This is a genomic window from Sphingobium limneticum (genome assembly GCF_008710165.1).
Classification (GTDB): domain Bacteria; phylum Pseudomonadota; class Alphaproteobacteria; order Sphingomonadales; family Sphingomonadaceae; genus Sphingobium; species Sphingobium limneticum.
On record NZ_VYQA01000002.1, the window covers coordinates 397,766 to 453,673 of the forward strand.

The window sequence follows — 55,908 nt, forward strand, 5'->3', positions numbered from 1 at the left end:
CCGTTGTTATGAGCAACGCATATAAGGGAATGAGCCGGTCTTTTCCAGATGGCGACATCGCGCCCGCTTTTTAGCAATAAATAGAAACTTGCTTGGCCGTTCAGGATATTCCAATCATGAGAGTAGACAATTAGACATGACGGCATGAAGGGTATCGGATGATCGACACATTGGTCGCCAATTTCAGCGACATCTGGCCCTTCATCCTGGTCGGGTTCGGCGCGCAGGTGATCGATGGCGCGCTGGGCATGGCCTATGGCGTCATCTCCAGCACGTTGTTGCTGACTTTGGGCGTGCCGCCCAGCCGCGCATCGGCCAGCGTCCATGTCGCCGAAACCTTCACCACCGGCGTGTCGGCGATCAGCCATATCCTGCACCGCAATGTCGACTGGAAGCTGTTTTCCAAGCTGATCATTCCCGGCGTCATCGGCGGCGTAACCGGCGCCTATGTGTTGTCGAACATCGACGGCGCGGTCGTGAAGCCGCTGGTGCAAATCTATCTGGCGTCGATCGGCCTCTACCTCATCTGGCGCGGATTCCACCTGCCGCCCAAGCCGCGCGATCCCAAATGGGTGACGCCGCTGGGGCTGGTCGGCGGCTTCATGGATGCGTCTGGCGGTGGCGGCTGGGGACCGGTGGTGACGTCCAACCTGCTGCTGCAAGGGTCCAGCCCGCGCCACACGATCGGCACGGTCAATACCGTCGAATTCATCCTGACCACTGCGATCAGCCTGACCTTCCTGCTGCATCTGGGCTGGGAAGCCTTTACCACCTATACGCTGGGCCTGCTGATCGGCGGCGTGGTGGCCGCGCCCTTCGGCGCGATGCTGGCGCGCCGTGTCGCGCCGCGCACATTATTTTCGGCGGTGGGCGTGGTGTTGACGCTGACGTCGATATTCGGCGTGGTTAAATGGCTTGGACTTATCGGCTGAGCCTCTTATATTCGGCTTTCTGATCGAGGAAGCCGATAAATGTCCAGTTACCTGCCCACGTTGAAACAGCTGCAATATCTGGTTGCGCTGAAGGAACAGGGCCATTTCGGCAAGGCGGCCGATAGCTGCTTCGTCACCCAGTCGACCCTGTCGGCGGGCATCCGCGAACTGGAATCGCTGATCGGCGTGACGTTGGTGGAGCGGACGCGGCGGGTTGTGCGCTTTACGGCGCTGGGCGACCGGATCGTGGAGAAGGCGCATCGCGTCCTGCGCGAGGCGGAGGAACTGGCGGCGATCGCGCAGGCGTCGGGCAAGCCACTGAGCGGGGAACTGCGCATGAGCGTGATCCCGACCATCGCCCCCTTCCTGTTGCCGCGCCTGCTGCCCCGGTTGCGGAGCGATCGGCCCGAACTCAAACTCTATCTGCGTGAGGAAACGAGCCAGGCGGCGATCGAATCGCTGCGCCATGGTAATGTCGATTGCGTGCTGCTGGCCCTCCCCTTCCCCATGGGCGACATGGAGAGCGAAATCCTGTTTCAGGACCGGCTCTATGTCGCCTTTCCCAAGGACGAGCCGACCAATCCGCCCGAATGGATCGACCCGGACATGATCGACGAGAGCAAGCTGCTGCTGCTGGAGGACGGGCATTGCCTGAAGGACCATGCGCTGGCGGCATGCAACCGGCCTGACCTGCGCGCCAGCACGACGATGATGGGCACGTCGCTGCACACGCTGATCCAGATGGTCGACAATGGGCTGGGCGTGACGATGATCCCGGAAATGGCGATCGCCAGCGGGATATTGGAGCATACGAACATCACCGCGCGGCCCGTGGATTCGGCACGGTCGTCGCGCGATATCGCGCTGGTGTGGCGGCGTAACAGTCCGCGCGAGAAGGAATTTCACCTGCTCGCGGGGATTTTGCGGGATGCGGCGGTGACCAGTTGCCGGTTGCCCGAGGCGGCCTAAGCCGTCCAGCCCTTCGCTTTCGCCTCATCCTCCGCGCGGGCGGCGACCCATGCGGTGGCGCCGTCGGCGAAATGCTCCTTCTTCCAGAAGGGCGCGTCGGATTTCAGCCAGTCGATCAGGAAGGCGCAGCTTTCCAGCGCGGCGGTGCGGTGGCGGGACGCGGTGCCGACGAAGACGATGCGCGCGCCCGGTTCCAGACGGCCGAAGCGGTGGATGATGCTGACGCCCAGCAGCGGCCAGCGGGCCAGCGCTTCGTCCACGATGCGGTCGACCTGCGCCGCCGTCATCGCCGGATAATGTTCCAGCTCCAGCGCGATCAGGCTGCCCTCGCCCCGTACGATGCCGGTGAAGCTGGCCACGCCGCCGCCGCCCAGTGCTTCCAGCGCGGTCAGTTCAGCGGCGACGTCGAAATCCTCCGCCTGGATCGCGATCCGCTTCATCCGCCGGTGACCGGGGGGAAGAGCGCGACTTCCTTGGCATCGCCGATGACGGTGTCGAGCGGCACGAAACGCTGGTCGATCGCGGCGCGCAACTTGGCGGGATCACTCAAAACTTGCGCATAGCCGCCGCCGCGCGTGGCCAACTGCGCGATCAGGTCGGCGACTGTGACGCCCGGCGCCGGGCGTTCCACCCGCTCCTCGTCATGGCCGATGCTTTCGCGGACCCAGGCGAAATAGACGATGGTGATCACATCGTCAGTCCATATGCTTGATGCCGACGCGCAGATAATCCCAGCCAGTGATCAGCGTCAGAATAGCGGCGGCCCAGAGCGTGGCGATGCCGACCAGTTGCACGAAGGGGAAATGCGGGACGGCGCCGGCGAGAATCAATGCGCCCAGCGCGATGATCTGAAAGGTCGTCTTCCATTTTGCGAGGCGGGATACCGGGACCGACACCTGCAAGCCCGCCAGAAATTCGCGCAGGCCCGACACCGCGATCTCCCGCAGCAGGATGATCATCGCGGCGGCGATGTGGATGCCGGCAATATCGCGGGTCGCCGCCAGCATCAGAATGACCGCGCCGACCATGATCTTGTCCGCGATCGGATCGAGGAACACGCCCAGTTTCGACACGGTCCCCTGCGCACGGGCCAGATAGCCGTCGAAATAGTCGGTAATGCCCATCAGGCAGTAAAGGCCGAAAGCCAGCGCATAGCCGGTGGTCCAGCGCGCGCCCAGCTCAGCCGGCCACAGGAGTGCCACCAGCAGCGGCACGGTGAAGATGCGCGAAAGCGTCAGCAAATTGGGCAGCGTCAGCATGGCCGCGAAGTGCCACAGTCCGGGTCGGGGCACAAGCCAGACTGTATCCCGTTCAACGCTATTGGACATGGACGTCGCCAGCGGCTAGACCCCGCCCCGGTCGCTAACGGGAAAGAAGACCCCCTTATCCATGCAAGCCTCTCTCAGGCTCTTGAACAAGCGCCGTTTTCTGCCGCTTTTCATCACTCAGCTGCTGGGTGCGTTCAACGACAATCTGTTCAAGAACGCGATGGTGCTGTTCGTCGTGTATCAGGTGTATAACGACGAACGGTCGGAAACCTGGTTCAGCGCGCTGGCCACCGGCGTCTTCATCCTGCCCTTTTTCCTGATGTCCGCGCTATCAGGCCAGTTGGCCGACCAGCGCGACAAGGCCGTCATCATCCGATGGGTGAAGGCGGCGGAAATCGGGATCATGGTGGTGGGCGCGACGGGACTCGCGCTGATCTGGAGCGGGATCGCCATCCATACGCTGGCCATACCGCTGCTGCTGGCCGCGCTCTTCGCCATGGGCATTCACTCGACCTTTTTCGGCCCGATCAAATATGCGATCCTGCCCCAGCATCTGCATGACGACGAAGTGTTGGGCGGCACGGGGCTGGTCGAGGCCGGCACCTATATCGCGATTCTGGCCGGCACGATTCTCGCCGGCATCATCCCGGTTCAGGTCGCCGCCGTCGGCATCATCATCACCGCGCTGATCGGCTATGTCGCCGGGCGCAAGGTGCCGCCGGCCCCGTCGCTGCTGGAAGCGCAGCCGATCGATTTCCACATCATCCGGTCCTCGGTCAGGCTGGTGCGCGGCACGATGCACATCCGCCGGCTGTTCCTGGCGATCATGTCGATCAGCCTGTTCTGGGCGGTCGGCTCCATCCTGTTCATCCAGTTTCCGCCGCTGGTGAAGAATGTGCTGACCGCCGACAAGCCGGTCGCCAGCCTGTTCCTCGCCATCTTCTCGATCGGCATCGCCATCGGTTCCATCGCGATCAACCGGCTGTTGCAGGGCCATGTATCGGCCAAATATGCCCCCGCCTCCGTCATCGGCATGGGCCTGTGCATCGTCGCCTTCCACATCGTGTGCGATCTGTGGACGCCGGCCGCCAATGGCCAGATGCTGTCGCTGACGGGCTTCCTGGCCCATCCGCTCGCCATTCCGCTGTCCTTCTGCCTGCTGGGCGTCGCGACGTTCGGCGGCATGTTCGTGGTGCCGCTCTACGCCTTCCTGACCACCACGGTCGAAAAATGCGAAGCCGCACGCACCGTGGCAGCGAACAATATCGTCAATTCCGGTGCGATGGTGATTGGATCGCTTTGCGCCATTGGCCTCAGCATCGCAGGCGTATCGGTGGTGATGCAGTTGCTGCTGGTCGCGATATTGACGCTGCCCTGCGCGGCCATGGCCTGGGCGCTGCACAAGGCCTGTGACGGCCCCTTATGCCATTGACCGGCTGCCCGGTCCGCTATTCAGAAAATGAAGCTGTAGAAGGCCGTGAAAAAGGCCACGAAGCTCAGGCCGAACAGCTTCCAGTCGCTGTCGTCATTGCTAAGGCGCCTGGCGCGCGCGGAGCCTTTTTCGGCCACGCGCAGCACATGGGCCGGCAGCCGCTGGCGAAAAGGATGGCGGGCCGATTCGGTGGTGAGGACGAGAGGTCGGTTTCGCATGACCACGGGTTAACGAAATATTTACCATTAAGGCCAGTGCATTTTGTGGTTAAAATCGGCCTGTCCCGGTGCGGGACAGACTTGACTGTATGATGTGAATAATACAGCATGAACGAAGAGATGAACGAGTCCCACCCTGTCGATGCCCCCGCCGCGTCGGAACGCCCCTTTGGCGCCGGCCCGCCCAGCGCTTTCGCGCGTCCAACGCCCTGGCGCCGACGGGTGCAGATTGCCGGATGGGTGGCGGCGGCCGGCCTGGCCGTGCTGATGATCATCATCGCCTGGCTGGCGGTCACGGCGCCGCTATCGCGATCGCTCAAGCCCATCGCTCCGCCCGCGATCAGCCTGATGTCGGCGGACGGCCATCTGATCGCCCGACGCGGCGCGGTGATCGACAAGCCGGTGACGGTCGCGGAACTCCCCGCCCATGTGCCGCAAGCGTTCATGGCGATCGAGGACAGGCGCTTCCAGAGCCATTGGGGCGTCGACCCGCGCGGCATCGCGCGCGCCATGTGGCATAATATCTGGTCGGACGGATCATCGCAGGGCGGCAGCACCATCACGCAGCAGTTGGCAAAGGGCGTGTTCCTCTCCAGCGACCGGACCTTCGGCCGCAAAGCGCGCGAGGCGCTGATCGCGATGTGGCTGGAAGCCTGGCTGACCAAGGATCAGATCATGGAGAGATATCTCTCCAACGTCTATTTCGGCGACAATGTGTACGGGCTACGCGCCGCGGCGCTGCATTATTTCAACCGGTCGCCCGACCGGCTGACCATTCCGCAAGCCGCGATGCTGGCGGGGCTGCTGAAGGCGCCGTCGCGCCTTGCCCCCACGTCCAACCTGAAGGGCGCACGCACCCGCGCCGCGCTGGTGACGCAGGCGATGGTCGATGCCGGCTATATCAGCCAGGCGGAACGCAACGCCCTGCCCCCAGTCCGCCTCAACGTGCATGACGATCCCGATCCGACCAGCGGCACCTATTTCGCCGACTGGGTACTGCCGCAGGCGCGCGACCGGGCCGGCGCCGTCTATGGCGAGCAGGAGGTGGCAACCACGCTCGACTGGCGTATCCAGCGGCTTGCCGAAGCGGCGATCCGTCGCGCCCCGCTGGGCGGGGCACAGGCGGCTTTGGTGGCGATGAAGCCCGACGGCAGCGTCGTCGCCATGGTCGGCGGCAAGAATTACGAGAAGAGCAGTTTCAACCGTGCGGTGCAGGCCAAGCGTCAGCCGGGGTCGACCTTCAAGCTGTTCGTCTATCTGGCCGCCTTTCGCGCGGGCATGACGCCGGACGACATGATCGACGATACGCCGATCACCACCGGCACATACCGCCCGGCCAATCATAGCGGCAAATATCGCGGGCGCATCACCCTGCGCCAGGCTTTTGCCGCGTCCAGCAATGTCGCGGCGGTGCGGCTGACGCAGAAGGTCGGCGTCGACAATGTCATCAAGGTCGCCCGCGACCTGGGCGTCACCGCGCCGCTGACCGAGGATCTGAGCCTGGCGCTCGGCACATCGGAAATTCCGCTGGTGGAGTTGGTGGAGGCCTATGCCTCGGTCGCGGCGGGCGCCTATCCGGTGGTCGCCCATGGCCTGCCGCCGGAGGAACAGGGTTGGTTCGAGAAGCTGATGCAGCGCCAGCGCAAGTTCAGCGACGATCAGCTGGAAATGATCCGCGACCTGCTGTCGTCCGCCGCCAATCGCGGCACCGGCAGCGCGGCGGCGCTGCGTACCAGCACTTTCGGCAAGACCGGCACGACGCAGGACAGCCGCGATGCCATCTTCGTGGGCTATGCAGGCGGGCTGGTGACGGCGGTGTGGATCGGCAATGACGACAACGCCCCCCTGCCCGGCGGCGCGGCCGGCGGCGGCGTACCCGCGCGCATCTGGCGCAATTTCATGAGCGGCGCGATCAACGAGCCGGTCGAGGATACATCCGACGCCGAGCAAGACCCCGATCTGGTCAACGCCATCGCCAATATCACGGTGGAAACCGGCATCGGCAATGTTGGCGTGGGCGTGGATGAAGGCGGGATGACGGTGAATATCGGCGGAGGGCAGATACGGTTGCCGATCGACCAGCGCCCGCCGGTACCGTCTGACGGCGCACCGCCGCCCCGGATCGCGCCGACGCAGCCGGGCGAAGGCGAGGATGGTGGGCCGTAGTAGGGATTGGAGACGAGGCAATGTCATCACCCTATAATGCCACCCGGCGTAACCGGAATATCGGGACATCGAAGCAGGGCCATGGCGCTGACAACCGCATGGTCATCCCGCGCTTGCCAGGCGAACGGCAAGGATGTGCCGCGCAAATTGGCGCGCACGAAAAAGTGCATCATGATGTAAATGGCAGGCTGGTCACTTTCATTGTCGAGCAAACCAATGGTGGTTGTGCCCACGCATCTACTGTCGCCGACCTGACCTTCATGCTGTCTCACATTCCGCCGGCAGATTGGGCTGGACTGAAGACCTTTGTCTTTCGACAACCCACGCGCAAGGCACGAATGCTCAATCCCGTATGGGGCCGCCTCTATTATGAAGCAGACATCGCATTCAGCGGAACCAACACCGTATTGAGCGGGCCGACGCTATTTCTGGAAGCTGTCGAGGCTGGGAGCATCATGAAATGGTCTACCAGCCTCGATCGTGAAGATAGCGAGGAGTTGGACAGGCTACGATCCGATGGCCATGCCGTCAGCCGAACAGGCAGGAATTATCTGATCTCGACCAGTCTGGAATCCTTGCGAACCACGCAATTATACCGAACACTGCTGCATGAAATCGGCCATTGGTTCGACTGGCTGTCGAAGGTCGAAACGCCTGCGGCCCGAGGCGAGGACATTGGCGACCTCATCGACCTGTATTTCGCGCGTCCACGTAGTGAGCGCGAAGCCTTCGCACATCGTTATGCCGATACCCTGCGGCACAGCTTGTCCGATAATGGCCTGATACCGTTCGAGCGGATCGAACGATAAGGGCAGCGTAGCAGCCTCGCCCAAACGATACCAGCAGCGCCACCCAAAAAGAAAAAGGCCCCCGCATTGCGGAGGCCCCTTCCCTGATATTCGCGATAAGCGAACCGATCACATATGGATCGGCTTGCCGCGCACGGCCATGGCCGCTTCCTTGATCGCTTCGCTGTGCGTCGGGTGCGCGTGGCAGGTATAGGCGATGTCTTCGCTCGACGCGCCGAATTCCATAGCCTGCGCCGCCTGCGCGATCATCGTGCCGGCAACGGTCGCGATGATCCACACGCCCAGCACCTTGTCGGTTTCGGCGTCGGCGATGATCTTCACGAAACCGTCCGGTTCGTGATTGGTCTTCGCGCGGCTGTTCGCCATCATCGGGAATTTGCCGACCTTGATCGCGCCCTTTTCCTTGGCCGCTTCTTCGGTCAGGCCCACGCCCGCGATTTCCGGCTTGGTGTAGACCACCGAGGGGATCACGTCATGGTTCACGATGCCGGTCAGGCCCGCGATATTCTCGGCCACGGCAATGCCTTCGTCCTCGGCCTTGTGCGCCAGCATCGGACCGGGGATGACGTCGCCGATCGCCCAGACGCCCGGAACCTTGGTCGCGAAGTCATGATCGGTTTCGATCTGGCTGCGCGCATTGAGTTCCAGACCGATCTTGTCGAGGCCAAGCCCTTCGGTATTGGGACGGCGACCGATCGACACGAGGACGACATCGGCCTCGATCTTTTCAGCATCGCCACCGGCGGCCGGTTCGACGGTCAGGGTCACGCCCTTCTTGCCGACTTCGGCGCCCGTGACCTTCGTGCCGAGCTTGTACTCGAAGCCCTGCTTCTTGAAGATCTTGTTGGCTTCCTTGCGGACTTCGCCGTCCATGCCGGGCAGGATCTGGTCGAGATATTCGACCACAGTGACCTTCGCGCCCAGGCGCTTCCACACGCTGCCCAGTTCCAGACCGATGACACCGCCGCCGACGACGACCAGATGGCCCGGCACCTTGTCCAGTTCCAGGGCGCCGGTCGAATCGACGATCTTGCCGCCTGCATTATCTACCGCGACGCCCGGAAGCGGCGCGACCGACGAACCGGTAGCGATCACGATATTCTTCGCCGTCACCTTTTCGCCGTTCACTTCGACGGTGTTGGCACCGGTGAAGCTGGCCATTCCCTTGAGCCAGGTCACCTTGTTCTTCTTGAACAGATATTCGATGCCGCCGGTCAGGCCCTTGATCGCGTCGACGCGCTGGCCCTGCATGGTGGGCAGGTCTAGGCTCATCTTGTCGATCTTGACGCCCAGCTTGGCGAGCGCGCCGTTGGCGGCCTCGTCATAGAGTTCCGACGCGTGCAGCAGCGCCTTGGACGGGATGCAGCCCACGTTGAGGCAGGTGCCGCCCAGCGTTTCGCGGCTTTCGGCGCAGGCGGTCTTGAGGCCAAGCTGCGCCGCGCGGATCGCGGCGACATAACCACCGGGGCCGGCGCCGATTACCAGGACGTCATAGTCGAAGTCACTCATTTCACGAATCTCCCACGCGACCCAGCTTGCTCAGATTACAGCCGGTGCCGCGACATTCCGCCAGACGGTCGGAAAGAAATTGGATACGGCCGCGCGTCGTGCTGAGCGCGCAGTCGATATTAACGGCGTTCGAATTGCCTTCGCTGCGATAGCATTGCTTGTCCCGCGCGGCGATCCAGCCACGCTGACCATCACGCAACACCTGCTTTTGGGCCGGGTTCAACAGCTTCATCAACGCCACGTAATTTTCATTCAGCTGGCGATCCAGGTCCATATAGACCTTGGCGAAGCAATAGACGTTGTCGAACCCGTTCCGAGGCGCATCGCAACTGGCGGCATAGGCGGAGACGGGCAACAGAAACGCAATCGCTACGGCAATTCCAAATTTTCTCATTCCGTCCTCCATCCTATGGCCGCCTTATGCCTGCTGACCTCTTACAGGTCGATCAGCAGACGGGTCGGATCCTCGATAGCGTTCTTCACCGCAACGAGGAAGGTCACCGCTTCGCGACCGTCGACCATGCGATGATCGTAGCTGAGCGCCAGATACATCATCGGACGCGCCACGATCTGACCATTGCGGACGACCGGGCGTTCCTCGATGCGATGCAGGCCCAGAACCGCCGACTGGGGCGGGTTGATGATCGGGCTGGACAGCAGCGAACCGAACACGCCGCCGTTGGAGATGGTGAAGGTGCCGCCCTTCATATCTTCCATGGTCAGCTTGCCTTCCTTGGCCTTCTTGCCGAAGCCGCCGATGGTCTTTTCGATGTCCGCGACGCTCAGCGCCTCGGCATTGCGGATGACCGGCACGACGAGGCCCGTGGGCGCCGACACGGCGACCGAGATGTCGCAGAAGTCGTTATAGACGATCTCGTCGCCTTCGATCTGTGCGTTCACGCCCGGAATGTCGCGGAGCGCCATGCAGACGGCCTTCGTGAAGAAGCCCATGAAGCCCAGACGGACGCCATGCTTCTTTTCGAAGAGATCCTTATATTTGGCACGCGCTTCGATGATGTTGGTCATGTCGACGTCGTTATAGGTCGTCAGCAGCGCAGCGGTGTTCTGCGCTTCCTTCAGACGCTTGGCGACGGTCTGACGCAGGCGGGTCATCTTGACCCGTTCCTGCTTGCGGCTGGGGCCAGCGGCAGGCGCGTCGGCGGCAGGCGCAGCGGCAACGGCACCGGCAGCAGCCTTGGCAGTACCAGCGGCGGCGGCGGCGGTGACGTCGTCCTTGGTCAGACGGCCGTCCTTGCCGGTGCCCTTGATCTTGCTGGGGTCAAGGCCATGTTCCAGCACCAGACGGCGAACCGCCGGCGACAGGGTCAGGTTGCCGCCATCTTCGTCGTCCGAAGCGGCAGGGGCCGAGGCGGCCGGTGCCGGCGCAGCGGCTTCCGCCTTGGCGGCGGGTGCAGCAGCGGCAGGCGCGGGCGCGGCAGCGGCCGATCCGCCTTCGTTCACATAAGCCAGCAGCGCGCCGACTTCGACCGTGTCGCCTTCCTTGGCGATGATGTCGCCCATGACACCGGCGACGGTCGAAGGCACATCGACCGCGACCTTGTCGGTTTCGAGGGAAACGATGGGCTCGTCGACCTTGACGGCTTCACCGGGCTTTTTGAGCCACTGGCCCACGGTTGCTTCGGTAACGGATTCGCCCAGAGTTGGGACTTTGACTTCGGTAGCCATGAGCTTGATCAGCCTTTCTTCTGGCGACGGATTTCTTCACGGACGCTGTGACCCAGCGCATCGGCGACGAGGGCACCCTGTTCGGACACATGGCGCGACGCCAGGCCCGTGGCGGGCGAAGCGGACGCCTTGCGACCGGCATAGCGGGCGCGCATCGGCGCCTTGCCGGCGTTAGCCAGCGCTTCCTCGATATAGGGTTCAACGAAGAACCATGCGCCGTTGTTGCGCGGTTCTTCCTGACACCAGACGACCTCTTCCAAATTGGTCATGCGCTCGATGCGCTTGGCCAGGGCTTCGGTCGCGAACGGGTAGATTTGTTCGATACGAACGATCTGCACATCGCTGTCGCCGGCGGCGTCACGGGCGTCCATCAGGTCGTAGAACACCTTGCCCGAACACAGGATCAGGCGCTTGGTATCCTTGTCCGCCGACCCGTTGGGGTCCGACAGGATGCGCTTGAAGTGCGTCTGGCCCAGGAAATCCTCGGCCTTGCTGACCGCGCCCTTGTGACGCAGCAGCGACTTGGGCGCCATGATGATGAGCGGCTTGCGGAAGGGCCGCAGCATCTGACGACGCAGCGCGTGGAAGTAGTTGGCCGGGGTCGTGATGTTCGCGACCTGGATATTGCCTTCGGCGCAAAGCTGAAGGAAGCGTTCCAGACGCGCCGAGCTATGCTCCGGACCCTGCCCTTCATAGCCGTGCGGCAACAGGCAGACGAGCCCGTTGGAACGCAGCCATTTGGTTTCCGACGAAGCGATATACTGGTCGAAGATGATCTGCGCACCGTTGGCGAAATCGCCGAACTGCGCTTCCCAGATCACCAGAGCCTTCGGATCGGCCAGAGCATAGCCATATTCGAAGCCCAGCACGCCATATTCGGACAGCGGGCTATCCAGCACCTCGAACCGGCCATGCGGCACGGTCGACAGCGGGATATATTTGTTTTCGCTGTCCTGATCGGTCCAGACCGCATGACGCTGGCTGAAGGTACCGCGTCCGGAGTCCTGACCCGACAGGCGCACGCCATAGCCTTCCGACAGCAGCGAGCCGAAGGCCAGAGCCTCACCGGTCGCCCAGTCGAAATTCTCGCCGGACTTGAACATTTCCGCCTTGGCAGCGAGCACGCGCGTCAGCGTCTTGTGGACGTTGAGCCCTTCCGGAACGGTCGTCAGCGTCTTGCCCAGGCCGTCGAACAGCTTGTTGCTGATCGCGGATTCGACGCTCTGGCGCGAGGTTTCCGCGTCGGCAGGCTTGTGCAGGCCCGACCAGCGACCGGCGAACCAGTCCGCCTTGTTGGACTTGTAGCTCTTGGACGCTTCGAACTCGTCTTCCAGATGATTGACGAAATCGCCCGTCACCTTGTTGACATAGTCGTCGTCGACCACGCCTTCATTCTTCAGCCGCGCCGAATAAACGTCGCTGACCGGCGGATGCTGGCGGATTTCCTTGTACATCAACGGCTGGGTGAAGCCCGGCTCGTCGCCTTCATTATGGCCGAAGCGGCGATAGCACCACATGTCGACCACGACGTCGCGATGGAAGGCCTGACGATATTCCATCGCCAGCTTCGTCGCGAAGGTCACGGCTTCGGGATCGTCGCCATTGACGTGCAGGATCGGCGCCTGAACACCCTTCGCCACGTCCGACGGATAGGGCGAGCCGCGCGAGAATTGCGGGCTGGTGGTGAAGCCGATCTGGTTGTTGATGATGAAGTGGACGCAACCGCCGGTATTGTAGCCGGGGACGCCCGAGAAACCGAGGCATTCCCACACGATGCCCTGGCCCGCGAAGGCCGCGTCGCCATGGATCAGCACCGGCAGTACCTGGTCATGCTTGCCCAGATCGTCGCGGAAGGTCTGCTGCGCACGAACCTTGCCCAGCACCACCGGATCGACGGTTTCAAGGTGCGACGGGTTGGGGACCAGCGACATGTGGACCTTCACGCCGTCAAATTCACGGTCGGTCGAGGTGCCCAGATGATATTTCACGTCACCCGAACCGCCGACATCTTCGGGGTTGGCGGTGCCGCCCGAAAATTCGTGGAAGATGACGCGGAAGCCCTTGGCCATCACATTGGCCAGGACGTTCAAGCGGCCGCGATGGGCCATGCCGAACACGATCTCGCGCACGCCCGAAGAGCCACCATATTTGATGACCGCTTCCAGCGCGGGGATCATGGATTCGCCGCCGTCCAGACCGAAGCGCTTGGTGCCGACATATTTGCGGCCCAGGAACTTCTCATATTGTTCGCCCTGGATGACCTTGGCCAGGATCGCCTTCTTGCCCTCGGGCGTGAAGATGATTTCCTTGTCCTTGCCTTCCAGACGGTCCTGAAGGAATTTGCGCTCCGCCACGTCGGCGATGTGCATATATTCCAGGCCGACATTGCCGCAATAATTGGCGCGCAGGATCGATACGATCTCTGCCACGGTCGCATATTGCACGCCCAGCGTGCCGCCCAGATAGACCTTCTTGGCGGGATCGGTCAGGCCGTGATATTCCGGCGTCAGATCGGCCGGCAGGTCACGCTTGGTCAGACCCAGCGGATCGAGATTGGCGGCCAGATGCCCGCGCACCCGGTAGGTGCGGATCAGCAACTGCGCGCGGATGGCGTCGTCGGCGGCGGCAACGGCGTCGGTGTCCGACACGGCCTTGCCCGCGGCCTTGGCGGCGGCCTTCACGGCAACCTGCATCTGCGTGGGGTCCATTGCCCCGGTCAGATCATCGGTCTCGCTCAGCGGCCAATTGTCGCGCGCCCAGCTTGGGCCTCGCTCTGTCTCGAATTCCTGGTTCTCGTAACCCATTACCCTAATCCCATCCCAGCCGCGTGCAGTCGCGGAGCGGGAAAATAGCGGCCGGGGTGCAGCCCGGCCGCGTCATATATAGGGGCTGATTAGCCCTTCAGCACTTCGACCAGCGTCGAACCCAGCTCGGACGGGCTGGCAGCAACCTTGATGCCGGCTGCTTCCATCGCCGCGATCTTGCTTTCCGCGTCGCCCTTGCCGCCCGACACGATCGCGCCGGCATGGCCCATGCGACGGCCCGGAGGCGCCGTACGGCCCGCGATGAAGCCGGCCATCGGCTTCTTGCGGCCACGCTTGGCTTCGTCGATCAGGAACTGGGCAGCCTGTTCTTCCGCGTCGCCGCCGATTTCACCGATCATGATGATCGATTCGGTCGCGTCGTCGGCCAGGAACAGCTCCAGCACGTCGATGAAGTTGGTGCCGTTGACCGGATCGCCGCCGATGCCGACGGCCGTGGTCTGGCCCAGGCCGGCGTTGGTGGTCTGGAACACGGCTTCATAGGTCAGGGTGCCGGAACGCGACACGACGCCGACCGAACCCTTGGAGAAGATGGAACCGGGCATGATGCCGATCTTGCACTCGCCGGGCGTCAGGACGCCGGGGCAGTTCGGGCCGATCAGGCGCGACTTGCTGCCCGACAGAGCGCGCTTCACGCGGACCATGTCCAGAACCGGGATGCCTTCGGTGATGGCGACGATCAGCGGGATTTCCGCGTCGATCGCTTCCAGGATCGAGTCGGCCGCAAATGGCGGCGGCACGTAGATGACCGAGGCGTCGGCGCCGGTCTTGCTCTTGGCTTCCGCGACAGTGTCGAAGATCGGCAGGCCGATGTGGCTGGAGCCACCCTTGCCCGGCGTCACGCCGCCGACCATCTGGCTGCCATAAGCCAGCGCCTGTTCGGTGTGGAAGGTGCCGGTGGCACCGGTCATCCCTTGCGTGATGACCTTGGTATTCTTGTTAATCAAAATGCTCATTGACGGTCTGACCCTTCAATTCCACCCCGGCGAAGGCCGGGGTCCAGTTTCCGAACGTTCATGGCTGCGCGATGCGATCGTAGAGGTCAGCCCATTCCGGATTGAACCCCTCAATCTCCCGCAACTTCCAGGCCCGCTTCCATTCCTTCATCTGCCGCTCGCGAAGCCTGGCGGCTTCCCGGTTGTCATGGACCTCGTACCAGACGAGCAGATGACATTCATATTTCCTTGTGAACCCTGGAACCACGCTGTTGCGATGTTCCCAAACTCGTCTGGGAAGCTCGACGGTGGAGCCGATATAGATCGTGCCGTCCCGCCGATTTGCCATGATGTAAACGAAAGCCTGGCTTTCCATCACGGGCACTTCCCGTCTGGATCCCGGCCTGCGCCGGGGTGGTTCACTATTCCTTGATCACGCCAGCGAGGGGTCGATGCCCTTGCACGCTTCCAGCAGTTCCTTCACCGCGTCGACCGACACCTGAAGGTTCGCCTTGGCTTCGTCGTTCAGGTCGATCTCGATGACCTGCTCCACGCCGTCCTTGCCGATAATGACCGGCACGCCGACATAGAGATTGTCGATGCCATACTGGCCGGTCAGGTTCGCGGCGGCGGGCAGCAGGCGCTTCTTGTCGCCCAGATAGGATTCAGCCATGGCGATCGCGCTGGTGGCGGGCGCATAGAAGGCCGAACCGGTCTTGAGCAGCGCGACGATCTCGCCACCGCCCGAACGGGTACGCGCGACGATGGCGTCGATGCGCTCCTGGGTCGAACGGCCCTGCTTGATCAGGTCGGGAACGGGGATGCCGGCAACGGTCGAATATTCGATGACCGGAACCATCGTGTCGCCATGGCCGCCCAGAACGAAGCTGGTGACGTCCTTGGCCGACACCTGGAATTCTTCGGCCAGAAAGTGGTTGAAGCGCGAGCTGTCGAGCACGCCGGCCATGCCGACGACCTTGTTGTGCGGCAGGCCCGAAAATTCGCGCAACGCCCACACCATGGCATCCAGCGGGTTGGTGATGCAGATGACGAAAGCGTCGGGGGCGTTGGCGGCGATGCCTTCGCCCACGGCCTTCATGACCTTGAGGTTGATGCCCAGCAGATCGTCGCGGCTCATGCCCGGCTTGCGCGCCACGCCGGCGGTGACGATGATGACGTCCGCGCCCGCGATGTCGGCATAATCGTTCGAACCGGTGATCTTCGCGTCGAAGCCTTCGACCGAAGCGCATTGCGACAGATCGAGCGCCTTGCCCTGCGGCACGCCCTCAACGACGTCGAACAGGACGATATCGCCCAGACCCTTGAGCGCCGCCAGGTGCGCCAATGTGCCGCCGATATTGCCTGCGCCGATAAGCGCGATCTTGTTACGGGCCATATGCAATCATCCTCCAAGTCTTGACTACTGGAATTGCTGGTTCGCCTACGCCCTTCGAACAGGGGTTTCAACGGCGAAATCCTTGAAAGGCAAATTATCTTTGCAATTCGTTCGCAGTTGCATTAAGACCGATTCACACCCTGTCGCTGAGGGCTTCTACCCTGGTCCTCAGCCTTCCCTGCAGAGGTATCCTGTCGGGTGCCATCGTGATCGACGGCACCCGACCTGTTTTTCCACTATAAGATTGCGTCCTGATGAACGGCGCGCACGACATGGGACAGGCGGATTCCGCCCGGCGATGAGTCGATTGCTGCGTGGGATTTGTGGGGCAAGCGCCCGGCCGCTTATTTCGGCCCGTGGCCGAGCGCCAGATAATCGTCCGACTGCATTTCCATGAGGCGCGACACGGTCCGCTCGAATTCGAACGCGCCGTCGCCTTCGGGATAGAGGCGCATCGGCTCGGCATCGGCGGACGCCAGCAGCTTCACCTTATATTCGTAGAGCGAGTCGATCAGCGTCACGAAGCGCGCGGCCTCGTTGCGCTTTTCCGGCCCCAGAACGGGGATGCCCACGATGATGACCGTATGATATTTACGCGCGATCGCCAGATAGTCCGGCGCGCCCCGCGCTTCGGCACATAGCCGCTTGAAGGAGAAGACGGCGACGCCCTTCAGGCTCTTGGGCACATGCATGGTGCGCCCGCCCTGCACCACCAGTTCCTCCGACGGCACCTTCGCCCGATCCTCGACCGAAAAGTCGGTCAGGCGGAAGAAGGCGTCGGACAGGGCCTTCGTCGCGTCCGGTCCGTTGGGGCAATGCCACAAGGTCGCGTCGCCCAGGCGGTCGCGCCGATAATCCACCGGCCCGTTCAACGTCATCACATCCAGCTTCACCTTTATGAGGTCGATGAAGGGCAGGAAGAGCTGACGGTTGAGGCCGTTCTTGTAGAGTTCGTCCGGTTCGCGATTCGACGTGGTGACGATCGTCACCCGCTTTTCCAGCAATCCGGTGAACAGGCGCGACATGATCGCCGCGTCGGCCATATTGTTGACGACCATCTCGTCAAAACAAAGCAGCCGCGCCTCGTCCGCCAGCGATTCGACCACCGGCGGAATCGGGTCGCCCGTCTCCGACTTGCGCGCCTGTGCCAGGCGGGCATGCACGTCGAGCATGAATTCGTGGAAATGGGCGCGCTTCTTGCGCTGGACATGCACCGTGTCGAAGAACAGGTCCATCAGCATCGATTTGCCGCGCCCTACCCCGCCCCACATATAAAGGCCGCGTGGCGGTTCCGGCGGCTTGCGCAGCAATTTCCACAGGGTCGATCCGCGCGCCGGCGCGGCTTCCAGTTCCTGCTGCAATCGGTCGAGTCGCTCGGCCGCGGCCCGCTGGTCCGGATCGGGCCGCAATTCGCCGGCCTGCACCAGCGCATCATAGCGGGCGATCACGCTGGTCATCTGGGCAATGAAGGCTTGCGTACGGTAGCGGTGGAGGCCGCGACCGGCTGACCATCCTGGATGATGAGCATGCGCAGGAAGAAGAGCCGCCCGGTTTCGCGCAGCACTTCGACCTCCGCAAACAGATCCGGCCCGACCTTGCCGGAACCGAGATATTGCATGGTGAGGTCGATGGTCACGCCATTGATCTGACCCTTATGCCCCATCGCCCACAGGCCGCCGAAATAGGCATGGTCGGCAAAGGCGGCGAGGAAACCGCCATGCAGCGTATCGAGTCGGTTGCGATGGCTGGACCGCGTTTCCAACCCCACCAGTGCCTTGGTCGCCGTTTCGGCGCGCATATAACCGCGGCCGATCGCCTGAAGGAAGGTGTCGGGATGCGGGTCGGACCATGCGGCCCAGCCCGCCCATTTCCCTTCGGTCAGCGGCTGACCGCCTGCAACGCCGTCGCTTGCCAAGTTACAGCTGCCGTTCGACCATCATCTTCTTGGTTTCGGCGATCGCCTTGGCCGGCGAAAGGCCCTTGGGGCAGACATTCGCGCAGTTCATGATGGTGTGGCAACGGTACAGGCGGAACGGATCTTCCAGATCGTCCAGACGCTCACCGGTATATTCGTCGCGGCTGTCGGCCAACCAGCGATAGGCCTGAAGCAGGATCGCCGGGCCCAGGAACTTGTCGCTGTTCCACCAATAGGACGGGCAGCTGGTCGAGCAGCAGGCGCACAGAATGCACTCATACAGGCCGTCCAGCTTTTCGCGATCGGCGGGCGACTGGAGCCGCTCCTTGCCCGACGGCGGAGGCGACACGGTCTTCAGCCAGGGCTGGATCGAGTTATACTGGGCGTAGAAATGGGTGAAGTCCGGCACCAGATCCTTGATGACGTCCATGTGCGGCAGCGGCGTGATCTTCACATCCTTGCCGGCGCATTCGTCGATCGCGGTGGTGCAGGCGAGGCCATTGCGGCCGTTCATGTTCATCGAACAGGAACCGCAAATGCCTTCGCGGCACGACCGGCGGAAGGTCAGCGTGGGATCATATTCATTCTTGATCTTCAGCAGCGCGTCCAGAACCATCGGGCCGCAGCTGTCCAGATCGATCTCGAACGTGTCGTAACGCGGATTCTGGCCGGAGTCGGGATCGTAGCGATAGACTTTGAAGCTGCGGACATTGGTCGCGCCGGCGGGCGCGGGATGGGTCACGCCCTTGCCGCTGATCTTGCTGTTCTTGGGCAACGCAAATTCGGCCATCGCTCGTCGAGCCTCTTCGAAAGATGTCTGTTAGTTGGGGGTCCGCATAACGAAAATTCCGCAAAGGTCCAGCACTGAGGACCATGAATCTGCCCGCAAGCCCTTGTTGCAAATGGCTTGCAATTATCAACGCCGCTTCTTGCGTCTGTGGCCAGCCACGTTAGGGCAGCGGCAAGATCATATTCCAGTCGCCCCCGTCATGGTCCATATTGTTCCCCGGCGCAGGCCGGGGAACGCACATATATCCATTGAGGCCTTTTCTTGCCGACCGACATCGCCTTTCTTGCCATCGCCGAAGCGCAGCAGCTCTACCACTGGCTGCCCGCCGCGCTGGAACTGGCGCGACGGCCCGACGTGCGGGTCAGCATCCTGTCCCCTTCGGACCAGATATTGGCGCTGGTCGAAAGCTATGATCCCACCGGCAGCCTCCGCCGGGTCCGCCTGCGCCGCCCACCCTCGCGCCCCGACTCGCTGTTCCGCCAGCCCTCGCGGCTCGCGACTCTGCTCCTCAACTATCCCACCATCGCCCGCTTCCCGACTTTGGTGACGACCGAGATCAGCAGCGCCTGGCTGCGCCGCGTGCCGGGGTTTCGCTCGCGTCTCATCCTCATCAAACATGGCGCGGGCGACCGAGAGGGCGGCTATAAGAAACGCCATCGCGACTTCGACCTGACGCTGGTGGCGGGCGAGAAGGATCGCCGCCGCATGATCGACCGGGGCCTTTGCACGGCGGAAACGGTCGCTGTCGGCGGCTATCCCAAATTCGATTTGAAGGCCGATCGCCAACGCTTCTTCCCCGACGACAAGCCGGTGCTGCTCTATAATCCACATTTCGATCCGGCCCTGTCGTCCTGGATCAACCATGGGCCGGCGATGCTAGCGGCGCTGGAGTCGCTGACGGACTGGAACGTCATCATCGCCCCGCACACGAAGCTGGCGATAAAAGCGCCGCCGATCGTCAGTAGCGCCCCCCATATCCGCGTCGACATGGGCAGCCGCCATTCGATCGATATGAGCTATACGATGAGCGCGGACGTCTATCTGGGCGACGTGTCGAGCCAGGTATATGAATTTCTCATCCAGCCGCGCCCCTGTATCTTCCTCAATCTCGACCATCGCGATGCGTCGGGGGACGCCTTTGCCCATTGGAAACTGGGTCAGGTGATCGAACGCGCCGACGCCCTTCCGCAAGCGCTCGCCCGCGCGAACGACTTGCAACCCGGCTTCGTTGCTGCTCAGGAAGCGGCTATGCAGCAGTCCATCGACCTGTCCCCGGTCCCCGCCTCGCAAAGGCAGGCGGACCTCATCCTGAATTTCGCGAAGAAGGGCGTATGAGCCAGACGATCACCACCACCCTTGGCCCGGTCCGCCTGATCGGCGACAATGCGACGCCGATCTGGGGCATGTCCAATGCCGAGCGCAACCGGCGCATGGCGGAAAGCGCGGCCAAGAATGGCAGCGCGCTCGCGCCGGGGCATGAGCTGCTGTTCAACCTCACCTACGCCTTCGATCCGCTGCTGTTGCGGCTCGTGCTGGAGACGCCGGGCACCTTGTTCGTGTGGGGCGGCACGCCGATCGTTGGGCAGGTGGCGCAGGGCACCGATCCGCTGACGGCGCCGCATGTGATCGACCTGTCGGACGGCCGCAAACTCTATAACCGCCAGCTGCGCAAGCTGGAGCAGCCGATGGTGCGGGAACTCACCCCCGCATCCCGGCGGCAGATCGAGCGTCGCAGCTATTTCGGCGCGTACAAGGGCGTGACCGACGTCCTGACCAAATATCTGTGGCCCGAACTGGCGCTGATCCTGACCCGCATCGCCGCGCAGCTGCGCATGACGCCCAACATGGTGTCGGTGATCGGCGTGACCCTGTGCCTCGTCGCGACCTTCCTGTTTGCCAAGGGGCTGTTCTGGACCGGATTCCTGTGCGGTTTCATCTTCATGGTGCTGGACACGGTGGACGGGAAGCTGGCCCGCTGCACCATCACCTCGTCCAAATGGGGTAATGTGATCGACCATGGCGTCGACCTCGTCCACCCGCCCTTCTGGTGGTATTTCTGGGGCACGGGGCTGGTCTATTGGGGCCTTGGCCTGTCGGGCGGCACCTTCGCCTTCATCATGACGGCCGTGATCGCGGGCTATGTGCTGCAACGGCTGATCGAGGGGATGTTCCTTAAGGACTTCAAGATGGACATCCATGTCTGGCGCCCATTCGACAGCCAGTTTCGCCTCATCACGGCGCGGCGCAACCCGAACATGGTGATCCTGTTCGTCGCGCTGCTGTTCGGCCGTCCCGATATTGGCCTGATCGCGCTGGCATGGTGGACGATCATTTCGCTGGTCGTCCATGCCGTGCGACTGGCGCAGGCCTATGGGCAGGCGCGGTCGGGCAAGCCGATCGTCAGCTGGATGGACGAAGCGGAAGCGGCGCTGTGAACGCCACGATCGAGAAGTTCGGCTGGCCCGCTACGTTGATCGCGGAGTTCGAGCACTGGGTTGTGCTGCTGCGCCCGGCCCAGCCGACGCTGGGGTCGGTGGTTCTGGCCGCCAAGAGCGACGCGACGGCATTTGGCGATTTGCCGGCGGAAGCGCATGCGGAGTTGAAGACCGTCACGACGGCGATCGAGGCAGCGCTGGGCAAGGCGGTGGACTATGCGCGCATCAACTATCTGATGCTGATGATGGTCGACCCCCACGTCCATTTCCACGTCCTGCCCCGCTATGAAGGGACACGCAGCGCGGCCGGCGTGACGGTGGCGGATGCAGGCTGGCCGGGTCAGCCCGATCTGGGCGCGGCGGTGAAGCTGGACAGCGAGTTGGACAGCTTACGGGATTGGTTGAAGGGCTATTTCGCCTGAAATCCTCTCCCTTTGGGGGAGAGGGATGCGCAGATTTGGCCGCTTGCTGCTCAACCTGTGGCTTTCCGTTCCCCGGCGCAGGCCGGGGTCCAGGTCCGTGCTCTGAACTGGACCCCGGCCTGCGCCGGGGAACGGGTCATATGCGCGCCTTTACTGGGGTGACGAGAAGGTGCGCTGTCCTACACCGGCACCATTTGCTATCATGACCCCGCTCGCAATAATCGGTCCGCAATAGGACATGAAATTGCGCGGTGAGCGGGAAATGTGCGAAGCTAAGCGCGCGAAACCCTATTTCGCGTAGCGTCCCTCGGCCACCCACTTCGCCGTCAAGGCGTTCGCCGCCTCGACATCCTGCGGAAAATCGACCTCCTGCCAGTCCAGCCCGTCGATCGAGACGGTGCCGACGCGATTGCCCTTGGCGATGATGTCGATGGCGCGCAGATACCAGCGCTCGACGCCCTCGGGCGTGCGCATCATCTGTTCGATCTGGTTGCGGAAGATGGCCGGGCCTTCGCCGGTGAAGGCCAGCATGCCGATCGATTCGGCATTGGTGTCGGGGGGCAGCAGCCGCTTGCCGATATGGTGCAGGCGGCCGGTCGCATCCCGGTTCACCTTCATGTCGTCATCATCATAGTCGCCGTCCGCCTTGATATCGACGGTGACGGTGATGGCATCCTGCGCGCCGTTCACCAGTTTCGCGACGATCTCGTCGGAAATGATGGTGTCGCCGTTCAGGATGATGAAGTCCCGGTCCATCTCCTCCCGCACGATCCAGCAGGTGCCAAGGTTGTCGGCGACCTGGAAAAAGGGGTTGAAGACGGTGCGGATGCGCGCGCCGGTGTCGCGATAGAGTTGCAGCGCATGATCCTCCACCCGTTCGGTGCGGAAGCCGGTGACGACGACGATGTCGGTCACGCCATTGGCCACCAGCGCTGCGACCTGCCAGCTGATGAGGCTGCGGCCGTTGAAGTCGATCATGCACTTGGGCACGTCGCGGGTCAGCGGAAGAAGGCGCGAGCCTTGGCCGGCGGAGAGGATGATGGCTTTGCTGATCGTCATGACCGCGCTTTAGAAGCCAATTTGGCCGAAAAAAAGGCGGCATTTGCACTCGATCTTTCGCTCGCCTAAAGGCCCCCTTGAAAGAACCGTTCGGGCTGAGCCTGTCGAAGCCCTGCTTTTTCTCTTCCGCGCCGGAAGAAAGTGCGGCCCTTCGACAGGCTCAGGGCGAACGGATTTTCCGGCACGAGGCAAGGACCGGCAGTCCATATGATGTTCAAGCGCGGATCGGGAGCCGCTGGCGACGGGTTCGCCCGTATCCTGGCCAATACCGGCTGGCTGCTGGGCGGCAAGGGCGTGGGCGCGGTGCTCAGCCTCGCCTATCTGGCCATCGTGACCCGCACGCTGGGGGTGGAGGATTTCGGCCGTTTCGCGCTGGTGCTGAGCGCCGCCAACGTCATCAAGACGCTGGTGAGTTTCGACAGCTGGCAGATCGTCGTGCGCTATGGCCAGCCGCATCTGGCGAGCGGGAATGGCGATGCGCTCAATCGCGTGCTGCGTTTCTGCATCCTGATCGACCTTGGCTCTGCACTCGCGGGCGGGCTGATCGCCGCCGCCATCATCCTGCTATTCGGCAATCTGCTGGAAATCGGGCCGGACATGGGGTGGCAGGTCTGGGCCTTCTGCATGGTGATGATGATCACCATCCGGTCCAGCCCGACCGGCGTGCTGCGCCTGTTCGACAGGTTCGATTCGGCCGCCTTCGCCGAAACCATGATCCCGGTCGGCCGCATGATCGGCGCGGGCGTGGCGCTGGCGATGATGCCGAACATCAGCGGATTCCTGATCGCCTGGGCCTTTGCCGAACTGCTCTGCGCCTTGAGCTACTGGCAATTGGCACTCAAGGTCGGGCGCGGGCGGATCGGCAGCTGGTGCGCGGGACGGGCATTGGACGCGCGGACGGAAAATCCCGGCATCATCGGCTTCCTGACCGCCACCAACTTGCAAACCAGCCTGTCGTCCATCGGCCAGCAGGTCGCGGTGCTGATCGTGGGCGCCTTTGTCGGGCCGACCGGCGCGGGCCTCTATCGCCTCGCCAACCAACTCGCCAATTCGCTGACCAAGATCAGCAGTCTCCTTTCGCGCAGCATCTTCGTCGAACTGTCGCGCACCAGCAGCCATGGGAAAGAAGCACTGAGCGCGCTGTTCCGCCGCACCAACAGGCTGGCGCTGGTGGCGGGCGCGGTGATCATCGGCCTGATCGTCACCATCGGCCATCCGCTGCTGGGGCTGATCGCGGGCAAGGATTTCCTGCCGGCCTATCCGCTGCTGCTGATGCTGGGGGTGGCGGCCTGCATCGACCTGATCGGGGTCAGCTATCGCCCGCTGCTGATGGCGACCGACCGGGCCGGCCTGTCGTTGCGCATCACCTTCGTATCGACGCTGTTGCTGCTGGCCCTGCAATCGGCGTTGCTGCCGCTGTACAGCACGAAGGGCGCGGCGATGGCCAATATCGCCGCGTCGCTCGCCGGATTTGCGATGATGGGGCTGGCCAGCCGCCGCGCGATGCGGGACTGATCGGAAGCAGCGTCGCTTATTCAGCCTCTTCGACCGCGGCGCCGGGGCCGTTCTTCAGCACCGATTCGATCGCATTTTTCGCGCCGGCCTTGCTGGCCCAGAAGATCGTTTCGCTATTATATTTGAACTTGGCGACGAACTCGCCGGCCTTGTTCTTCTCGATCACGAACTTGTGCGCCATGGGACATCTCCAGACTCGTTGCGTCAGCGAAATCGCGTCGGAGAATAGGGGCGCGAATCGAGCTTGGCAATGGCGGCGGGCGGCGCATTGCCGGTGATGAGCGCGGCCCCTAGCAGCGCTGCTGCGGGCGATGTCTGGATGCCGAAACCGCCCTGCCCCGCGAACCAGAAAAAGCCCGGACTATCGGGATCGAAGCCATAGACCGGCGCGCGATCGGGCGCGAAGCTGCGCAGGCCCGCCCATTTATGCTCGACCGCCGCGATCGGCCAGTCGACCGCCTGCTGAAACAAGGCGATCGCCTGCGCCACGGCCAGCTCTTCGGGCGCGGCGTCGCAGGGCGGCGACGGCACCTCGTCATGCGGGGTCAGCCACACGCGGTCGCGCCCTTCCGGCTTGAAATAGAAGCGGGAGCGCAGGTCCATCAGGCGCGGCAGATCGGGTGAGGACAGGCCGGGGATATGCAATTGCACCACCGTGCGCCGCAGCGGCGTGATGCCGATCGGCCGTACGCCGCAGGCCGTCGCGACCTGATCCGCCCAGGCACCGGCCGCATTGACCAGCAAGCCGCAATGGATGATCTCCGCCCCGCTATCGACCTGCCAGCCACCGCCTTCGGAACGGGCCGCGTTCAGACGCGTCGCCAGCCTGATTTCCCCGCCCAACCGGCGGAAGCGGCGCAGATGGGCCTGATGCAGCGCCGCGACATCAATATCCTGGCAGCTTTCCTCCAGCACGCCGATCGTCCAGTCCGGCCGCAGCCCCGGCATCAACGATGCGGGATCGACGGCGCGCAGATCGACCTTACCGGCAAACCCATCCATCAAAGCGTCGCGCCAGGGCGCATCCTCCGCCCGGCCGACATGAAGCGCGCGGCGTGGCGACAGGAAGCTGCGGTCGTGGAAGTCGGGATCGGGATTCGTCAGATACGGGCCTGACGCGGTCGTCAGCGGCTGGACCAGCGGACCACCATAGGTTTCTTCCCAAAAGGCAACCGAGCGGCCGGTGGCATGATAGCCCGCGCTATCCTCCATCTCCAATATCAGCACGCTGGCATGGGCGGCCAGCTGCGCGCCAAGGCTGGCGCCGGCCATGCCGCCGCCCACGATCACGATATCGGGATGATTCAACGGCCCATTCCGCCTCAAGCAGTCTCGTCCAGGAAAGCGTCGATCCGGGCCAGGGCATCGAGCCGGACCGGGTCCAGTTCGCGCAATATTTCATGCGCGGCTTCCGGCCCATAGACATGCAGCCGCGCCGTCGCAATGCGCGCCGCGACCCGCCGGATGGCGGGCGTGGAAACCAGCTGATCCACCGCCGTCGCCAGGATCAGCATCGGCGTGGCTATGCGTGCGACCGCGTCCGACCGTTCCAGCGCCCGTGTCGATTCCAGCGCCTGCAATACCCAGGTCCAGCTGGGCGGTCCCAGTGCGATCTCCCGGCTATGGTCGCGCCACCAGATTTCGTCGGCATAACGGTCCGGATCGTGCGTCAGCCGCTTTTGCCGCATCTTGCGCTGCCGTTCCGACTGTTCCTTCTGCGTCCAGGCGCGGTCCTCGCCATGGCCGCTGCGCACCATCGCACGGGCGATTCCCACCGCCAGCCAGCGCGGCAGCGAGGCGGTATGGACGCCCAGCATCGGCGCCACCACGGCGGCGGCATCCGGCGGGGTCATCCCCTCCGCCAGCGCGCGGACCAGCATATGACCGCCCATGGAGTGCGCCACCATTGTGGTCGGCCCCTCCCCCTCCGCGCGCCAGTCGGCGGACAGCGCATTAAGGTCCGCGATCCAGTCGGCAAAGTCGCCAATATGGCCGCATAGCGGATCGTCGGTCAGCCGGCCCGATCCCCCCTGCCCGCGCCAATCGAAGCTGGTCACGGCCCAGCCGCGCGACGCCCAGTGATGGATGACCTCCAGATATTTTTCGATCATGTCGCCGCGCCCGCCCAGCACCAGCATGCGGCCACGCGCACCCGACCCCAATCGATAGCGGCGGACGGGCCAGCCGTCGGGCGCGTGCCAATAATCCAGCCGCCCGCCCATCGGCCAGGCGCGCCGGTCGAAAGCGGCTGTAGGAAAGTCGGGTGAATCCATCGCCCGATGGTTACCCTTTGGTAAGCCATATGGTCTAGGGCCTAAGCCCCATGACGGGGGAATTTTTCCAGATAGCGCTGATCGGCGCCTTGAGCGCGCTGCTGATTGCGGCGGCGATCACCGATTTGCGATCCCGCATCATTTCCAATCGGTTGAATCTGGCCGTCGCGGCGCTCGCCCCCCTGTGGTGGCTGGCCTGCGGATTGGAGCCCTGGCCCGGCATGGCCGTGCAGCTGCTGGTCGGCGCCATCGTCTTCACCCTGTTCGCCGCGCTCTTTGCGGCCGGGATGATGGGCGGCGGCGACGTCAAGCTGCTCGGCGCGCTGGCGCTGTGGTTCCCATGGCAGGCCGTGCTGTCCCTGATCGTCCTGATGGCGATGCTGGGCGGGCTGGTCACCATCGTCACGGTCATCCACCACCGGATGAGCAAAAAGCCGGGGCAACCCGAAATACCCTATGGCGTCGCCATCTCCATCTCAGCCCTTTGGTTGCTTGGCGAACGATATCTTAACCATTTTGCGTGATGAGTGGGGCACTGGGGGCAGTGCACCCATTTGAGGGAGGCGAATTTCGTCATGGATGCTAAGAAGATCGTGCTGCTGGTGGGGGCGCTTATCATAGCGGTCACTACAGCCTTGCTTGCGCGCAGCATGTTGAGTTCGTCGAGCACGCCGCAGGTCACCGCCGCAAACATGCCGGTCGAAGCCGACCAGCCGCACGTTCTGGTCGCGACCAAGGCCCTGCCCGTGGGCACCATCCTGGACGCGGAAAGCTTTCGGTTTCAGCCCTGGCCCAAGGATCTGATCGAGCAGGCCTATTATCTGCGCGGTCAGGCCGATCCTGCCAAGCTGGCCGGCAGCGTCGTGCGCAGCGCCATCACCGCAGGGCAGCCGCTGACCCAGGGCGCCATCGTCAAGCCCGGCGATCGCGGTTTCCTGGCCGCAGCCCTCGGCCCGGGCATGCGCGCCGTGACGGTGCCGGTGTCGGCGCAAAGTTCGGTCGCCGGCTTCGTCTTTCCGGGCGACCGCATCGACCTTGTCCTGACCCAGAGCGTCAATGGCGGGGGTGACGGCGATCCGCTGAAGGTATCCGAAACGATCCTGCGCAACCTGCGCGTGCTCGCCACCGACCAGCGCATGGATGCGATGGGCGCCGACGGCAAGCCCGAGGTTCGCACCTATTCCAACGTCACGATCGAAGTGACGCCCAAGATCGCCGAAAAGATCGCCGTGTCGCAGACCATCGGGTCGCTTTCCATGTCGCTCCGCTCCATTGCCGACAATGCGTCGGATCTGGACGCGGCGATCGCGGGCACCGACGTCGATCTGCCCGGCAATGCCAATGCGAACGCCGAAAAGGCGATCATCGCCAAGCTGGCCGCCCGCCCGGTCGATCGCGGTTCCACCTATTCCACCGGCGCCGACGTGTCGCGCTACCAGCGCAGCTCGGTACCCGCCAAGACCGAAGCACCCATGTCAGCAGCCGTCGCCGCCAATGGCGCACCGGCCGGCACCGTCGCCTTCAAAGGCCCGGTGATCCGCGTGGCGCGCGGCACCAACGTGACCGAAGTTCCGGTCGGGGGGAAGTGAGATGAAGAGCCTGCACAATCGCGCCCCGCGCCTTGCCGCTCCGGCAATCGCGCTGGGCCTGGCGGTCGCCGCGATCGCCGCGCCGACCACCGCGCTCAATGCCGCCCCCTCCAGCGCACAGGATAATGCGATCCTGTTGTCGGTGGGTGGCAGCCGGGTCGTCAACCTGACGGCCAAGATGTCCGACGTGGTGATCGCCGATCCCGAAGTCGTCGACGTCCATGTCCGGTCGCAGAACCAGCTTTACCTGATCGCCAAGAAGCCGGGCGAAACCACCGTCTTCGTCACCGCGACCAATGGCAAAGTCCTGTTTTCGGGCACGGTGCGGGTCGGCAACAACCTGACCAGCATCGACGACATGCTCCATTTGGCGATGCCCGGCGCGGAAATTGCGGTCAACAAGATGAACGGCATGATCCTGCTGACCGGCACGATCCAGGCGCCAGAGGATGCAGCGGAGGCCGAACGGCTGACGCAGGCCTTCGTCGGCAAGGACGTAACCGTGGTCAGCCGCCTGCGCATGGCGACACCGCTGCAAGTCATGCTGCAGGTCAAGATCGCCGAAGTCAGCAAGGATATCGGCCACAAGATCGGCATGAATGTGACCGGCCTGGGCACCGGATCGGGCAGCTTCAGCGGCTATTTCAACCGCGCCGATCGCGCTTTCCAGACGAACTCGTCGACGACCGGTGCTGCCAACGACATCACCCGGTCCTGGACGTTCAACAGCCCCACCGATGGGACGACCTCACTCGGCTTCGTCGCCAAATTGCTGGGCATGGATATTGCCGCTGCGCTGGACCTTGCCGAATCGAGTGGCCTCGCCACCACCTTGGCCCAGCCCAACCTGACGTCCCTGTCGGGCGAAACCGCCAGCTTCCTGGCCGGCGGCGAATATCCCTACACGGTCAACAACGGCGCCAACAACGGCAACAGCATCGAATTCAAGCAATATGGCGTGCAGTTGGCGTTCACGCCGACGGTGTTGGCCGACGGGCGCATTTCGCTGCGCGTCAGGCCGACCGTGTCCAGCCTGGACTTCACGGTCAATTCGTCCGTGCCCGCGCTCAAGAGCCGCACCGCCGAAACGACGGTGGAACTGGGTTCGGGGCAGGCCTTCATGATCGCCGGCCTGCTGAACAGCCAAACCGGCAACACGGTGAACAAGGTGCCGGGCCTTGGCGATATTCCGATCCTGGGCAGCCTGTTCAAGTCGCGCTCCTTCCAGCGCAACGAAACCGAGCTGGTCATCGTCGTCACGCCCTATCTCGCCAAGCCGATGAATGCTTCCGACGTGCGCCTGCCGACCGATGGCTTCCGCAACGCCACGCAGGCGCAGGGCCTGCTGCTGCAACAGGGCAATGACGGGATCAGCGGCGGCCGCAGCCCCGCACCGGCCCGCGCGCCGGGATCGACGCCCGTGGTACCGGGATCACACGTCTCGGCAGCCGCACCCGGCAAGTCGAACAAGACCGGCGCCGCCGCGCCCGGCTTCAGTTTCTGACGGAAGGACAAAGACATGACCACGCCTCTGTCGCTCAAGGCCCTCGCGGCCATCGCCATGATCGCTTTGCCGGTCACCGCCCATGCCCTTCCCCGGTCGAACCGCAGCGTCGATTCGATCCATCAGCCGGTGGTGAGCCACGCCGCCTATGTCTTCGACGTACAGGCCGGCTCCGGCGGCGGGCTGACGCCGAATGAAGCGATCCGTCTGAACGACTGGTTCGTGTCGATCGGCCTTGGCTATGGCGACAGCATCGCGATCGTCACCGACAGCGGCTATTACAGCCCTGCCCTGCGCGACGATATCGGCGATGTCGTGGCCCGTCGCGGCCTGCTGGTCGCCGAAGACAGTTCGGCAGAGGCCGGCCAGGCACCGACCGGCAGCGTCCGCCTGATCGTGCGTCGCGCCACCGCCAGCGTGCCGGGCTGCCCAGACTGGAGCGCGAAGCAGGAAACCAATGGCGCCTTGGGCGCCGGTTCCAATTTCGGTTGCGGCGTGAACAGCAACTGGGCCGCCATGGTCGCCAATCCGGAAGATCTGGTCCGGGGCCAGGGCACCGACAGCGACCTGCGCACCGTAACGTCGAACCGCGCCATCAGCACCTATCGCGACAAGGCGCCGACCGGCGCCGGCGACCTCAAGCAAATCTCGCCGGGAGGCCAGTAACATGAATGCTCCCTGGAAACCGGGCCTGGGTGGTCATCGCGATCCGTTCCATGCCTTCGTCTGCGACGATCACAGTTTCGACATGCTGCGCGCCGTGTCGGCCGAACTGGGATGGGCGCCGGAAAAGGTGAACAAGGGCGGCATGCGCAATGCCGTGCAGAGCCTGTCCATCACCGCCAGTCCGCAGATATTGTTCGTCGACATGTCCGAAAGCGGCGATCCGCTGAACGACATCAACAGCCTGGCCGAAGTGTGCGAACCGGGCACGGTGGTGATCGCCGCCGGCCAGGTCAACGACGTGCGCCTGTATCGCGATCTGGTGGCCAGCGGCATCCAGGACTATCTGCTCAAGCCATTCGGCGCGGATCAATTGCGTGACGCACTGGCGCAGGCGCAGGCCGTGTTCATGGCCCCGCGTGACGCGGCGCCCGAACGGCCCCATTCGACCATGGCGGTGATCGGCACGCGTGGTGGCGTTGGTGCCTCCAGCATCGCGACATCGCTGTCCTGGCTGCTGTCGGAAAAGAAGAAGCGGCCGACCGCGCTGCTCGACCTGGACGTCCATTTCGGCACCAATGCGCTGGCGATGGATCTGGAGCCGGGCCGCGGCCTGACCGACGCGATCGAAAATCCCAGCCGCATCGACGGCCTGTTCATCGAACGCGCCATGGTGCGGGCGAGCGACACGCTGGCGATCCTGTCGGCCGAAGCACCGATCAGCCAGCCGATGATGAGCGATGGCGGCGCCTTCTACCAGTTGCTGGAAGAATTTCGCCTGGCCTTCGAATGCAGCGTCATCGACCTGCCCCGCAACATGCTGATCCATCATCCGCACCTGATGGCCGACGTGAATGTGACACTGATCGTCACGGAATTGACGCTGGCCGGCGCGCGCGACACGATCCGCATCCTGTCCTGGCTCAAGAGCAATGCGCCGCAGGCCCGCCTGCTGGTGGTCGCCAACCGGGTTCACCCCGGCGCGCCGGAAATCAGCCGCAAGGATTTCGAGCAGTCGATCGAGCGCAAGGTGGACGTCATGGTGCCGTTCGACCTGCGCGTCGCATCGCAGGCGGCAAAGCTGGGCAAGACGCTGGCCGAAACCGCCAAGGGCAGCAAGGTCGGCGCAGCCTGCACCGAAATGCTGAACCAGGTGCTGGGTGCGGCCGATGCCGACCAATTTGACGGCGCGCCCAAGGCCGCCCGCAAGAAGGGCGACTCGCTGCTCGGCAAGATAGATTTCAAGTCGATGATGCCGTCGCGCCGCAAGGACAAGGCGACGCTGGATAATTGATCGCATGCGCCGCCCGGACCGGGCGGCGCGGCTTCCTGAAAGACGGGCGACGAGATGGACGGCAATTTCATCCTGATAACGGTGCTGATCGCGACCCTGCTGGGCGTCGCGGCGGTCGTGTTTGCCGGCCCGTCGCCGGACAAGGCGCGCAAGCGCCGCGTCGCCATGATCCGCGGCCGTCACAGCGAATCGGCCGAAGCGCTGCTGGAAGCCCGCATGCGCCGGGCGATTTCCAACCGCGCGACGGGCACCGAAGCGAAGATGCTGGTCTCGCTGATTCCCAATCCGGAAAATCTGACCAAGCGTCTGAAGATGACCGGCAAGAAATGGACGCTCAGCCAGTATATGACGGCATGCGCCATCACGTTCCTGCTGTTGTCTGCGTTCCTGATGCTGCGCGGTTTCCCGTTCCTGTTTGCCGTAATGTTCGGCTTGGCCGCTGGGCTGGGCCTGCCACATTGGTGGGTGAGCCGACTCATCCGGGGCCGCGTCAACAAATTCACCGTGAAATTCCCGGATGCGCTGGAATTGCTGACCCGCGGCCTGCGATCAGGCCTGCCGATCGCGGAAACGCTGGGTATCGTATCGAGCGAAATTCCAGGGCCGGTGGGTGAAGAATTCAAGCTGATCACCGAACGCATCAAGATCGGCCGCACCATGGAGCAGGCGCTTCAGGAAACGGCGGATCGCCTGGGCACGCCGGAATTCCAGTTCTTCGTCATCACCCTGGCTATCCAGCGCGAAACGGGCGGCAACCTGGCCGAAACGCTGTCGAACCTGGCCACCGTGCTCCGCCAGCGCGCGCAGATGAAGCTGAAGATCCGCGCGATGTCGTCGGAATCCAAGGCGTCGGCCTATATCATCGGCTGCCTGCCCTTTCTGGTCTTCGGCCTGATCAGCTACATCAACTTCAACTATATGAGCCCCTTCTACACGCCGGACCCGTCGGGCATTTTCGGGCTGAGCTTGATGCAGGTCATCGGCATCGGCGGCATGTGCTGGATGGGCATCGGCGTCTTCATCATGGCCCAGATGGTCAATTTCGAAATCTGACGGGCAAGGACAAGAGATCATGGACGCTCCTACCCCCGCAGGCACCTTGTTCGGCCTTACCGCGACCGATTTCGGCACGCTGCTGGCCGCGCTGGCGACGCTTTCCATATTGTTCGCACTCTATGCCGTGATGACGGTGCGCGACCCGATGGCCAAGCGGGTCAAGGCACTGAACGAACGGCGCGAACAGCTCAAGGCCGGCATCACCGCTTCCACCGCCAAACGGCGCGCGAGCCTGGTGCGCAGGAACCAGACGACCGACCATATGCGGTCGTTCCTGTCCAGCCTGAAGGTGTTGCAGGACGACCAGCTGAAGGACGCCCAGATCCGTCTGGCGCAGGCGGGCATCCGGTCGAAGGACTGGGCCGTCGCGGTCATCTTCGGCCGCATGATCCTGCCCATCCTGATCGGTGGTACGGCCGCGATCCTGCTCTATGGCGTGGGCATCGAACCCGAATGGGGGCCGCTCAAGCGCTTCTTCGCCTTCGCCGCAGCGCTGCTGCTGTCGTACAAGGCACCCGACATCTATATCGACAACAAGGTGCAGAAGCGGTCTTCCGCGATCCGCAAGGGGCTGCCCGACGCGCTCGACCTGCTGGTCATCTGCGCCGAGGCCGGCCTGACCGTCGATGCCGCCTTCAACCGGGTAGCGCGCGAGCTGGGCAAGGCCTATCCGGAACTGGGCGACGAGTTTCAGCTGACCGCGATCGAGCTGAGCTTCCTGACCGAACGGCGCATGGCGTTCGAGAACCTCGCGACCCGCGTGAAGCTGGACGCGGTCAAGGGCGTGGTCACGACCATGATCCAGACCGAGAAATACGGCACCCCGCTCGCGTCCGCGCTGCGTGTGCTGTCGGCCGAATTCCGTCATGAACGTATGATGCGCGCCGAAGAAAAGGCCGCGCGCCTGCCCGCGATCATGACCGTACCGCTGATTTTGTTCATTCTGCCGACCCTGTTCGTCGTCATCCTGGGTCCAGCGGCCTGTTCGATCAGCACGGCCTTCTAAAAACTTTGGAGAGGGACCGGCGCTGCCGTAGCGTCGCCCGAAAGATCCGCCCGCCCCGCCATAAAAAGGCGGTGGCGGGCGGCCTTTTTCATGCTTATCTTCATATCAAAGACACGGAGTGGATCGCATGAAATCGACTGTTATCGCCCTTGCAACCCTGACCGCCGCCTTTGCGGCCCTGCCGGCGCAGGCGGCCCAGCCGGTCACCGGCCGCTGGGCCACGGTGGACGGCAAGGCGATCGTCCAGATCGCGCCGTGCGGCAAGCATCTGTGCGGCAAGATCGAGAAGATCGTGAAGCCCACCCCCGGCCGGCCGCAGACCGATATCAAGAACCCCGATCCCGCGCTGCGCTCCAAGCCGCTGGTCGGCCTTGCCCTGCTGTCAGGCTTCGAAGATGACGGCGACCTGTGGAAGGGCACGATCTACGATCCCGAAAGCGGCAAAAGCTATACGTCCAAGGTCAGCCGCAACGCCAATGGCACGCTGAAGGTCCAGGGCTGCATCGCCTTCTTCTGCAAGACGCAGACCTGGACGGCGGTGCGCTGATCCTTACAGCAGGTTAAGCTGCGCCACCGGGGCGAAGCTGCGCCGGTGGAGCGGGGTCGGGCCATGTTCGCGCAGCGCGGCGAGATGCTTGGCGCTGCCATAGCCTTTGTTCGTGTCCCAGCCATAATGCGGATGGTCGGCCGCCGCCGCGATCATCATCCGGTCGCGTTCTTCCTTGGCGAGGATGGAGGCGGCCGCGATCGACAGGCATTTGGCGTCGCCCTCCACGATCGCGGTAGACGCCCAGCGCCATTGGGGGCAGCGATTGCCATCGACCAGCACATGCGCGCAGTCATGGCTCAACGCCTCGACCGCGCGGGTCATGGCCAGCATCGTCGCCCAGAGAATGTTGATCTCGTCGATTTCCGCGACCGTCGCGATGCCCACGCCCCAGCAAAGCGCCCGCGCCTTGATCTCCACCTCCAACCCGGCGCGCTTCTTCGCGCTGAGCTGCTTGGAATCGTTCAGGCCATCGGGGCAATCGTCGGCGCGCAGGATGACGGCGGCGGCCACCACGGGACCGGCCAGCGGTCCCCGCCCCGCTTCATCCACCCCGGCGACCAGGCCGGGACGATGGATCAGTTCGTGGGTGAAGTCAGGCATAAGCGTGAAATCCGAACGGCGCGCCCATGGGGCCATGGCCGCTCCCCAGGCCAGGTGCCAGTGCCAGCGCCTCCCGCACATATTTACGGCCGCGCTCGATCGCCTCGATCAGCTCCAGCCCCTGCCCCAGCCCGGTTGCGATCGCGCTGGCCAAGGTACAACCGGTGCCATGCGTGTGCGGCGTGTCGATCCGGGCATTGCTCCATGCCTTGCGCACGATATCCGGCGCGATCAACCGGTCTGTCAGCATCGGCCCTTCGCCATGCCCGCCCTTGGCCAGCACATGGGTGTTGAAGCGCGCCGCAATCCCCTCTCCACCCAGCGCCGCCAGTTCGGGGATGTTCGGCGTGACGAGGGTGGCGATGGCCATCAGCCTTTCGAACGCCGCGATGGTGGCATCATCCGCCAGCAGGGAACCGCTGGTCGCGACCATCACCGGATCGAAGACGATCGGTACATCGTCCAGTTGCGCCAGTCGATCGGCCACGGCATGGGCGGCTTGCGCGCTGCCGATCATGCCGATCTTCACTGCGTCGACGCCGATGTCGCTGATGCAGCTTTCGATCTGCGCCAGCACCATGTCGGTCGGGATCGGGTGTACGCCCTGCACCCCCAGCGTGTTCTGCGCCGTGATGGCGGTGATGGCGGTCATGCCGAACCCACCCAGCAGCGTCACGGTCTTCAGGTCCGCCTGAATGCCCGCGCCGCCCCCGCTGTCGGAGCCGGCGATGATGAGAATGCGGGCGGGCGTCACTGGCTGGATTTGGCCGTGAAATGCCGCACCGCAGAGGCGGGATTGTCGGCCAGCGCCTTCCCCACGCGAGTCGGGCGGTCCATCAGTTCGCCGCCGCAATTGGGACAGCGATCGTCCAGCGCTTCGGCGCACGGCGCGCAGAAGCTGCATTCGAAGGAACAGATGAACGCGCCGGGCTGATCGGCGGGCAGGTCCGTGCCGCAGCGTTCGCAGTCGGGGCGCATTTCAAGCATAGCAAATTTCCGTTCAGTTCGAGCTTGTCGAGAACCGTTGCGCGTCGGGTTCTCGACAAGCTCGAACCGAACGGAGAGAGAAAGATGTCACGCCGCCGCTTTCTCGACCGCGGCGCAGATGCGGTCCACCACATCCTTCACCTGATCCTCCCGGTCGCCTTCGGCCATGACGCGGATCACCGGTTCGGTGCCGGACGGGCGGATGACGAGGCGGCCGGTGCCGTGCAGTTCCGTTTCCGCCTGCGCGATGACGCGCTTCACATCCTCATGCTCCAGCGGCTTGCCACCGGAAAAGCGGACATTCTTCAGCAATTGCGGCACGGGGTCGAACTGGTGCAGCACTTCGCTGGCCGGCTTGCCGGAGCGGATCAGGGCCGCCAGCACCTGAAGCGCGGCGACCGTGCCGTCGCCGGTGGTGGCGTAATCGGACAGGATCATGTGGCCGGACTGCTCGCCGCCGACATTGAAGCCGCCTTCGCGCATCCGTTCCAGCACATAGCGGTCGCCGACCTTGGTGCGTTCCAGACCGATGCCCTTGGCCGACAGGAAGCGTTCGAGGCCGAGGTTCGACATGATCGTGGCGACCAGTCCGCCGCCGCGCAGCGTGCCTTCCCGCGCGAAATTGGCGGCGATCAGCGCCATGATCTGATCGCCATCGACGATCTTGCCCTGTTCGTCCACGACGATCAGCCGGTCCGCGTCGCCATCCAGCGCGATGCCGATGTCGGCGCCGGAGGACACCACGGTTTCCTGCAACAGCAGCGGCGCGGTGGAGCCGCAACCGTCATTGATGTTGGTGCCGTTGGGCGTGACGCCGACCGCGACGACGGTGGCGCCCAATTCCCACAAGGCGGACGGCGCGACCTGATAGGCGGCGCCATTGGCGCAATCGACCACGATCTTGAGCCCGTCCAGCCGCAGGTCGGCGGGGAAGCTGGACTTGACCGCATGGATGTAGCGACCGCGCGCATCCTCGACCCGGCGGGCGCGGCCGATATCCTTGGACGCGGCGAGCGCGATATCCTGCCCGATCAACGCTTCGATCTTCAACTCATCCTCATCCGACAGCTTGTAGCCGTCGGGGCCGAACAATTTGATGCCATTGTCGAAATAGGGATTGTGGCTGGCGGAGATCATGACGCCCAGATCGGCGCGCATCGAATGGGCGAGCAGCGCGACGGCGGGCGTCGGAATGGGGCCGAACTGCACCACGTCCATGCCCACGGCGGTGAAGCCCGCGACCAGCGCATTTTCGACCATATAGCCCGAAAGCCGCGTATCCTTGCCGATGACGACGCGGTGGCGGTGGCTGCCACGCAGGAAGTGCGTACCTGCCGCCATGCCAACCTTCATCGCCAGCTCAGCGGTCATGGGCCATTGGTTGGTGCGGCCGCGAATGCCGTCGGTGCCGAAATATTGCCTGCTCATGCTCCCTTCCATGCACCGATCAACCCTGCCCCCGCAACCCATTATCCGTTCGTCCTGAGCCAGTCGAAGGACGTGTGCGATGTCGTTGACCTGCGGTCGCCTGCCGGCCCGACAGGCTCAGGACGAACGGAGATTGAGAAATTGTCGGTCGACTTTCTCTCGCACCAACGGCATCCGGGCGTGATGGAAAATTTCAATGCCTTCGTCGACGGCCTGTCCGCCGCCGTCTTTTTCAAGGTGCCGCTCTTTGGCGCGCAGATCGAACTGATCGTGCTCTATCTGGCGCTGCCGATGCTGTTCTTCACCCTGTGGCTGGGCTTTCCCAATATCCGCCATGTCGGGCGCGCGATCCGCATCCTGCGCAGCCAGCCGCAGCATGGCGAGGCGAAGGGCGATGTCAGCCAGTGGGCGGCGCTTTCCACCGCGCTGTCGGGCACGATTGGCCTGGGCAATATCGCGGGCGTCGCCGTGGCGCTGACCATGGGCGGTCCCGGTGCGATATTGTGGATGTTCATCATCGGCTGGTTCGCGATGACGGTGAAGATGGCGGAGGTGACGCTGGGCCTGAAATATCGCGTGTTCGACAGTCGCGGTCATGTGCATGGCGGTCCGATGTATGTGCTCAAAGCCGTGGGCGCGGCGCGGGGCTGGCCGAAACTGGGGCTGGTATTGGGCGGGGCCTATGCCTTCTTCGCCTTGTTCGGCGCGATCCCGATGGTGCAGGTGAATCAGAGTTTCGCGCAAGTGAAGGTCGTCACTGGCCTGACCAATGGCTGGGCCTATGGCGTGTTCCTGGCCGGCGCGGTGGCGCTGGTGACGCTGGGCGGCGCGGCCTGGCTGGGCGAGGTGTCGAAGCGGCTGACCCCGATCAAGGTGGCGGTTTATCTGGGCGGGGTCGCGGCGATCCTGATCCTGCATATCGGCGAGATACCCGGGGCGCTGGCGCTGATCTGGAACGGGGCGTGGAGCGGCGACGCGGCGACCGGGGGCGCGGTGGGCGCCTTCGTCGCGGGGATGCGGCGCGCGGTGTTCGCCAGCGAGGCGGGCGTCGGGTCGGCGGTGATGGCGCATAGTCTGGCGCGGACCAAGCATCCGGTGTCGGAAGGACTGGTCGCGCTGCTGGAGCCCTTGCTCGGCACGATGATCGTTTGTGCGTTCGGCGGGCTGGCGCTGGTCGTGGCGGGCACATGGAATGGCGGGCTGGAGGGGATTGCGATCACGTCGGCCGCCTTCGCGCAGGTATCGCCATGGTTCCCATGGCTGCTGGCGGTGGTGGTGTTCCTGTTCGCCTATTCGACGCTGGTGGCCTGGGGCTTTTATGGATTGCAGGCCTGGGGCTATCTGTTCGGCAATGGCCCGAAGGCGCAGTGGACGTACAAGATTCTCTATGTCGTCGCCCTGCCCCCGGCGGCGGCGATCGACCTGGGCCGCGTGGTCGGAATCGTCGACAGCAGCTTCTTCCTGATGGCCATTCCCAATGTCATCGCGCTGTACCTGTGCGCCGGGGAATTGCGGCGGGATGTGCGCGACTATCTGGATGGGCAAGAGGCTTAACTTCGCATATTTCCCGCCAAATGCGACATGATGTTACGCGGGCGTGATCCTATCGGAAAGCCGCCAACAGGCCGCCAGTAGGTAGCAGCGAGCAACAATGACGTGCCCCTGTCGGCTGCCGTTCCCCGGCGAAGGCCGGGGTCCAGTTGCGAGCGTGGAACTGGACCCCGGCCTTCGCCGGGGAACGGCTGAGGTAGCGGATTTCGGTCATGTAGGACAGAAACGAAAAGGCCCCGCACCTTTCGGGGCGAGGCCTGTTCGTCGTGCAGACGGTCAGATCGTCAGATCTTGTCGCCCAGGGCGCCCTTGACCGATCCGGCGACGTCCTGCGCCGTGCCCTTGGCCTTTTGCGCCTTGCCTTCGGCTTCCAGACGTTCGTTGTCGGTCGCCTTGCCGATGCCTTCCTTGATGGAACCAGCGGCCTTGTTGCCTGCGGCCTTCAGCTTGTCGGTTGCTTCGCCCATGTCGATACTCCTTGGCTAGGGTGTTGGAGTATCAACGAGAGGCGGCACAAAGGGTTTCCGCCGATACGAAGCCGAAACGAAATATCAGAGCGGCTTCTCGTAAATCTGATAGATCTTGTTCACCGTGCTGTTGATGGCGTCGGCAATGGCGTTCATGCCCTGATTGTCGTCCAGCACCCAGCCGATCTCGCCACGGGTCGAACCATAATGGGCCACCGCTTCCAGGCGGATCGTTTCGATCATCATGAAGGCCAGCTGGCTGGCCATGCGTGAGCTTTGCAGTCGTTGCACCACGCCCATCAACGGCACGCGCATCGTGCGCGCCTTGGGCTTGCGCAGCCATTTCAACAGCTTGATGAAGCCGAAGGGGAAGAGCGACCCGTTCAACGACTTGGTCGCTTCATTCAGGTCCGGCAGCGTCATCATGAAGGCGACCGGTTCGCCGTCCAGTTCGGCGATCATGATCAGATCCTCGAACACGATCGGCTTCAATTTCTTGCCGGTATGGGCGACTTCATCGTCCGTGATCGGCACGAAGCCCCAATTATTGCCCCATGCGTCATTCAGGATCGACAGGATGATCGCGGCTTCCTTGTCGAATTTCGACTTGTCGACCTTGCGGATCGTGATGCGCGGGCTTTTCTCGCCCGACTGGATGATCCGCTGGATCAGCGGCGGGAAGCTTTTCGTGATGTCCAGCTCATAGGTTTTGAGCTGCTTGGCCGGGACATAGCCAGCCCCTTCGATCATCGCCTGATAAGCGGAGCTGTTATGGCCCATCATCACCGTGGGCGGATGGTCATGACCGGCGATCAACAGGCCCGGCTCTTCCCAGATGGAGAGCGAAATCGGCCCCAGCACGCGGGTCATGCCCTTGGCGCGCAGCCAATCCTCGGCCGTGGCGATCAGCGCCTTGGCCGTCGCGTCATCCTCCGCCTCGAACAGGCCGAAATTGCCGGTGCCCGGCCCCATGCCCTGCTCGACCGGCTGCTCAAGCGCCAGATGATCGATATGGGCGGAAATGCGGCCAACCACCTGGCCATTGCGACGGGCGAGGAAATATTGCGCTTCGGCATGGCCGAAAAAGGGGTTCTTCCCCGGCGTCAGCAATTCCTTCACTTCGGCCTTCAATGGCGGCACCCAATTGGGATCATTGGCATAAAGCCGCCAGGGCAGGTCGATAAAAGCCTTCAGGTCGGCCTTGCCGGAAACGGGGGTGATGACCAGATCGTTATGCGCCACGGGTGCCGCCTTGAAAGAAAAATGGAGTGCGGTGCAGTTCGGCGCTTGTTTGCGGAATGTCAATCACGCGCCGCGTTCAGGCGGATAACATGGTGAATATGTCATGGTGCTGCCATGATATCAGCGCATTTGGAGGCTAGGACCGCCCGCATGACAGTGCATGATCCCATTCTTGCCGCCGCGCAGCGGGCGCGAGCGGCCATTCCCGACGATACCGCCATGCTGCGCGCCGCGGCCGATTTGACGCGGGCCTATTCGACCGCCAATCCGCGTATCTACTGGTTCGACCTGCTGGCATCCGCGCTGGTCGGTTGGGGCGCGATGGCTGGCGCGATTCTGATCGACAATGTGGCGATCGCCCTCGCCTGCGCGCTCGTGTCGATGCTGGCGCTCTATCGTGCGGCCAGCTTCATCCATGAGCTGACCCATATCCGCAAGGGCGCCCTGCCCGGCTTCCGGTTCGCCTGGAACCTGATCGTCGGCGTGCCGCTGATGATCCCGTCCTTCATGTATGAAGGCGTACATACCCAGCATCACCAGCGCACCCGCTATGGCACGGCGGAAGATCCCGAATATCTGCCGCTCGCGCTGATGAAGCCCTGGTCGCTGCCCTTGTTCATCATCGTCGCGTCGCTGGCGCCGATCGGCCTGATCCTGCGCTTTGGGGTGCTGACGCCGCTGTCGCTGCTGATCCCGGCGTTGCGCGCCAAGGTGGTGGCGGAATTTTCGGCCCTGTCGATCAACCCCGCCTATCGCCGCCGCGCGCCCGAAGGCGAGTTTGCGCGCCAGTGGGCAGCCCAGGAAGCAGGCGCCAGCCTGTTCGCGCTGGCGCTGGTCGGCAGCGTTTTCGCCTTCGGCTGGAAGCCCTTGCTGGTCTATATGGCGATCCATTCGGCCATGACCGTCATCAACCAGCTGCGCACGTTGGTCGCGCATCTGTGGGAGAATGAGGGCGAGCCGATGACCGTGACGGCGCAATATCTGGACTCGGTCAATGTGCCGCCGCCCGGCACCCTGCCCGCTTTGTGGGCGCCGGTGGGCCTGCGCTATCATGCGCTGCATCACCTGTTGCCGAGCGTGCCCTATCATGCGCTGGGCAAGGCGCATGCGCAGCTGATCGCGACGCTGGACGCGCAATCGCCCTATCATCGGGGCAATTACAAGGGGATGCTGCCGCTGGTCGGCAAGATCGCCCGGAGTACGATGGCGGCGCGTTGAGCCGGATCCGGTTCACGCGGAGACGCAGAGGGGATCGGAAGTTGCGGTCATATCTTGTGAACGTTCCTCGGCGAAGTTGATGGGAGTCACGTGCCTCCCATCAAGGGTCCAGTCCCACGCTCTGAACTGGACCCCGGCCTTCGCCGGGGAACACTCAATCTGAGTTGCTCCGCGCCTCTGCGGCTCCGCGCGAATAAAATAATTCGGTTGCGGGTTGAAACCCGATTTGAGGCAATTATATCGGGGTGGTTCCGGTCTTTCCCCTCCCCCCTAAAGAGGATCGGAACGCCCCCTCTGGAAGGCCCCGCGCGACGTCCCTTGGTCGCCGGGGCCTTTTTATTTGGGGCGCGGGCATCTCAGGCCGGCGATGTACCTGTTCTTTGTTTTCCGTGATTTCCGAGCCGTGCAATGGTCCATTGCACTCGAAATCACTCTTCCGTGCGGAAGAGGACCGTTTCGCCCACCAGCAGGAACAGGAAGAAGGGCGCCCAGGCTGCCAGCACCGGCGGATAAGCGCCCAGGCTGCCCATCGCGAGCGAGAAATTGTCCGCGACGAAATAGGCAAAGCCCAGCGCCATGCCCAGCACCGCGCGCATGAACAGCTGCCCCGACCGCGCGAGGCCAAAGGCCGCGACCGACCCCAGGATCGGCATCAGCAGCGCGGACAATGGCCCGGACAGCTTGTGCCACAGGCTGCCTTCCAGTTCGGCGGTGGGGCGGCCGGCGTCATGCAGGTCGGAAATCGCCGCCTCCAGCTCGCGGAAGGTCAGCGCGTCGGGATCGACCTTCGCCAGCGTGAACTGGTCGGGGCGGATGTCGCGGCCGAAACGGACGGTGCCCACATTGGTGACGGTGCCACGCGCCACATCGAATTGCCGCGCGCCTTCCAGCAGCCAGCTCTTGCTCGCCGCGTCATAATGGCCCTTGGGCGCCTGAACGATGGTGGTCAGACTGTTGTTGATGCGATTGTAGATCTGCACCTTGCGCAACTGCACCTGCGTGCCGCGCCCCGCGACGATCGCCGCATTGACCAGATTATTGCCGTCGCGCACCCAGGGATTGCTCTTCACCCCGCTGTCGGGCGGGATCGGGCCATAATCCACCGCTTCCCATGCGCTCAGCGCCGCCGTCGATCGGGCAACGATCCGTTCGTTGAAGACGAAGCTGATGACCGATACGCCCAGCGCCGCCAGCACCAGCGGCGCCAAAATCTGATGCGCGGACAGACCCGCCGCCTTCATCGAGATGATTTCGCTATTCTGGTTGAGCGTCGCCAGCATCACCAGCGTGCCGAGCAGCACGGAGAAAGGCAGGAAGCGCGCGATGATCTGCGGCGCGCGCAGGCCGACATAATGCCATAATTGCGCGTCGCCATTGCCGGGATAAGCCAGCACGTCGCCCGAATTGCCGAGCAGGTCGAGCGTCTGGAGGACGACCACCAGCAATGCCAGCACGGCAAAGGTCCGGGTCAGGAACAGGCGCGCCATATAGAGGCTGATCTGGCGCGAGGGGAAGAAGTTGAACTGCATGGGTCAGGCCGCTCCTTGTCCGGCGACGTCCGCATCGGCGGGCGCACGGCGTCGGCCAAAGCGCAGCAGGCGCACGATCTGCTTGCCCAATTTGGAGAAGGCGACTTCCAGCGCGCCGATCGGCTGACCGCCGGGGCGGTTGGCGATCACATGATACATCCACAGCACCAGACCCGACGCGAGCAGGAACGGTCCCCATAGCGCGATGATCGGATCGACCTTGCCCAGCGCGCCGACGCCTTCGCCATATTGATTGATCTTGTGATAGGTCACGATGAAGATGATCGAGAGGAACACGCCCAGCGCCGATGTCGATCGCTTGGGCGGGATCGCGAAGGCCAGCGCCGCGAGCGGCAGCAGGAACATGAACACCACTTCGACCATGCGGAAATGGAAATTGGCGCGCACTTCGGCCTTCAGCTTGTCGGGCGTGGCCGGGCTGCGGCCGATCACCATCAGTTCGGGAATCGTCTTTTCCCGGTCGACGTCGCGGCCGCGGAAATTCTCGATCTGCGGCAGGTCGATCGGCAGGTCATGGCTGGAGAAGGACAGGATGCGCGGCGTCTTATATTTGGGTCCGTCATTGACCAGCACGCCGTTGCGCAGGCGGAAGATGATGACGTCCGGGTCGTCGGTGGCAAGGAAAGTGCCCTGCGCCGCCGTCACCGCGACCGACTGGCCATCCTTGCCGACCGCGCGGACGAAGATGCCCTGCAGATTGCGGCCTTCATCCTTGCTGCGTTCGATGCGCATGGTCATGCGCTTGCCCAGATTGGTGAATTCGCCGACCTTGATCGAGGCCCCCAGCGCGCCGGAGCGCAGCTCGAAACGCAGCGCTTCATAGGCGTGGCGCGACAAGGGCTGAACGAAGCCGACGATGCCGAAATTGAGCAGGGCCAGAGCGATGCAATAGAGATAGGGTACGCGCAGCAGCCGGCCGTAGGACAGACCCACCGCGCGCATCACGTCCAGCTCCGACGACAAGGCCAGCTTGCGGAAGGCGAGCAGGATGCCGAGCATCAGCCCGATCGGGATGCCGAGCGAGAGATATTCAGGCAGCATATTGGCGAGCATGCGCCACACGACGCTGACCGGTCCGCCTTCCGCCGCGACGAAATCGAACAGGCTGAGCATCTTGTCGAGGACAAGCAGCATCGCGGCGATCACCAGCGTACCCAGCATGGGCACCGCGATCAGGCGGGCGAGATATCGGTCGGTGGCGGTCAGCATTCTCTAAGTCGTCGTCCCATCACCATGTTTTGGCCGCAAACCCATCCCATATGCGAGTCAGGTAGAAAAGCGGGGCGAACAGGGGCTCGCCGTCCGGTCCATATCGGCGGCTATAGCTTCCAGGAGTCTGATGGTCATGATAAAAGTTGCAATGGGTCTGATGGTTGGGGCAGCGATGGTCGCGGCAAGCCCGGTCATGGCCCATGGCCAGGAAATTTCGAACGATCTGGAACGCTGCGGCGCGGATGCGCGCGGGCCGGCGGTGCTGGTCGATGTGCGCGGTTTCGTGGCGGCCACCGGCAAGGTGCGCATCCAGTCCTATCCCGCGACGCGGGCGGCCTGGCTGGCCAAGGGCGAATGGCTCAATCGAATCGATACGGCGGTGAAGCCCGCCAATGGCACGATGCGCTTTTGCGTGCCGGTGCCCAAATCGGGCGAATATGGCATCGCCGTGCGGCATGACCGCGACGGCAATGGCAAGACCGACATTTCGCGGGACGGCGGCGGATTTTCCAACAATCCGGCGATCAGCATCTTCAATCTGGGCAAGCCCGGCGTGGAGAAGGCGGCCTTTCATGTTGGGCCGGGCGTGACGAAAATCACGATCAACCTCAAATATATGTGATCGAAAAGCCATGGTAAGCGTCGCCCTATTGTCCAATCCGAAATCCACGGGCAACCGGCAGACGCTTCCGCGCGTGCGCAGTTACTGCGCCAGCAACCCGGACATCTTCCATTATGAGGTGGAGCAGGTCGACCAGATCGGCCGGGCGTTCCAGACGATCGCCCGCGTCGATCCGGTCGTCATCGTCATCAATGGCGGCGACGGCACGGTGCAGGCGTCGCTGACCGAACTTTATCAGGGTGAGCATTTCAAGGGCCGGGTGCCGCCGATTGCGGTGCTGCCCAATGGCAAGACCAACCTGATCGCGCTCGACCTGGGCATCCATGGCGACCCGATCAAGGCGCTGGAGCGGATCGTGCAGATCGCCAAGGCGGGCGTCGACGATCATGTCGTCGCGCGCGAGCTGATCGCTTTGTCCGACGGCGCGGTCGGCAGCCGGCCGGTGCTGGGCATGTTTCTGGGCGGCGCGGGCCTGGCCGATTACATGCTCTATTGCCGCAACCAGATTTATCCGCTCGGCCTGTCCAATGGCCTCAGCCATGTCATCACCGCGATCGCGGTGGTGTTCTCGCTGCTGTTCGGCATTCGTGCCAAATTCCTGCCGCCGTCGAGCCGGCCGGTCAGCATATCGCTGATCCGCGAAGGCCAGTTGGTCGGGCGCTTCGCCGTGTTGATCGTGACCACGCTGGAGCGATTGCTGCTGGGCGTGGACCCGGGCGACAGCCGGCGCGGCAATATGAAGCTGATGGCGGTGGACCAGAGCCTACCCGCCCTGTTCCGCCTGATCTGGGCCAGCCTGTTCAAGCGGGTGGGCAAGCACAAGATGCAGGGCATCCATCTGGAACAGGGCGACGTCATCCGCATCGAGGGCGACCGCAGCAGCGTAATCCTGGACGGCGAATTGTTCGAAGCGTCGGAAGGCAAGCCGATCGTGTTGCGCTCCACCCAGCCGGTGCCGTTTTTGCGACTGGCGGCTTAGGGCCGGGATTTCGGCGGGATTGGGTAATTCCCCATGTTAACCCTCCCGTTTCCGGGAGGGTTAACATGGCCATTTCTGGTCGCGACCCGATACTCTTGCCATTCCGGAACCTGGGCCTGCCTGCGCTGCTCTTGCGCCAACGACTCGTAACGCGATGGCGCTCCGCGAGCGCGAAGGCAGCCCCCATTGCTCGACAAGCCGCTTTCCGGGCAAGAAATGCACAACGCAGCCCCCGTTTCTGCAACAAGCCGTCCTGCCGGCGCCCGGCGCTTGCACCCCCCGCCCATTTGCGCCAGCAGGCGGGAAGAGAAATATCCTGGGGAGCGATAGGATCATGAGCTGGACACGCCGCAAGCCGATGGAGGCGATGACGCCCAGGGACGCCGGGCATCAAATGGCGCGCACATTGTCCTGGCCGCACCTCCTCGCGCTGGGCGTCGGCGCGATCGTGGGCACCGGCATTCTGACTCTGATCGGCGTCGGTGCGGATCGCGCCGGCCCGGCCGTGCTGCTCTCCTTCGCCATTGCCGGCGCGATCTGCGCCTGCGCCGCGCTCGCCTATGCCGAACTGTCGACCATGATGCCGGCGGCGGGCAGCGCCTATAGCTATTCCTATGTCGTGCTGGGCGAAGGCATCGCCTGGATCGTGGGCTGGTCGCTGATCCTGGAATATAGCCTGGTCGTATCGACCGTGGCGGTCGGCTGGTCGGGCTATGCCGCGCCGCTGCTGACCCCGCTGGGCTTTCCGAGCGCCCTGACGCAGGGGCCTGAACTGGGCGGCCTCATCAACCTGCCCGCCATCTTCATCATCGCGGTAGTCGCCGGCCTGCTGATGTTCGGCACGCGCGAAAGCGCGCGGCTGAACACCATCCTGGTCCTCATCAAGATCGTGACCTTGAGCCTGTTCGTCGCCTACGCCCTGCCCGCTTTCGATGCCGCCAATCTCGAACCCTTCATGCCCTTCGGCTTTGCCAAGCATATGGGGCCGGACGGCGTCGAGCGCGGCGTGATGGCCGCCGCCGCCATCATCTTCTTCGCCTTCTACGGCTTCGACGCCATTTCGACCGCAGCGGAAGAGGCCAAGAACCCCGACCGCGACCTGGCCATCGGCATCGTGGGATCGCTGATCGTCTGCACCCTCATCTACGTCCTCGTCGCCGCAGCGGCGATCGGCGCCCTGCCCTTCACCCGCTTTGCCGACAGCCCGGAACCGCTGGCGCTGATCCTGCGTGAAATGGGCCAGGGCGGGATCGCCCGCATCGTCGCCATCGCCGCGGTGATCGCGTTGCCGACCGTGCTGCTCGGCTTCCTCTATGGCCAGAGCCGCATCTTCCTGGTCATGGCGCGCGACGGCTTCCTGCCGCAGAGCCTCGCCAAAATCTCGAAGCGCGGCACGCCTGCGCGCATCACCATCGTCACCGCAATTCTGGTGTCGATCATCGCCGGCGTCCTGCCCATCGACGAGATCGCGGCGCTGGCCAATGCCGGCACGCTGATCGCCTTCACCGCCGTGGGCCTGTGCCTCCTCGTCCTGCGCAAGCGCGCGCCCGACCTGCGCCGCCCCTTCCGCACGCCTGCCGCCTGGTTCGTCGGCATCGGCGCCATCGCGGGCTGCGCCTATCTGTTCCTCAGCCTGCCGATGAAGACGATCATCGCCTGCGCCATCTGGAACGCCATCGGCCTGCTGGTCTATTTCCTCTATGGGCAAAAGCGGGCCGACGCGGTGCGGTAGAGCATTTTAACGTCCGCTGACACAGCGGACGGCTCGCAAAATGCGGAAACCCAAACCGCCGAGCCACTGGCCTTTTCCATGCGCGCGCACTACATGGCCGCGCATGGGACGCTTTTCGAAAATGCACGGGCTGGGCAATGATTTCGTCGTGATCGACGCGCGCGCAGGCGATGTCGCGATGACGCAGGCGCGCGCCCGCGCCATTGCCGATCGCCATGCCGGGATCGGCTGCGACCAGCTGATCCTGATCGGCAAGAGCGATGACGCCGACGTGTCGATGCAAATCTTCAACGCCGATGGCAGCGAAGTGGAAGCCTGCGGCAACGCAACCCGCTGCGTGCCCCTGTTCGTCGGCCGCGACGTGCTGATCCGCACCAAGGCCGGCCTGCTCGATGCCAAGTCGGTCGATGGCGGCGCCAGCGTCGACATGGGCGCGCCCCGCTTCGACTGGGACGCGATCCCGCTCGCCTATCCCATGGACACGCTGACCATGGGCGCCAGTTGGGAAGACCTGCCCGCGCCTGCCGCCGTCAATGTCGGCAACCCGCATGTGATCTTCTTCGTGGACGATCTGGACGCCCTGGACTTCGACCGCCTCGGCCCGTTGATCGAAAATGATCCGCTGTTTCCCGCGCGCGTGAACGTGAACTTCGCGCAAGTCGTTGGCGACAATCATATCCGCCTCGTCGTGTGGGAACGCGGCGCCGGCCTGACCCGCGCCTGCGGTACCGGCGCCTGCGCGACCGCCGTCGCCGCGATCCGCCGGAAACTCATCGCCGGCCCCGTCACCGTCAGCCTGCCCGGCGGCGACCTGACGATCGATTGGGCGCCCGGCGGCACGATCCGCATGACCGGCCCCGCCACCCATGTCTTCGACGGCGAGGCCGACTGGTCGCGTTTCTGAGCCTATGGCCGGCCCCGACATCATCACCATGGGCTGTCGCCTGAACATCGCGGAGAGCGAGGCGATCCGCGACATGGCGGCCGGTCAGGACGACTTGATCGTGGTCAACAGCTGCGCCGTCACTGCCGAGGCGGTGCGCCAGACCCGCCAGGCGATCCGCCGCGCCAAGCGGGAGCGCCCTGACGCCCGCATCCTCGTCACCGGCTGCGCGGCGCAAACCGAGCCGCAGACCTTCGCCGCCATGGCAGAAGTGGATGGCGTGATCGGCAACCGGGAGAAGATGGAGGCCGACACCTACCTCTCGTCATCCCAGCAGAAGCGGGGATCTCTCTTTTCTTCTCCGCACGAAGGAACTGAGATGCCAGCCTTCGCTGGCATGACGGAGAAGGTGAAGGTGTCCGACATCATGGCCGTGCGCGACACCGCGCCGCACATGGCGTCCGCCTTCGCCGACCATGCCCGCGCCTTCTTGGAGGTACAAAATGGCTGCGACCATCGCTGCACCTTCTGCATCATTCCCTATGGCCGGGGGAATAGCCGCTCCGTCCCCGCCGGCGCGGTGATCGACAAGGCGAAGCAGCTGGTCGATGCGGGCTATGGCGAAATCGTGCTGACCGGCGTGGACGTCACCAGCTATGGCCCCGACCTGCCGGGCAGCCCGTCGCTCGGCCTGCTGATCGAGCGCATATTGAAGGGCGTGCCCGACCTTCCCCGCCTGCGCCTGTCCTCGATCGACAGCGTGGAGATAGACGAGCGCCTGTTCGATCTGATCGCCCACGAACCGCGCATGATGCCGCATCTTCATTTGTCCTTGCAGGCCGGCGACGACATGATCCTCAAGCGCATGAAGCGCCGCCACGGCCGCGCCGACGCGATTGCCATCGTGCAGCGCGTCAAGGCAGCGCGCCCCGCCATCAGCATCGGCGCCGACATCATCGCCGGCTTTCCGACCGAGGATGAGGCAATGTTCGAAAACAGCCTCGCGCTGGTGAGCGAATGCGACATCGTCCACGGCCATATCTTCCCTTATTCGCCGCGCACCGGCACGCCTGCCGCTCGCATGCCGCAAGTCGATCGCACGGTCATAAAGGCCCGCGCCGCCCGCCTGCGCGACGCCTGCGCCGCCGGCCGCGACGATTGGCTGCGCAGCCTGATCGGCACCAGCCAGTCGGTGCTGGTCGAACGCAGCGGCCTGCATGGCCATGCCGAAAATTTCGCGCCAGTGCGCTTCACATCGGCTAAGCCCCCCTCATCCATCGTCCGCGCCACCATCACGGCGCTTGAGAATGGCGCCCTGATCGCGCAAGAGGCAGCATAATGACAGATACCGGCACCAGCTGGCGCGACCGCCTTTTCGGCGGGCTGAAGCGCACGTCCGACAAGCTCGGCGACAATCTCACCGGCCTTTTCTCCAAGGCCGCGCTCGACGCGCAGACCCTCGACGAGATCGAGGAAGCGCTGATCATGTCCGACCTTGGCCCCGCCATGGCCGCGCGCGTGCGCGATCGCCTGGCCGAAGGGCGCTTCAACAAGGAACTGACCGAGGAATATCTGCGCGAGATCATCGCGGAGGAAATCGAGAAGACGCTGGCCCCCGTCGCCCGCCCGCTGGAGATCGAGGCCTTTCCGCGCCCGCAGGTGATCCTGGTGATCGGCGTCAACGGATCGGGCAAGACCACCACCATCGCCAAGCTGGCCAATAATTTCCTGGAGCAGGATTATGGCGTGATGCTGGCGGCGGGCGACACGTTCCGCGCGGCGGCCATCGGCCAGCTCAAAGTCTGGGCCGAGCGCCTTGGCATCCCGATCGTCGCGGGCAAGGAAGGCGGCGACGCGGCCGGCATCGTATTCGATGCGGTCAAGCAGGCGACCGAAACCGGCATCGACGTGCTGATCGTGGATACCGCCGGCCGGCTTCAGAACAAGACCGAGCTGATGGACGAACTGGCCAAGGTGCGCCGGGTGCTGGGCCGATTGAACCCGGCCGCCCCGCACGACGTTGTGCTGGTTCTGGATGCCACCACGGGACAGAATGCGTTGAACCAGATCGAAGTCTTCAAGGAAACCGCGCAGGTGACGGGGCTGGTCATGACCAAGCTGGACGGCACCGCGCGCGGCGGCGTGCTGGTCGCGGCGGCCGAGAAATTCCGCCTGCCCATCCATGCCATCGGCGTGGGCGAAAAGATCGAGGATCTGCGCCCCTTCGATCCGGGCGACATGGCGCGCGCCATCGCGGGGACGGCCTATGCGCGGTGAAACCTCTTACTCGTCATGCCAGCGCAGGCTGGCATCTCTCTTCCTTTTGAAAAATGAGATCCCAGCCTTCGCTGGGATGACGGAGCAAAATTGATGGCTGATACCAAGCCCGCGCATAACGGCACGCTCAGCCTCGCCCTCGATTTCGGGCCGCTGCTGGTCTTCTTCCTGACCTATAAGGGCGCGGGATGGATCTGGGGGGCCGGCAATCCGATCACTGCCATGACCGTCGGCACCGCCGCCTTCATGCTCTCGATCGTGGTCGCGGTCATCATATCGAAGGTGAAGCTGGGCCGCGTATCGCCCATGCTCTGGCTGTCGGCGCTCCTGATCCTCTTCTTCGGTGGCCTCACCATCTATTTCCACGATCAAAGCTTCATTCAGATCAAGCCGACGATCATCTACACCTTCTTCGCCTTCATGCTGTTCGCCGGCCTGCTGCGCGGCAAACCGCTGCTGAAATATCTGCTTCAGGCCGCCTATGACGGGCTGACGCATGAAGGCTGGCTGAAATTGTCGCGCAACTGGGCGCTGTTCTTTGTCGCCATGGCGGTCGCGAATGAAGTGATGCGCCGCTCCATGACGTTCGACACTTGGCTGGCGGTCAAGGTATGGGGCGTGACCATCGTATCGGTCGTTTTCGCCGCCGCGAACATCCCGATGCTGATGCGCCATGGCCTGACGCTGGGCGATGGCCTGGACAGCGAAGAGGTGGGTGAGACGACCCCGCCGCAGGGCTGAGGCGAAACGTCAAATCCTACGGAAATCGTCCGATTTCTGCAATCGTTTCGCAATAGGCACATATTGGTTTTCTTGGGCGTTGGGTGCGCATATGGGAAGCGACGGAGGCGTCCACGCCCCGCATGGACCATATGATCGAACGGCTGCGCCCTCGTCTTGCGCGGCCGCCCCATAACGAACCCGAGGAGTTCCGCCATGGCCTTTGTTCTGCCTGATCTTCCCTACGCCAAGGACGCCTTCGGCGATATCCTGTCGGTCGAAACCTTCGACTTCCATCATGGCAAGCATCACAATGCCTATGTCGTGAAGGCCAACGAACTGGTCGCCGCCGACGTCGCGCTTCAGGGCAAGTCGCTCGTCGAACTGATCAAGACCGCCAAGGGCGGCCTGTTCAACCAGGTCGGCCAGATCTGGAACCACACCTTCTACTGGAACTCGCTGTCGCCGGTGAAGACCGCGCCGACCGGCGAACTGCTCGCCAAGATCGAAGAAGCCTTCGGTTCGGTGGACGCGCTGATTGAAAAGCTGAAGGCGGAGGCCGTCGGCCATTTCGCCAGCGGCTGGGCTGCGCTGATCCTGAAGGACGGCAAGCTGGAAGTGACCAGCTATCATGACGCCGACACCCCCGTCGCGCATGAAGGCCACGCGCCGCTGCTGATCCTCGATGTGTGGGAACATGCCTATTATATCGACTATCGCAACCTGCGCCCGGCCTATGCCGAAAAGCTGTTGAAGGAAGCGATCAACTGGGACTTCGCAGCCCAGAACCTGGACGGCGAAGGCGCCAGCCGCGCCGACCAGCCGGCCTGACAAGATAAAGGGACCGGCCGCCGATAGGTGGCCGGTCCCTTTCTACTTCTGCCCCGCGACGATATCGAAGCGGGATGAGCCTGAGCTATAGGAAGCGCTCCCCGGCGCAGGCCGGGGTCCAGTTTCACGCTCTGATCTGGACCCCGGCCTGCGCCGGGGAACGCTCCGGGTGCGCCAACTTCATCGTTACTCCATCACGATCAGGCCGCTGCCAGTTGCGTGACGAACTGGTCCGCCGCCCGCTGCAATATCTGCGCCGTCTGCGACAGGCTGGACGCCGCGCTCGACACCCGGCCGGACAGGCTTTCCGTGTCGCGCGCCACATCGGCCACATCCCCCATCTGACGCGTCATGCTTGCGGCATCCTGCGCCGTATCCCGCGCGGATTCCCCGATCGCACTGGTGGCGTCCCGCTGATCGGCCACGGCCCGCTGAATTTCGTCGGCCGCGCCTGCCAATTGCTCCACCACGCCAGCGACCTCCGATAGCGCTTCGCGCGCCACGCCGGCGCCTTCCCGCGCGGACCAGGCAAGGGCGTGAATCTCGCCCGTCGCATTGGCGGCCTGTCCCGCCAGTTGCTTGACCTCGCCCGCCACCACCGCAAAGCCCCGGCCGACATCGCCAGCCCGCGCCGCCTCGATCGTGGCGTTGAGCGCCAGCAAATTGGTGCGCGCGGCAATCTCCGTAATCGAATCGGCGAAGCTGGTGATGGAGGTGGTGCGCCCTTCCAGGTCGTGCACGGCCTGATGGCCGGTGGTCGACACACGCTGCGCCTCCCCGCCCAGCACCGCCTGCTGGTGCGATGCAGATGCGATCGCCGCGATCGATTCCGACAGTTGGTCGATGCGCCGCGCCAGCATGGCGGCGTTGGCGGAGGATTGTTCGGCGATCGCCACCGTTTCTTCCGTGCCCGCGCTCGCACGCTGGGCCAGTTGGTTGAGTTGCCGTGCGGAGTCGTCCAGTTCCTGCGCCGCAGCGCCCACCGATCCGACGATTTCCGACACCGACTGCCGGAAATCCCGTACCAATGCCATGGTCGCCGATCGCCGATCTTCGGCCATGCGCATCTTTTCGGCCTCCTGCTGGCTGCGCAGCTGCGCAGCACGCACATCCACGGCCCGGCTGGCGGTCATCGCCGCTTCGGCCGCATCGCGCCCCTTTTCCGCTTCCTGCGCCAGTTCGCCCGCCTGCACCACATGGCCATCCAGCGCCAGCAGCATCCCGCGCAACCGCACGGTCAGATAGCAAAGCACGGCCGCCTGCAACACGACGGCGACGGCATGGATCGCCACCCGCCCGACATTGGCCTGATCCGGGAAGACCCAGGCCGGCAGAAGAAAGTTGAGGATGAGGTGATGCACCGCCGTCAATGCCGCAGCCAATATGATCGGCCGCCAGTCGTACAGCAGCGTCAGCCCGGCCAGCGCCACGAAGAAGAACATATGGGCGTCCATCTGCCAGCCATGGCCGGACAGGAGGTAGAGGCCGATGGCCGGCTGTACCGCGGCCAGCGTACCCACGATCATCCGCGTCTCCAACCCTTCGCGCTGGCGCATCACCTGGATGGTCGGGAGGATGTTCACGATCGCGGACAGAAACAGCGCCCGGCCGCCATGCTGCACAGGCAGGAACAGGCCGCCCAGACCGATCGCCACGGTCCACCACCAATTGGCGAACAATAGGATACGCAGGCCCTGCAACCGCAGCCGGTCCAGACTGGTCATGGCGTTCATCAGGCCGGCGCTCCGCATCCGCCCATCTGCGCCGACAGGGCGATCACGCCCCGGCTCAACAGCGCAGGGGCGAGCGTGTCCCGTTCGCCATCGACCAGCAAGGATCCCGGCCATGGGCCTTTGGCCACCAGCCGCGCGCCTCCCGCCACGGCGACGGACGCTACCGACGCCCTCGCCCCATCGGTCAGGGGCAGGAGGAGCATCCGGCCGCTGGCAGGCGGTACGGCGTACAGGCCGAGCAAGCCGAAAAGGATCAGGGCGCATTGCGCCGCCAGAGGCAGGCCGCGTCGAAGGGATGCAGGGAGAGGCATTGCCTCCGTTTAGGCGGGATTGGTAAGAATAATATTAAGGATGGGGCGCAACGTTCAGGCCCAGCGCCTCGGCCAGTTCATCCAGATCGGCCCCAGGGCGAACCAGCAGCCAGTCGCGGCTGGCCGCGCCATCCACCACCGTCACCGCGCCGCGCGGGCAGATGCCCAGGCAATTGACCTCCACGATGCCCGCCGCCGCCTTGCGCCCCTTCTTCAACGACAGATGCTTGCGCAGCGCCTTGGCCAGCCGTTCGCCGCCGCCCGGCCCGAAGCCGCCGTCCAGCTTCTTGGAACATTTGCGGCAAATGAGCGCCACATTGGACCAGTTGGACCGGACCTGATCCTTCAATCCGCTGCTCCTCGCGGTTTCCAGGTCCGCCGTTCCTCTGCCGCGCGCAGCACTTCATAGGCGGCCTGGATCGCCTGGAACCGGACGGCAGCGTCGCTGTCGCCGGGCTTCACATCGGGATGATATTCCTTGGCCAGCCGACGCCAGCTTTTCTTCACCGCGTCGAAACCGGCATCATCCTCCAGCTCCAGTGCCTTGAGCGCATGGAGTTCGTCACGCGATCGGCTGCCGTCGCCCGGCCCACCCCAGCTATGATAGGCGCTGGACTGGTATCCGCCGGCATCGCGCCGCTCGGCCTTTTCCCGCGATGCGCGTTCTTCCTCGTCCAGGCCCTGAAAATAATCCCAGTTGCGATTATATTCGCCGGCATGTTCGGGGCAGAAATACCAGCGTTCCGGGCTGTTGGGCGATTTGGGTGCGGGGCAGTCGCCCGGCTGGTCGCAGCCATAGCGGTCGCACATGCGCACGCGCTGCGCCTCACGCGCTGCACCATAGGCACGCCAGCGGGGAAAGCCCCAGTCATTGGATCGGCTATTTCTTGCCATTGCCCCGAATTAGGGAAGGTGCGGGCGGAAAGCCAGCCCAGCCGCCGATTTTGCAGCGGAAAATGCCAGAGGGCCTGTAAGCCGGGTTCTGTCCACCCCGATAAAGGGGATAGGCGACCATTCCTCTAGGGACCGGATTGCTCCGTTCCTCAAGCAACCAACCCGGGCGATCTCGGTCGAAACAGACCTAGCAGTCGAAACTGCGCGCCGCCCCTATTCGGTCTTGCTCCCGGTGGGGTTTACCGTGCCGCCTTGCGTTGCCGCAGACGCGGTGCGCTCTTACCGCACCCTTTCAATTTCGCGGGGCCGAAACCTTCGCGACCTGCTTTCTGTTGCACTGTCCCTTGGATCACTCCAGCCGGTCGTTAACCGGCACCGTCATTTCGTGGAGCCCGGACTTTCCTCGCCGTGGAAGTTACCCGCCACGCCGCGGCCGCCCGGCCCTCTGGCGGGATGGG

General features: G+C 63.9%; 57 protein-coding genes and 1 other RNA gene. 27 read left to right on the forward strand and 31 right to left on the reverse strand.

Features of this window, described 5'->3' with window-relative positions; all coding sequences use genetic code 11:
* The first annotated feature begins 158 nt into the window (after positions 1-158).
* Positions 159-932, forward strand: coding sequence for a sulfite exporter TauE/SafE family protein (locus F4U95_RS04025; RefSeq protein ID WP_150424660.1), 774 nt, complete (start codon positions 159-161; stop codon positions 930-932).
* 39 nt (positions 933-971) lie between these two features.
* Positions 972-1,901 (forward strand): hydrogen peroxide-inducible genes activator, encoded by a 930-nt coding sequence (locus F4U95_RS04030; protein WP_150424661.1) that lies wholly within the window; start codon positions 972-974, stop codon positions 1,899-1,901.
* Here the strand turns inward: F4U95_RS04030 and F4U95_RS04035 are convergent.
* The 3 genes from F4U95_RS04035 to pgsA are packed head-to-tail and all read right to left on the reverse strand — an operon-like array spanning position 1,898 to position 3,160.
* The gene (locus F4U95_RS04035) at positions 1,898-2,341 is read right to left on the reverse strand and encodes a molybdenum cofactor biosynthesis protein MoaE (protein WP_150424662.1); all 444 of its coding nucleotides are present in this window, start codon (positions 2,339-2,341) and stop codon (positions 1,898-1,900) included. The two genes, F4U95_RS04030 and F4U95_RS04035, sit on opposite strands and share 4 nt — an antisense overlap.
* Positions 2,338-2,592 (reverse strand): molybdopterin converting factor subunit 1, encoded by a 255-nt coding sequence (gene moaD / locus F4U95_RS04040; protein WP_120249469.1) that lies wholly within the window; start codon positions 2,590-2,592, stop codon positions 2,338-2,340. The genes F4U95_RS04035 and moaD overlap by 4 nt, the downstream gene beginning before the upstream one ends.
* A gap of 4 nt (positions 2,593-2,596) precedes the next feature.
* Positions 2,597-3,160, reverse strand: coding sequence for a CDP-diacylglycerol--glycerol-3-phosphate 3-phosphatidyltransferase (gene pgsA / locus F4U95_RS04045; protein WP_120249468.1), 564 nt, complete (start codon positions 3,158-3,160; stop codon positions 2,597-2,599).
* Positions 3,161-3,290: 130 nt separating this feature from the next.
* On the opposite strand from pgsA, the gene F4U95_RS04050 reads away from it, so the two are divergent.
* Positions 3,291-4,601, forward strand: coding sequence for an MFS transporter (locus F4U95_RS04050; RefSeq protein ID WP_150424663.1), 1,311 nt, complete (start codon positions 3,291-3,293; stop codon positions 4,599-4,601).
* 20 nt (positions 4,602-4,621) lie between these two features.
* Here F4U95_RS04050 and F4U95_RS04055 read toward each other — a convergent pair whose 3' ends face one another.
* Positions 4,622-4,819 carry a hypothetical protein gene (locus F4U95_RS04055; RefSeq protein WP_120249466.1) on the reverse strand — a complete coding sequence of 66 codons (198 nt, stop codon included), beginning with the start codon at positions 4,817-4,819 and terminating at the stop codon, positions 4,622-4,624.
* 108 nt (positions 4,820-4,927) lie between these two features.
* Between F4U95_RS04055 and F4U95_RS04060 the strand changes: the two genes are divergently transcribed.
* Together F4U95_RS04060 and F4U95_RS04065 are read left to right on the forward strand one after the other, a co-directional pair.
* Positions 4,928-6,985: a transglycosylase domain-containing protein gene (locus tag F4U95_RS04060; RefSeq protein WP_150424664.1), complete on the forward strand. Its 2,058-nt coding sequence runs from the start codon at positions 4,928-4,930 to the stop codon at positions 6,983-6,985.
* A 20-nt stretch (positions 6,986-7,005) separates the two neighbouring features.
* Positions 7,006-7,794: a hypothetical protein gene (locus tag F4U95_RS04065; RefSeq protein ID WP_150424665.1), complete on the forward strand. Its 789-nt coding sequence runs from the start codon at positions 7,006-7,008 to the stop codon at positions 7,792-7,794.
* Between the two features lie 108 nt (positions 7,795-7,902).
* Here F4U95_RS04065 and lpdA read toward each other — a convergent pair whose 3' ends face one another.
* The 10 genes from lpdA to F4U95_RS04115 form a co-directional block, all read right to left on the reverse strand.
* Positions 7,903-9,303 (reverse strand): dihydrolipoyl dehydrogenase, encoded by a 1,401-nt coding sequence (lpdA, locus tag F4U95_RS04070; RefSeq protein WP_150424666.1) that lies wholly within the window; start codon positions 9,301-9,303, stop codon positions 7,903-7,905.
* Position 9,304: 1 nt separating this feature from the next.
* A complete protein-coding gene (locus tag F4U95_RS04075) occupies positions 9,305-9,697 on the reverse strand; it encodes a lysozyme inhibitor LprI family protein (RefSeq protein WP_120249463.1) in 393 nt (130 codons plus the stop codon).
* Between the two features lie 41 nt (positions 9,698-9,738).
* On the reverse strand, positions 9,739-10,989 hold the full coding sequence (gene odhB, locus F4U95_RS04080) for a 2-oxoglutarate dehydrogenase complex dihydrolipoyllysine-residue succinyltransferase (protein WP_120249462.1): 1,251 nt from the start codon (positions 10,987-10,989) through the stop codon (positions 9,739-9,741).
* An 8-nt stretch (positions 10,990-10,997) separates the two neighbouring features.
* Entirely contained in the window at positions 10,998-13,793 is a 2,796-nt protein-coding gene (locus F4U95_RS04085) for a 2-oxoglutarate dehydrogenase E1 component (RefSeq protein ID WP_120249461.1), read from the reverse strand.
* Positions 13,794-13,882: 89 nt separating this feature from the next.
* A complete protein-coding gene (sucD, locus tag F4U95_RS04090) occupies positions 13,883-14,767 on the reverse strand; it encodes a succinate--CoA ligase subunit alpha (RefSeq protein WP_093013212.1) in 885 nt (294 codons plus the stop codon).
* A gap of 58 nt (positions 14,768-14,825) precedes the next feature.
* Positions 14,826-15,122 carry a GIY-YIG nuclease family protein gene (locus F4U95_RS04095; RefSeq protein WP_150424780.1) on the reverse strand — a complete coding sequence of 99 codons (297 nt, stop codon included), beginning with the start codon at positions 15,120-15,122 and terminating at the stop codon, positions 14,826-14,828.
* Positions 15,123-15,179: 57 nt separating this feature from the next.
* A complete protein-coding gene (mdh, locus tag F4U95_RS04100) occupies positions 15,180-16,142 on the reverse strand; it encodes a malate dehydrogenase (RefSeq protein ID WP_120249459.1) in 963 nt (320 codons plus the stop codon).
* A 344-nt stretch (positions 16,143-16,486) separates the two neighbouring features.
* A complete protein-coding gene (gene zapE / locus F4U95_RS04105; protein WP_150424667.1) occupies positions 16,487-17,599 on the reverse strand; it encodes a cell division protein ZapE in 1,113 nt (370 codons plus the stop codon).
* Positions 17,596-18,057, reverse strand: a complete 462-nt coding sequence (locus tag F4U95_RS04110; RefSeq protein WP_150424668.1) for a PaaI family thioesterase — start codon at positions 18,055-18,057, stop codon at positions 17,596-17,598. The genes zapE and F4U95_RS04110 overlap by 4 nt, the downstream gene beginning before the upstream one ends.
* A gap of 1 nt (position 18,058) precedes the next feature.
* Complete coding sequence (locus F4U95_RS04115; RefSeq protein WP_056682788.1) at positions 18,059-18,847, reverse strand: succinate dehydrogenase iron-sulfur subunit; 789 nt, start codon at positions 18,845-18,847, stop codon at positions 18,059-18,061.
* A gap of 261 nt (positions 18,848-19,108) precedes the next feature.
* On the opposite strand from F4U95_RS04115, the gene F4U95_RS04120 reads away from it, so the two are divergent.
* Genes F4U95_RS04120 through F4U95_RS04130 form a run of 3 tightly spaced genes read left to right on the forward strand, consistent with a single transcriptional unit; the run spans position 19,109 to position 21,704 of the window.
* Positions 19,109-20,182: a CDP-glycerol glycerophosphotransferase family protein gene (locus F4U95_RS04120; protein WP_150424669.1), complete on the forward strand. Its 1,074-nt coding sequence runs from the start codon at positions 19,109-19,111 to the stop codon at positions 20,180-20,182.
* Positions 20,179-21,282, forward strand: a complete 1,104-nt coding sequence (locus F4U95_RS04125; RefSeq protein ID WP_150424670.1) for a CDP-alcohol phosphatidyltransferase family protein — start codon at positions 20,179-20,181, stop codon at positions 21,280-21,282. Before F4U95_RS04120 ends, F4U95_RS04125 begins: the two co-directional genes overlap by 4 nt.
* Complete coding sequence (locus F4U95_RS04130) at positions 21,279-21,704, forward strand: HIT family protein (protein WP_150424671.1); 426 nt, start codon at positions 21,279-21,281, stop codon at positions 21,702-21,704. The genes F4U95_RS04125 and F4U95_RS04130 overlap by 4 nt, the downstream gene beginning before the upstream one ends.
* A 288-nt stretch (positions 21,705-21,992) precedes the next feature.
* Here F4U95_RS04130 and F4U95_RS04135 read toward each other — a convergent pair whose 3' ends face one another.
* Positions 21,993-22,763, reverse strand: coding sequence for a phosphocholine cytidylyltransferase family protein (locus tag F4U95_RS04135; protein ID WP_150424672.1), 771 nt, complete (start codon positions 22,761-22,763; stop codon positions 21,993-21,995).
* A gap of 207 nt (positions 22,764-22,970) precedes the next feature.
* On the opposite strand from F4U95_RS04135, the gene F4U95_RS04140 reads away from it, so the two are divergent.
* On the forward strand, positions 22,971-24,278 hold the full coding sequence (locus F4U95_RS04140) for a lipopolysaccharide biosynthesis protein (RefSeq protein ID WP_211363937.1): 1,308 nt from the start codon (positions 22,971-22,973) through the stop codon (positions 24,276-24,278).
* A 16-nt stretch (positions 24,279-24,294) separates the two neighbouring features.
* Here F4U95_RS04140 and F4U95_RS04145 read toward each other — a convergent pair whose 3' ends face one another.
* Genes F4U95_RS04145 through F4U95_RS04155 form a run of 3 tightly spaced genes read right to left on the reverse strand, consistent with a single transcriptional unit; the run spans position 24,295 to position 26,551 of the window.
* Positions 24,295-24,459, reverse strand: coding sequence for a YegP family protein (locus F4U95_RS04145; RefSeq protein ID WP_150424673.1), 165 nt, complete (start codon positions 24,457-24,459; stop codon positions 24,295-24,297).
* A gap of 23 nt (positions 24,460-24,482) precedes the next feature.
* Positions 24,483-25,586: an NAD(P)/FAD-dependent oxidoreductase gene (locus F4U95_RS04150; RefSeq protein ID WP_150424674.1), complete on the reverse strand. Its 1,104-nt coding sequence runs from the start codon at positions 25,584-25,586 to the stop codon at positions 24,483-24,485.
* A gap of 14 nt (positions 25,587-25,600) precedes the next feature.
* Positions 25,601-26,551, reverse strand: a complete 951-nt coding sequence (locus F4U95_RS04155; protein ID WP_150424675.1) for an alpha/beta fold hydrolase — start codon at positions 26,549-26,551, stop codon at positions 25,601-25,603.
* Positions 26,552-26,601: 50 nt separating this feature from the next.
* On the opposite strand from F4U95_RS04155, the gene F4U95_RS04160 reads away from it, so the two are divergent.
* From F4U95_RS04160 to F4U95_RS04195, 8 genes are all read left to right on the forward strand, one after another.
* The gene (locus tag F4U95_RS04160; RefSeq protein ID WP_120249449.1) at positions 26,602-27,075 is read left to right on the forward strand and encodes an A24 family peptidase; all 474 of its coding nucleotides are present in this window, start codon (positions 26,602-26,604) and stop codon (positions 27,073-27,075) included.
* 51 nt (positions 27,076-27,126) lie between these two features.
* On the forward strand, positions 27,127-28,140 hold the full coding sequence (cpaB, locus tag F4U95_RS04165; protein ID WP_150411959.1) for a Flp pilus assembly protein CpaB: 1,014 nt from the start codon (positions 27,127-27,129) through the stop codon (positions 28,138-28,140).
* A 1-nt stretch (position 28,141) separates the two neighbouring features.
* Positions 28,142-29,644, forward strand: a complete 1,503-nt coding sequence (locus tag F4U95_RS04170; protein WP_120251953.1) for a type II and III secretion system protein family protein — start codon at positions 28,142-28,144, stop codon at positions 29,642-29,644.
* 15 nt (positions 29,645-29,659) lie between these two features.
* Positions 29,660-30,310: a CpaD family pilus assembly protein gene (locus tag F4U95_RS04175; RefSeq protein WP_150424676.1), complete on the forward strand. Its 651-nt coding sequence runs from the start codon at positions 29,660-29,662 to the stop codon at positions 30,308-30,310.
* A 1-nt stretch (position 30,311) separates the two neighbouring features.
* Positions 30,312-31,601, forward strand: coding sequence for a pilus assembly protein CpaE (locus tag F4U95_RS04180; protein WP_150424677.1), 1,290 nt, complete (start codon positions 30,312-30,314; stop codon positions 31,599-31,601).
* Between the two features lie 54 nt (positions 31,602-31,655).
* Complete coding sequence (locus tag F4U95_RS04185) at positions 31,656-32,654, forward strand: type II secretion system F family protein (protein WP_150424678.1); 999 nt, start codon at positions 31,656-31,658, stop codon at positions 32,652-32,654.
* 19 nt (positions 32,655-32,673) lie between these two features.
* Positions 32,674-33,663, forward strand: coding sequence for a type II secretion system F family protein (locus F4U95_RS04190; RefSeq protein ID WP_120249445.1), 990 nt, complete (start codon positions 32,674-32,676; stop codon positions 33,661-33,663).
* Positions 33,664-33,790: 127 nt separating this feature from the next.
* Positions 33,791-34,210: a DUF2147 domain-containing protein gene (locus tag F4U95_RS04195; protein ID WP_120249444.1), complete on the forward strand. Its 420-nt coding sequence runs from the start codon at positions 33,791-33,793 to the stop codon at positions 34,208-34,210.
* Between the two features lie 3 nt (positions 34,211-34,213).
* Here F4U95_RS04195 and F4U95_RS04200 read toward each other — a convergent pair whose 3' ends face one another.
* The 4 genes from F4U95_RS04200 to glmM all read right to left on the reverse strand — a co-directional run bounded on the left by F4U95_RS04200 (position 34,214) and on the right by glmM (position 37,228).
* On the reverse strand, positions 34,214-34,813 hold the full coding sequence (locus F4U95_RS04200; RefSeq protein WP_150424679.1) for a ribonuclease HII: 600 nt from the start codon (positions 34,811-34,813) through the stop codon (positions 34,214-34,216).
* A complete protein-coding gene (gene thiD, locus F4U95_RS04205) occupies positions 34,806-35,567 on the reverse strand; it encodes a bifunctional hydroxymethylpyrimidine kinase/phosphomethylpyrimidine kinase (protein WP_150424680.1) in 762 nt (253 codons plus the stop codon). Before thiD ends, F4U95_RS04200 begins: the two co-directional genes overlap by 8 nt.
* Positions 35,564-35,800, reverse strand: coding sequence for a DUF1272 domain-containing protein (locus F4U95_RS04210; RefSeq protein ID WP_150424681.1), 237 nt, complete (start codon positions 35,798-35,800; stop codon positions 35,564-35,566). The genes thiD and F4U95_RS04210 overlap by 4 nt, the downstream gene beginning before the upstream one ends.
* 87 nt (positions 35,801-35,887) lie before the next feature.
* Positions 35,888-37,228 (reverse strand): phosphoglucosamine mutase, encoded by a 1,341-nt coding sequence (gene glmM, locus F4U95_RS04215; protein WP_150424682.1) that lies wholly within the window; start codon positions 37,226-37,228, stop codon positions 35,888-35,890.
* A gap of 183 nt (positions 37,229-37,411) precedes the next feature.
* Here glmM and F4U95_RS04220 point away from each other — a divergent pair, with 183 nt between their 5' ends.
* Entirely contained in the window at positions 37,412-38,782 is a 1,371-nt protein-coding gene (locus F4U95_RS04220) for an alanine/glycine:cation symporter family protein (RefSeq protein WP_150424782.1), read from the forward strand.
* Positions 38,783-39,063: 281 nt separating this feature from the next.
* Here the strand turns inward: F4U95_RS04220 and F4U95_RS04225 are convergent, their stop codons facing one another.
* Both F4U95_RS04225 and F4U95_RS04230 read right to left on the reverse strand, forming a co-directional pair.
* Positions 39,064-39,246 (reverse strand): CsbD family protein, encoded by a 183-nt coding sequence (locus F4U95_RS04225; protein ID WP_120249439.1) that lies wholly within the window; start codon positions 39,244-39,246, stop codon positions 39,064-39,066.
* A gap of 84 nt (positions 39,247-39,330) precedes the next feature.
* Positions 39,331-40,488 carry an N-acetyltransferase gene (locus F4U95_RS04230; RefSeq protein WP_150424683.1) on the reverse strand — a complete coding sequence of 386 codons (1,158 nt, stop codon included), beginning with the start codon at positions 40,486-40,488 and terminating at the stop codon, positions 39,331-39,333.
* A gap of 150 nt (positions 40,489-40,638) precedes the next feature.
* On the opposite strand from F4U95_RS04230, the gene F4U95_RS04235 reads away from it, so the two are divergent.
* Positions 40,639-41,706, forward strand: a complete 1,068-nt coding sequence (locus F4U95_RS04235) for a fatty acid desaturase family protein (protein ID WP_150424684.1) — start codon at positions 40,639-40,641, stop codon at positions 41,704-41,706.
* A gap of 428 nt (positions 41,707-42,134) precedes the next feature.
* On the opposite strand, the gene lptG is transcribed toward F4U95_RS04235, so the two are convergent.
* A complete protein-coding gene (gene lptG / locus F4U95_RS04240; RefSeq protein ID WP_120249437.1) occupies positions 42,135-43,235 on the reverse strand; it encodes an LPS export ABC transporter permease LptG in 1,101 nt (366 codons plus the stop codon).
* A gap of 3 nt (positions 43,236-43,238) precedes the next feature.
* Complete coding sequence (lptF, locus tag F4U95_RS04245; RefSeq protein ID WP_150424685.1) at positions 43,239-44,465, reverse strand: LPS export ABC transporter permease LptF; 1,227 nt, start codon at positions 44,463-44,465, stop codon at positions 43,239-43,241.
* Between the two features lie 130 nt (positions 44,466-44,595).
* Between lptF and F4U95_RS04250 the strand changes: the two genes are divergently transcribed.
* From F4U95_RS04250 to F4U95_RS04285, 8 genes are all read left to right on the forward strand, one after another.
* Positions 44,596-45,090 carry a DUF2141 domain-containing protein gene (locus F4U95_RS04250; protein WP_120249435.1) on the forward strand — a complete coding sequence of 165 codons (495 nt, stop codon included), beginning with the start codon at positions 44,596-44,598 and terminating at the stop codon, positions 45,088-45,090.
* A gap of 10 nt (positions 45,091-45,100) precedes the next feature.
* On the forward strand, positions 45,101-46,069 hold the full coding sequence (locus F4U95_RS04255) for a diacylglycerol/lipid kinase family protein (protein ID WP_120249434.1): 969 nt from the start codon (positions 45,101-45,103) through the stop codon (positions 46,067-46,069).
* 334 nt (positions 46,070-46,403) lie between these two features.
* A complete protein-coding gene (locus tag F4U95_RS04260; protein WP_150424686.1) occupies positions 46,404-47,801 on the forward strand; it encodes an amino acid permease in 1,398 nt (465 codons plus the stop codon).
* 103 nt (positions 47,802-47,904) lie between these two features.
* Positions 47,905-48,705 (forward strand): diaminopimelate epimerase, encoded by an 801-nt coding sequence (gene dapF, locus F4U95_RS04265; protein ID WP_150424687.1) that lies wholly within the window; start codon positions 47,905-47,907, stop codon positions 48,703-48,705.
* A gap of 4 nt (positions 48,706-48,709) precedes the next feature.
* Positions 48,710-50,023: a tRNA (N(6)-L-threonylcarbamoyladenosine(37)-C(2))-methylthiotransferase MtaB gene (gene mtaB / locus F4U95_RS04270; protein WP_150424688.1), complete on the forward strand. Its 1,314-nt coding sequence runs from the start codon at positions 48,710-48,712 to the stop codon at positions 50,021-50,023.
* Entirely contained in the window at positions 50,023-50,961 is a 939-nt protein-coding gene (gene ftsY, locus F4U95_RS04275; RefSeq protein WP_120249430.1) for a signal recognition particle-docking protein FtsY, read from the forward strand. Before mtaB ends, ftsY begins: the two co-directional genes overlap by 1 nt.
* Before the next feature lie 93 nt (positions 50,962-51,054).
* A complete protein-coding gene (gene ispZ / locus F4U95_RS04280; protein ID WP_150424689.1) occupies positions 51,055-51,702 on the forward strand; it encodes a septation protein IspZ in 648 nt (215 codons plus the stop codon).
* 195 nt (positions 51,703-51,897) lie between these two features.
* Positions 51,898-52,512, forward strand: coding sequence for a superoxide dismutase (locus F4U95_RS04285; RefSeq protein ID WP_120249428.1), 615 nt, complete (start codon positions 51,898-51,900; stop codon positions 52,510-52,512).
* Positions 52,513-52,712: 200 nt separating this feature from the next.
* Here F4U95_RS04285 and F4U95_RS04290 read toward each other — a convergent pair whose 3' ends face one another.
* The 5 genes from F4U95_RS04290 to rnpB form a co-directional block, all read right to left on the reverse strand.
* Complete coding sequence (locus F4U95_RS04290; protein ID WP_150424690.1) at positions 52,713-54,245, reverse strand: methyl-accepting chemotaxis protein; 1,533 nt, start codon at positions 54,243-54,245, stop codon at positions 52,713-52,715.
* Positions 54,245-54,556 carry a hypothetical protein gene (locus F4U95_RS04295; RefSeq protein WP_150424691.1) on the reverse strand — a complete coding sequence of 104 codons (312 nt, stop codon included), beginning with the start codon at positions 54,554-54,556 and terminating at the stop codon, positions 54,245-54,247. Before F4U95_RS04295 ends, F4U95_RS04290 begins: the two co-directional genes overlap by 1 nt.
* Positions 54,557-54,590: 34 nt before the next feature.
* Positions 54,591-54,929: a (2Fe-2S) ferredoxin domain-containing protein gene (locus tag F4U95_RS04300; RefSeq protein WP_150424692.1), complete on the reverse strand. Its 339-nt coding sequence runs from the start codon at positions 54,927-54,929 to the stop codon at positions 54,591-54,593.
* On the reverse strand, positions 54,902-55,450 hold the full coding sequence (locus F4U95_RS04305) for a J domain-containing protein (RefSeq protein WP_120249425.1): 549 nt from the start codon (positions 55,448-55,450) through the stop codon (positions 54,902-54,904). Before F4U95_RS04305 ends, F4U95_RS04300 begins: the two co-directional genes overlap by 28 nt.
* A gap of 61 nt (positions 55,451-55,511) precedes the next feature.
* An RNA gene (gene rnpB / locus F4U95_RS04310) (RNase P RNA component class A) lies at positions 55,512-55,899 on the reverse strand.
* Positions 55,900-55,908: the final 9 nt, after the last annotated feature.

Coding starts and splice junctions, on each gene's coding strand:
- F4U95_RS04025 (WP_150424660.1), top strand. CDS start 159: ATGATCGACACATTGGTCGCCAATTTCAGCGACATCTGGCCCTTCATC.
- F4U95_RS04030 (WP_150424661.1), top strand. CDS start 972: ATGTCCAGTTACCTGCCCACGTTGAAACAGCTGCAATATCTGGTTGCG.
- F4U95_RS04035 (WP_150424662.1), bottom strand. CDS start 2,341: ATGAAGCGGATCGCGATCCAGGCGGAGGATTTCGACGTCGCCGCTGAA.
- pgsA (WP_120249468.1), bottom strand. CDS start 3,160: ATGCTGACGCTGCCCAATTTGCTGACGCTTTCGCGCATCTTCACCGTG.
- F4U95_RS04050 (WP_150424663.1), top strand. CDS start 3,291: ATGCAAGCCTCTCTCAGGCTCTTGAACAAGCGCCGTTTTCTGCCGCTT.
- F4U95_RS04055 (WP_120249466.1), bottom strand. CDS start 4,819: ATGCGAAACCGACCTCTCGTCCTCACCACCGAATCGGCCCGCCATCCT.
- F4U95_RS04060 (WP_150424664.1), top strand. CDS start 4,928: ATGAACGAAGAGATGAACGAGTCCCACCCTGTCGATGCCCCCGCCGCG.
- F4U95_RS04065 (WP_150424665.1), top strand. CDS start 7,006: ATGTCATCACCCTATAATGCCACCCGGCGTAACCGGAATATCGGGACA.
- lpdA (WP_150424666.1), bottom strand. CDS start 9,303: ATGAGTGACTTCGACTATGACGTCCTGGTAATCGGCGCCGGCCCCGGT.
- F4U95_RS04075 (WP_120249463.1), bottom strand. CDS start 9,697: ATGAGAAAATTTGGAATTGCCGTAGCGATTGCGTTTCTGTTGCCCGTC.
- odhB (WP_120249462.1), bottom strand. CDS start 10,989: ATGGCTACCGAAGTCAAAGTCCCAACTCTGGGCGAATCCGTTACCGAA.
- F4U95_RS04085 (WP_120249461.1), bottom strand. CDS start 13,793: ATGGGTTACGAGAACCAGGAATTCGAGACAGAGCGAGGCCCAAGCTGG.
- sucD (WP_093013212.1), bottom strand. CDS start 14,767: ATGAGCATTTTGATTAACAAGAATACCAAGGTCATCACGCAAGGGATG.
- F4U95_RS04095 (WP_150424780.1), bottom strand. CDS start 15,122: ATGGAAAGCCAGGCTTTCGTTTACATCATGGCAAATCGGCGGGACGGC.
- mdh (WP_120249459.1), bottom strand. CDS start 16,142: ATGGCCCGTAACAAGATCGCGCTTATCGGCGCAGGCAATATCGGCGGC.
- zapE (WP_150424667.1), bottom strand. CDS start 17,599: ATGACCAGCGTGATCGCCCGCTATGATGCGCTGGTGCAGGCCGGCGAA.
- F4U95_RS04115 (WP_056682788.1), bottom strand. CDS start 18,847: ATGGCCGAATTTGCGTTGCCCAAGAACAGCAAGATCAGCGGCAAGGGC.
- F4U95_RS04125 (WP_150424670.1), top strand. CDS start 20,179: ATGAGCCAGACGATCACCACCACCCTTGGCCCGGTCCGCCTGATCGGC.
- F4U95_RS04135 (WP_150424672.1), bottom strand. CDS start 22,763: ATGACGATCAGCAAAGCCATCATCCTCTCCGCCGGCCAAGGCTCGCGC.
- F4U95_RS04140 (WP_211363937.1), top strand. CDS start 22,971: ATGATGTTCAAGCGCGGATCGGGAGCCGCTGGCGACGGGTTCGCCCGT.
- F4U95_RS04145 (WP_150424673.1), bottom strand. CDS start 24,459: ATGGCGCACAAGTTCGTGATCGAGAAGAACAAGGCCGGCGAGTTCGTC.
- F4U95_RS04155 (WP_150424675.1), bottom strand. CDS start 26,551: ATGGATTCACCCGACTTTCCTACAGCCGCTTTCGACCGGCGCGCCTGG.
- F4U95_RS04160 (WP_120249449.1), top strand. CDS start 26,602: ATGACGGGGGAATTTTTCCAGATAGCGCTGATCGGCGCCTTGAGCGCG.
- cpaB (WP_150411959.1), top strand. CDS start 27,127: ATGGATGCTAAGAAGATCGTGCTGCTGGTGGGGGCGCTTATCATAGCG.
- F4U95_RS04170 (WP_120251953.1), top strand. CDS start 28,142: ATGAAGAGCCTGCACAATCGCGCCCCGCGCCTTGCCGCTCCGGCAATC.
- F4U95_RS04175 (WP_150424676.1), top strand. CDS start 29,660: ATGACCACGCCTCTGTCGCTCAAGGCCCTCGCGGCCATCGCCATGATC.
- F4U95_RS04180 (WP_150424677.1), top strand. CDS start 30,312: ATGAATGCTCCCTGGAAACCGGGCCTGGGTGGTCATCGCGATCCGTTC.
- F4U95_RS04185 (WP_150424678.1), top strand. CDS start 31,656: ATGGACGGCAATTTCATCCTGATAACGGTGCTGATCGCGACCCTGCTG.
- F4U95_RS04190 (WP_120249445.1), top strand. CDS start 32,674: ATGGACGCTCCTACCCCCGCAGGCACCTTGTTCGGCCTTACCGCGACC.
- F4U95_RS04195 (WP_120249444.1), top strand. CDS start 33,791: ATGAAATCGACTGTTATCGCCCTTGCAACCCTGACCGCCGCCTTTGCG.
- F4U95_RS04200 (WP_150424679.1), bottom strand. CDS start 34,813: ATGCCTGACTTCACCCACGAACTGATCCATCGTCCCGGCCTGGTCGCC.
- F4U95_RS04210 (WP_150424681.1), bottom strand. CDS start 35,800: ATGCTTGAAATGCGCCCCGACTGCGAACGCTGCGGCACGGACCTGCCC.
- glmM (WP_150424682.1), bottom strand. CDS start 37,228: ATGAGCAGGCAATATTTCGGCACCGACGGCATTCGCGGCCGCACCAAC.
- F4U95_RS04220 (WP_150424782.1), top strand. CDS start 37,412: ATGGAAAATTTCAATGCCTTCGTCGACGGCCTGTCCGCCGCCGTCTTT.
- F4U95_RS04225 (WP_120249439.1), bottom strand. CDS start 39,246: ATGGGCGAAGCAACCGACAAGCTGAAGGCCGCAGGCAACAAGGCCGCT.
- F4U95_RS04235 (WP_150424684.1), top strand. CDS start 40,639: ATGACAGTGCATGATCCCATTCTTGCCGCCGCGCAGCGGGCGCGAGCG.
- lptG (WP_120249437.1), bottom strand. CDS start 43,235: ATGCAGTTCAACTTCTTCCCCTCGCGCCAGATCAGCCTCTATATGGCG.
- lptF (WP_150424685.1), bottom strand. CDS start 44,465: ATGCTGACCGCCACCGACCGATATCTCGCCCGCCTGATCGCGGTGCCC.
- F4U95_RS04250 (WP_120249435.1), top strand. CDS start 44,596: ATGGTCATGATAAAAGTTGCAATGGGTCTGATGGTTGGGGCAGCGATG.
- F4U95_RS04255 (WP_120249434.1), top strand. CDS start 45,101: ATGGTAAGCGTCGCCCTATTGTCCAATCCGAAATCCACGGGCAACCGG.
- F4U95_RS04260 (WP_150424686.1), top strand. CDS start 46,404: ATGAGCTGGACACGCCGCAAGCCGATGGAGGCGATGACGCCCAGGGAC.
- dapF (WP_150424687.1), top strand. CDS start 47,905: ATGGGACGCTTTTCGAAAATGCACGGGCTGGGCAATGATTTCGTCGTG.
- mtaB (WP_150424688.1), top strand. CDS start 48,710: ATGGCCGGCCCCGACATCATCACCATGGGCTGTCGCCTGAACATCGCG.
- ftsY (WP_120249430.1), top strand. CDS start 50,023: ATGACAGATACCGGCACCAGCTGGCGCGACCGCCTTTTCGGCGGGCTG.
- ispZ (WP_150424689.1), top strand. CDS start 51,055: ATGGCTGATACCAAGCCCGCGCATAACGGCACGCTCAGCCTCGCCCTC.
- F4U95_RS04285 (WP_120249428.1), top strand. CDS start 51,898: ATGGCCTTTGTTCTGCCTGATCTTCCCTACGCCAAGGACGCCTTCGGC.
- F4U95_RS04290 (WP_150424690.1), bottom strand. CDS start 54,245: ATGAACGCCATGACCAGTCTGGACCGGCTGCGGTTGCAGGGCCTGCGT.
- F4U95_RS04295 (WP_150424691.1), bottom strand. CDS start 54,556: ATGCCTCTCCCTGCATCCCTTCGACGCGGCCTGCCTCTGGCGGCGCAA.
- F4U95_RS04305 (WP_120249425.1), bottom strand. CDS start 55,450: ATGGCAAGAAATAGCCGATCCAATGACTGGGGCTTTCCCCGCTGGCGT.